The organism is Flavobacterium sp. AG291 (assembly GCF_003350375.1).
Lineage (GTDB): Bacteria > Bacteroidota > Bacteroidia > Flavobacteriales > Flavobacteriaceae > Flavobacterium > Flavobacterium suzhouense.
Genome location: NZ_QQAR01000005.1, coordinates 171894 through 214810, shown reverse-complemented (window position 1 = coordinate 214810; position 42917 = coordinate 171894). Strand labels below are relative to the sequence as shown.

The 42917-nt window shown below is 40.7% G+C and carries 39 protein-coding genes (1 of these 39 only partly in view); 29 read left to right on the top strand and 10 right to left on the bottom strand.

From position 1 onward, the window contains the following. The first annotated feature begins 114 nt into the window (after window positions 1-114). The 4 genes from DEU42_RS07855 to DEU42_RS07840 all read left to right on the top strand — a co-directional run bounded on the left by DEU42_RS07855 (window position 115) and on the right by DEU42_RS07840 (window position 4271). A complete protein-coding gene (locus DEU42_RS07855) occupies window positions 115-1980 on the top strand; it encodes an OmpA family protein (RefSeq protein ID WP_114757742.1) in 1866 nt (621 codons plus the stop codon). A 143-nt stretch (window positions 1981-2123) separates the two neighbouring features. Further along, window positions 2124-2717, top strand: coding sequence for a TetR/AcrR family transcriptional regulator (locus DEU42_RS07850; protein WP_114757741.1), 594 nt, complete (start codon window positions 2124-2126; stop codon window positions 2715-2717). A gap of 12 nt (window positions 2718-2729) precedes the next feature. Further along, a complete protein-coding gene (locus DEU42_RS07845; RefSeq protein WP_114757740.1) occupies window positions 2730-2954 on the top strand; it encodes a hypothetical protein in 225 nt (74 codons plus the stop codon). Window positions 2955-2993: 39 nt separating this feature from the next. Next, window positions 2994-4271: an MFS transporter gene (locus DEU42_RS07840; protein ID WP_114757739.1), complete on the top strand. Its 1278-nt coding sequence runs from the start codon at window positions 2994-2996 to the stop codon at window positions 4269-4271. Window positions 4272-4368: 97 nt separating this feature from the next. On the opposite strand, the gene DEU42_RS07835 is transcribed toward DEU42_RS07840, so the two are convergent. Next, window positions 4369-4935, bottom strand: a complete 567-nt coding sequence (locus DEU42_RS07835; RefSeq protein ID WP_114757738.1) for a choice-of-anchor J domain-containing protein — start codon at window positions 4933-4935, stop codon at window positions 4369-4371. Window positions 4936-4938: 3 nt separating this feature from the next. Then, window positions 4939-7707, bottom strand: coding sequence for a TonB-dependent receptor (locus DEU42_RS07830; RefSeq protein WP_114757737.1), 2769 nt, complete (start codon window positions 7705-7707; stop codon window positions 4939-4941). Window positions 7708-7880: 173 nt separating this feature from the next. Between DEU42_RS07830 and DEU42_RS07825 the strand changes: the two genes are divergently transcribed. Beyond that, on the top strand, window positions 7881-8972 hold the full coding sequence (locus DEU42_RS07825) for an endonuclease/exonuclease/phosphatase family protein (protein WP_114757736.1): 1092 nt from the start codon (window positions 7881-7883) through the stop codon (window positions 8970-8972). Continuing rightward, window positions 8953-9327: a hypothetical protein gene (locus DEU42_RS07820; protein ID WP_114757735.1), complete on the top strand. Its 375-nt coding sequence runs from the start codon at window positions 8953-8955 to the stop codon at window positions 9325-9327. Before DEU42_RS07825 ends, DEU42_RS07820 begins: the two co-directional genes overlap by 20 nt. An 81-nt stretch (window positions 9328-9408) precedes the next feature. On the opposite strand, the gene tnpA is transcribed toward DEU42_RS07820, so the two are convergent. Further along, the gene (gene tnpA, locus DEU42_RS07815; RefSeq protein WP_114757734.1) at window positions 9409-9870 is read right to left on the bottom strand and encodes an IS200/IS605 family transposase; all 462 of its coding nucleotides are present in this window, start codon (window positions 9868-9870) and stop codon (window positions 9409-9411) included. 217 nt (window positions 9871-10087) lie between these two features. Between tnpA and DEU42_RS07810 the strand changes: the two genes are divergently transcribed. From DEU42_RS07810 to DEU42_RS07795, 4 genes are all read left to right on the top strand, one after another. Continuing rightward, window positions 10088-10627 (top strand): 3-hydroxyanthranilate 3,4-dioxygenase, encoded by a 540-nt coding sequence (locus DEU42_RS07810; RefSeq protein ID WP_114757733.1) that lies wholly within the window; start codon window positions 10088-10090, stop codon window positions 10625-10627. Between the two features lie 152 nt (window positions 10628-10779). Next, the gene (locus tag DEU42_RS07805; protein WP_114757732.1) at window positions 10780-11709 is read left to right on the top strand and encodes a magnesium transporter CorA family protein; all 930 of its coding nucleotides are present in this window, start codon (window positions 10780-10782) and stop codon (window positions 11707-11709) included. 213 nt (window positions 11710-11922) lie between these two features. After that, window positions 11923-13470, top strand: a complete 1548-nt coding sequence (locus DEU42_RS07800; protein ID WP_114757731.1) for an aldehyde dehydrogenase family protein — start codon at window positions 11923-11925, stop codon at window positions 13468-13470. A gap of 124 nt (window positions 13471-13594) precedes the next feature. Beyond that, window positions 13595-13963, top strand: a complete 369-nt coding sequence (locus DEU42_RS07795) for a DUF3869 domain-containing protein (protein WP_114757730.1) — start codon at window positions 13595-13597, stop codon at window positions 13961-13963. Here the strand turns inward: DEU42_RS07795 and DEU42_RS07790 are convergent, their stop codons facing one another. Both DEU42_RS07790 and egtB read right to left on the bottom strand, forming a co-directional pair. Further along, complete coding sequence (locus DEU42_RS07790) at window positions 13964-14914, bottom strand: L-histidine N(alpha)-methyltransferase (RefSeq protein ID WP_114757729.1); 951 nt, start codon at window positions 14912-14914, stop codon at window positions 13964-13966. Window positions 14915-14918: 4 nt separating this feature from the next. Beyond that, complete coding sequence (egtB, locus tag DEU42_RS07785) at window positions 14919-16073, bottom strand: ergothioneine biosynthesis protein EgtB (RefSeq protein ID WP_114757728.1); 1155 nt, start codon at window positions 16071-16073, stop codon at window positions 14919-14921. 671 nt (window positions 16074-16744) lie between these two features. Here egtB and DEU42_RS07780 point away from each other — a divergent pair. The 3 genes from DEU42_RS07780 to DEU42_RS07770 all read left to right on the top strand — a co-directional run bounded on the left by DEU42_RS07780 (window position 16745) and on the right by DEU42_RS07770 (window position 20273). Beyond that, complete coding sequence (locus DEU42_RS07780; RefSeq protein WP_114757727.1) at window positions 16745-18187, top strand: PcfJ domain-containing protein; 1443 nt, start codon at window positions 16745-16747, stop codon at window positions 18185-18187. Window positions 18188-18230: 43 nt separating this feature from the next. Then, complete coding sequence (locus DEU42_RS07775) at window positions 18231-19628, top strand: RtcB family protein (RefSeq protein WP_114757726.1); 1398 nt, start codon at window positions 18231-18233, stop codon at window positions 19626-19628. A 96-nt stretch (window positions 19629-19724) separates the two neighbouring features. Then, window positions 19725-20273 carry a hypothetical protein gene (locus tag DEU42_RS07770; protein WP_147278080.1) on the top strand — a complete coding sequence of 183 codons (549 nt, stop codon included), beginning with the start codon at window positions 19725-19727 and terminating at the stop codon, window positions 20271-20273. A gap of 235 nt (window positions 20274-20508) precedes the next feature. Here DEU42_RS07770 and DEU42_RS07765 read toward each other — a convergent pair whose 3' ends face one another. Beyond that, window positions 20509-21237 carry a metallophosphoesterase family protein gene (locus DEU42_RS07765; protein WP_114757724.1) on the bottom strand — a complete coding sequence of 243 codons (729 nt, stop codon included), beginning with the start codon at window positions 21235-21237 and terminating at the stop codon, window positions 20509-20511. A gap of 172 nt (window positions 21238-21409) precedes the next feature. On the opposite strand from DEU42_RS07765, the gene DEU42_RS07760 reads away from it, so the two are divergent. Beyond that, on the top strand, window positions 21410-23605 hold the full coding sequence (locus DEU42_RS07760) for a T9SS-dependent choice-of-anchor J family protein (protein WP_114757723.1): 2196 nt from the start codon (window positions 21410-21412) through the stop codon (window positions 23603-23605). Between the two features lie 49 nt (window positions 23606-23654). Here DEU42_RS07760 and DEU42_RS07755 read toward each other — a convergent pair whose 3' ends face one another. From DEU42_RS07755 to DEU42_RS07740, 4 genes are all read right to left on the bottom strand, one after another. Next, window positions 23655-24803, bottom strand: coding sequence for an ATP-binding protein (locus DEU42_RS07755; protein WP_114757722.1), 1149 nt, complete (start codon window positions 24801-24803; stop codon window positions 23655-23657). A gap of 41 nt (window positions 24804-24844) precedes the next feature. Then, complete coding sequence (locus tag DEU42_RS07750; protein WP_114757721.1) at window positions 24845-25252, bottom strand: four helix bundle protein; 408 nt, start codon at window positions 25250-25252, stop codon at window positions 24845-24847. Between the two features lie 48 nt (window positions 25253-25300). Continuing rightward, window positions 25301-26053 (bottom strand): SDR family NAD(P)-dependent oxidoreductase, encoded by a 753-nt coding sequence (locus DEU42_RS07745; RefSeq protein WP_114757720.1) that lies wholly within the window; start codon window positions 26051-26053, stop codon window positions 25301-25303. 105 nt (window positions 26054-26158) lie between these two features. Then, complete coding sequence (locus tag DEU42_RS07740; RefSeq protein WP_114757719.1) at window positions 26159-27028, bottom strand: aldo/keto reductase family oxidoreductase; 870 nt, start codon at window positions 27026-27028, stop codon at window positions 26159-26161. A gap of 399 nt (window positions 27029-27427) precedes the next feature. Between DEU42_RS07740 and DEU42_RS07735 the strand changes: the two genes are divergently transcribed. The 15 genes from DEU42_RS07735 to DEU42_RS07665 all read left to right on the top strand — a co-directional run. Then, complete coding sequence (locus DEU42_RS07735) at window positions 27428-28432, top strand: AAA family ATPase (protein WP_114757718.1); 1005 nt, start codon at window positions 27428-27430, stop codon at window positions 28430-28432. A 104-nt stretch (window positions 28433-28536) separates the two neighbouring features. Then, window positions 28537-29403 carry a DUF58 domain-containing protein gene (locus DEU42_RS07730; protein WP_114757717.1) on the top strand — a complete coding sequence of 289 codons (867 nt, stop codon included), beginning with the start codon at window positions 28537-28539 and terminating at the stop codon, window positions 29401-29403. 30 nt (window positions 29404-29433) lie between these two features. After that, window positions 29434-31050, top strand: coding sequence for a BatD family protein (locus DEU42_RS07725; protein ID WP_199509068.1), 1617 nt, complete (start codon window positions 29434-29436; stop codon window positions 31048-31050). 2 nt (window positions 31051-31052) lie between these two features. Beyond that, complete coding sequence (locus tag DEU42_RS07720; RefSeq protein ID WP_114757715.1) at window positions 31053-32057, top strand: vWA domain-containing protein; 1005 nt, start codon at window positions 31053-31055, stop codon at window positions 32055-32057. Between the two features lies 1 nt (window position 32058). Beyond that, window positions 32059-33093: a VWA domain-containing protein gene (locus tag DEU42_RS07715; RefSeq protein ID WP_114757714.1), complete on the top strand. Its 1035-nt coding sequence runs from the start codon at window positions 32059-32061 to the stop codon at window positions 33091-33093. Beyond that, on the top strand, window positions 33093-33920 hold the full coding sequence (locus DEU42_RS07710; RefSeq protein WP_114757713.1) for a tetratricopeptide repeat protein: 828 nt from the start codon (window positions 33093-33095) through the stop codon (window positions 33918-33920). Before DEU42_RS07715 ends, DEU42_RS07710 begins: the two co-directional genes overlap by 1 nt. 164 nt (window positions 33921-34084) lie before the next feature. Beyond that, window positions 34085-35857: a BatD family protein gene (locus DEU42_RS07705; protein WP_114757712.1), complete on the top strand. Its 1773-nt coding sequence runs from the start codon at window positions 34085-34087 to the stop codon at window positions 35855-35857. A 154-nt stretch (window positions 35858-36011) separates the two neighbouring features. Continuing rightward, window positions 36012-36392: a GxxExxY protein gene (locus tag DEU42_RS07700; protein ID WP_114757711.1), complete on the top strand. Its 381-nt coding sequence runs from the start codon at window positions 36012-36014 to the stop codon at window positions 36390-36392. Between the two features lies 1 nt (window position 36393). Next, window positions 36394-37143 carry a tetratricopeptide repeat protein gene (locus tag DEU42_RS07695; protein ID WP_114757750.1) on the top strand — a complete coding sequence of 250 codons (750 nt, stop codon included), beginning with the start codon at window positions 36394-36396 and terminating at the stop codon, window positions 37141-37143. Between the two features lie 147 nt (window positions 37144-37290). Next, the gene (locus tag DEU42_RS07690; protein ID WP_114757710.1) at window positions 37291-38151 is read left to right on the top strand and encodes a YicC/YloC family endoribonuclease; all 861 of its coding nucleotides are present in this window, start codon (window positions 37291-37293) and stop codon (window positions 38149-38151) included. 49 nt (window positions 38152-38200) lie between these two features. After that, a complete protein-coding gene (gene gmk, locus DEU42_RS07685) occupies window positions 38201-38773 on the top strand; it encodes a guanylate kinase (RefSeq protein WP_114757709.1) in 573 nt (190 codons plus the stop codon). Between the two features lie 149 nt (window positions 38774-38922). Continuing rightward, entirely contained in the window at window positions 38923-39504 is a 582-nt protein-coding gene (gene nadD / locus DEU42_RS07680) for a nicotinate (nicotinamide) nucleotide adenylyltransferase (protein WP_114757749.1), read from the top strand. Window positions 39505-40017: 513 nt separating this feature from the next. Further along, window positions 40018-41178, top strand: a complete 1161-nt coding sequence (locus DEU42_RS07675) for an iron-containing alcohol dehydrogenase (protein ID WP_114757708.1) — start codon at window positions 40018-40020, stop codon at window positions 41176-41178. Window positions 41179-41449: 271 nt separating this feature from the next. Then, the gene (locus DEU42_RS07670; protein WP_114757707.1) at window positions 41450-42445 is read left to right on the top strand and encodes an NAD(P)H-dependent glycerol-3-phosphate dehydrogenase; all 996 of its coding nucleotides are present in this window, start codon (window positions 41450-41452) and stop codon (window positions 42443-42445) included. A 13-nt stretch (window positions 42446-42458) separates the two neighbouring features. Beyond that, on the top strand, window positions 42459-42917 hold the start of the coding sequence (locus DEU42_RS07665; RefSeq protein ID WP_114757706.1) for a TerC family protein. The gene runs 522 nt beyond the window's last position; the window shows 459 of its 981 coding nt (coding positions 1-459); it begins with the start codon at window positions 42459-42461; the stop codon falls past the right edge of the window.

Genomic DNA, 42917 nt, shown 5'->3' with positions numbered 1-42917 from the left:
CCTGAAAGTGACAACTCCTGCATCGCACGAGGTAATGTTACTGTTTGACCTGAACTTCCCTAAAAAAGTATCACGTTCACCACGTTATTTCTAATCTAAAGCGACTTAAAGAAAATGAAGAAACTATATATTACACTTGGACTGGCTCTTGCTACTATGGCAATGACAGCTCAGACAAAAGAAACAGAGAAGGCAGACAAGCTATATGCACGTCTTGACTATATCGATGCGGCAAAAGAATACCAAAAACTGGAGCCAAGCCCTTATATCTACAAACAGATAGCAGAGAGCTACTATAACATCTTCAACTCAAAAGAAGCATTAGGATGGTATGCCAAAGCTACACAGACACAACAGGAAGCAGAGATCTACTACCACTATGCACAGATGCTAAAGGCAGAAGGCAAGTATGAGGAGGCTAACGCTCAGATGAAGAAATTCGCATCAATGGCACCAAACGACCAGAGAGCGATCATCTTCAACCAGGATCCTAACTACCTTCCAAAACTGAAATCTCAGACCAAACTTTTCGATGAGAAAGTATTGGACATCAATGATGAGAAATACGGATCATTCGGAGGAGTACTGGCAAACGATAACAACTTTTATTTTGCAAGTAACAGAAATACAGGAAGAAAAAAATACGGAACAGATGAGCAGCCGTATCTTGATATCTATACTTCTACCTACAATGCAAACGGGACTTTCAGTGAGCCAACACCACTTTCAGACCTTAATACAAAATGGCATGATGGCCCTGTAGCGGTAAGCGCAGACGGAAACACCATGTACTTCAACAGTGAGAGCTTTAACGAGCGCAAGCAGTTTGAAAGAGATAAAGAGATGAACCTTAAGCTGGGTCAGGTATTCCTTTACAAATCAGTAAAAGAAGGCGACAAATGGGGAGAGCCAAAACTACTTCCTTTCAACAGCAAAGAGTGGTCTACACAAAACCCTTCGATCAGCAAAGATGGCAAATGGTTATACTTCTCATCAGACAGGACCGGTACCCTTGGAGGACAGGATATCTGGAAAGTGGAAGTTAAAGGAGGCGACAGCTACGGTGAGCCTGTAAACCTGGGTTCTAAAATAAACACAGAAGGAAAAGAGAGTTTCCCATACATTACAGATGATAACAAGCTATACTTCTCATCAGACAGGCCTGGAGGTCTTGGAGGACTTGATGTGTTTGTGGTTGACCTTAACAAAGGAACAGAAGCTAAAAACGTAGGAGCTCCGGTTAATACAGCAAAAGACGACTTTGCATTTAGCTTTAATACCACAAAAAACATCGGATTCTTCTCAAGTAACCGTTCAGGCGTTGACAAGCTTTACCTTGCTACTCCGGTATGTGGTGTAGAGGCAGCTATCGTAGCCAGAGATGCAAAAACAGGCAAAGTACTACCAGGGGCAAGAGTTGCTATCCTTGACGAGAGAAACAACGTAATCGAGACAAGAACAGCAGGAGCAGATGGTAAAGTGGATTACAGCATCGACTGTAATAAAGCTTACACTATTCAGGCAACAGCAGAAGGTTATGTAACCAACACTTTCCCGATTGCTAAGACAAACGGAGGCACTGTAAATGTAAATGCAGACCTACAGCCAATCGAAACGATTGTTACGCCAACGGAAGTTGTACTTAACAGCATCTATTTCGAGTTCAATAAGAGCAACATCACAAAAGAAGCAGCTCTTGAGCTAGATAAGTTAGTAGAGGCAATGAAAGCTAACCCTGAGATGGTTATCATGGCGAAATCGCACACGGATAACAGAGGTTCAGACAAGTACAACATGACATTGTCAAATGCGAGGGCAAAATCAACAGTTCAGTACATCATCTCTAAAGGTATCGCTAAGAACCGTATCTCAGGAGAGGGTTATGGAGAGAGCCAGCCTAAGGTTGACTGTAAAGAGAACTGTACAGAAGAGCAACACGCTCAGAACCGTCGTTCAGAATTCCTAATTGTTAAGAAGTAATCACACACAGGTCGTTTCTTAATAAACCAACTATAGTGAAAGCCTCCGCAGTATGCGGAGGCTTTTTTTTGTTTAAAATAATTTAATGTTTTATAAATGAATGAACATTCATTTATTTTATATATTTGTGTCAAATTTTAACCATGCGTACAAGAGATACAGACAAAGAAAAGCTTGTTATCGAAAAAGCAATAGAACTTATTGTTGCAGATGGCATACAGGCATTCAGTATGAATAAGCTGGCTAAAGCCTGTAATATATCAGTAGCGACGCTGTATATCTACTACAAGGATAAAGATGATCTTATTATTAAGATTGGCCGTGAGGTAGGAGATTCGTTTTTTAAAAGAGCAGTAATTGACTTCTCTTCCGAGATGTCATTTAAGGATGGCCTATGGAGGCAATGGCAAAACAGGGCTGCATATGCTATGGAATATCCCACAGAGGTTAAGCTTTTTGAAGCGATGAAACATACGCCTTACGGAGAATCAATAATGCGTTCTGAAGGGCATTTGTATTTTAAGGAACAGCTTGAAAACTTTACTAAAAATGCAATTCGCAATAATGAGCTAATAGAACTTCCGCTTGATGTATTCTGGAGTGTTGCTTATGGTCCGCTATATACTATGCTAAACTTTCATCGGGAAGGAAAAGCATTAGGAGGCAGACCGTTTACCCTTACGCAGGATAAAATTAAAACAGCCTTTGAGATGGTTTTAAAGGCACTTACCCCTTAAAATTATTTATTTATGGATACTATATCTGATCACCTCCTTATTTTTAAAACAGACATCGACAGTTTTTGTACCAATTGTCAGGTTCATAAAGCACTAAACGACCATCCTTCCATTTGGGAATGGAGCATTGATACTCAGGATGAAGACTGTGTATTGCGTGTTGTGTCGCCTTCGCTTACACCCAAAATGGTTATAAGCCTTGTAAATGCCTGTGGGCACAAATGTGCCGAGTTGTAGTTCAATCATCAATCAAAATCAATCATCATCAATCAAAAAATGAAACAGAAAAAATCAGACATCCCTTCTTTTACCTCTTACCAGAAGTTCATTATTGTTCTTCTGGCCATATTGCAGTTTACAATAATTCTCGATTTCATCATTATATCGCCATTGGGTGATGTTCTTATGAAAACGCTTGATATGACTACCACACAATTCGGTCTTGCCGTTTCGGCTTATGCCTTTAGTGCAGGTGGGTCGGGATTATTAGCTGCCGGTTTTGCGGATAAGTTCGATCGTAAAAAGCTATTGATATTCTTTTACAGCGGATTCATCATCGGAACCATTTTTTGTGCTTTGTCAACAGGATACTGGACGCTTCTTGCTGCAAGGATAGTAACAGGTCTTTTTGGCGGAGTCATCGGTTCAGTATCGCTGGCAATAGTAACCGACCTGTTTGTTATCGAACAGCGTGGCCGCGTAATGGGTTTTATACAAATGGCATTTGCAACGAGTCAGATATTAGGTATACCTCTGGGCCTTTATTGCGCCGATAAATGGGGATGGCATTCATCATTCCTGTTGATAGCCGTTCTTGGTATGTTGGTGCTTATAGGGATAATCATAAAGATGCATCCTGTATACAAACACCTCGGGTTACAGGAAGATAAAAATGCGTTTCAGCACCTTTGGCATACTGTAAGCAACAAAAAGTACCAGGTAGGATTTGCCGCTATCGCATTGCTTTCGGTAGGAGGGTTTATGCTTCAGCCTTTTGGTAGTGCGTTCCTGGTAAACAACATTGGCATTGCGCAGGAAGACCTTAAAATGGTTTACTTTTTTACCGGACTTTCGGTGTTGTTCATTATGCCATTGGTAGGGAAACTTAGCGACAAGGTAAGTAAGGTAAGATTGTTTGCTGCGGGTTCGTTTATTGCCATAGTAACAATAATGTTCTATACCAATCTTGGCCCTACACCATTGTGGGAGGTTGTAATTATTAACATGATCATGTTTATGGGTGTTATGAGCCGTATGATTCCCGCAACTACACTTAATACCGGCATACCCGAAATGAAAGATCGCGGAGCCTATATGGCTATTACCTCATCATTGCAACAAATTGCAGGAGGTATCGCGGCGGTATTTGCCGGTTTTATAGTACATCAGGAAACTAAAACCAGTCCGCTGGAACATTACGATATTTTAGGATACATTATTGCGGCTGTAACTATATGCTCGATATTTCTGGTATCAAGAGTTGATAAACTGGTAAACACTAAAACTAAATCTGAGAGCGTTCCTGCGGCTCAGGACGCTATTATGGAGTATTAATAAAGCAAAGCTTAGTTTGGCTTGCGAAAGCCTTTTAGAAGCCTCTATTTTACGTTTAGACTTTAAGCCTGTAAGTTTGTAAAAGCTTACAGGCTTTTTAATATATTTTTATATTATCAATCTGATAGCTGCTACCGGTAGTTGTATGCGTAGCCTTAAAAGCAAGATGCACTATGCCCGAGTAATTTTCAAGGCTAATTTCTCCTGACGAAATGAACTTATACCAATCGGTATAAAAACCTGCTGTTTTTGCCTGAAGCGGAATCCAGGTAGCAGTAGAAATGTCCGATTCGTCATAGTTTGTTGAAACAAAAACTTCAAGGTGGCTGCCCGTTTGTGGGAAATGGTGCTGCGCCGACTGAAAATGAAATGTCCTTTTTGTGCTGCCCAAATCTATAGCCGGAGTAATGAGCCATGCGGTAGAGGTGCCTTCGGCCTCACTTAGGAATTCAGTATAACCGTTTCGGTCAAAAACCTGTTCTGACCAAAGGATGGTGCCTGTTTCGGCTACATTGGTAAAACCATCAATATTTAGAACCATATTGTCCTCTGCGGTTTCAAAATCTTCCAGATAAACCAATGGCGTATAGGGAGGCAGCGAGGTTTCATCATCACAGCTAGCAATTATTAATGCTGTAAACAGTAATAGTGTAATCTTTTTCATGACTTAAAAATTCAGGTAAACATTAACGTAATAATTTCGGCCGTAGCCGTAGTAATATTTCGGCCCGAAAGAAGGCGAGCCATCCATATCGTTATCAAGTTCGCGATAGTTAGTATTACGTGCCTGTTCAAAACCTCCTGTTTTGTAGGTAACATCAAACAAGTTGTTGATGCTGGCAAAGAAACCCACGTTCTTTTTGTAACCCACTTTCCATGATTTACCTCCCACGATATTGAACAGATAAAAGGAATCAAACTTTTCCTGATGCAGCAATTGCTTAGCACGGATGGGGTCTATGTCTTCAAACACATTGCCGGGGCTGTCCGGATTTTCAAAGAAGTGTTCTGTTCTCAACAATGCCGAAACATCAAGATAATTTGAAGCGAGATAATTGGCATTGGCACCTATCCACCAGTAATGCGGGTCGCGGTATTCGAACCCAACCGATACTGCCTGCTGTGGCATACCCGCTAATTTATAATTTTTCAGGTAGGCTTTGCCAAAATCAACCGATGTTAGTGGTACATCGGCGACAGGGTTGCCATTATCGTTTCCGCTTATTACTGCAAGCGCATCATTATTAAGCGACACATTAGGGTTATTGCTGTAGATGTAGTTGCCCAGCGCAGCCGAAGCCATGAATTTTAATGTTGGCGTAAACTGGTATTCAATACCCATTTCCAGTCCTATCATGCGTTTGTTGATACCGGTAAGATTTTCGGCAACAAAGGCATCGGCATCATCGCCTTCAAAAACACCTTCGCCATAGAATGATGATGTTTCAGAAGCATTTTCAATAGTTGTGTAAAACCCTGTAAATCTTGCTTTCAGTTTTGGCATTCGCAGGATGTAAGACGCATCGATATTCGACAGGTTTTCGTTGCCAAGATTATCCATAACCGAATTGTTAAGCCGGGCATTGGCAAAGGTATTGCGCAGCGATGGTGCCCTGCTCTGGCGAAGCGCATTCATCACAAACAAATGCCTGCCGCTCAATTTGTAAGTCAGACCTCCTTTAAATCCGAAATTTTCAAAAGCTGTTTTTTCGCTTTTGCCAAAAGAGTTGTTAGGATACAATCCGGTGCGGTACAAACCTTCACGCTGGTATACCGAACGGCTGAACGATTGTGAAAGATAAAAATCTACCTTTTTATAACTGAACCTAAACTGGGTAAAGGCATCAAGGGTATTAGCAAACAGATTATAGTTGTAGCCAAAGGCATCGTCAACACCCACCTGCCTGTCAGGATGGTTCAGGTCGGGCTGGGAAAAATCGTCGTAGTAAAACTGGTTGATGTCCAGAAAGTAATTGCCTCCCAACAAATCGGTCAGGTTTTGGTAATTGTGCGATTTAAGGTGTTTGTAGCTTGCTCCGGCATTCAGGGTAATGGCTGATGATAATCGGGTAAAAAGAATAGAATTGATAGTTAGTGTTTTATCATCGGTCCGGTCTTCATATTCAATGTATTTGCTTCTGCCATCCGGCGAAAGCGCATTGGTAGCATACATGGCTTGCCAGTTAAGCTGCCTTTGAGTAACAAAAGGCGCATTAGCCGCTTCGGAAGGATCATCAAAATAGCCCGGCATTTTGGTATAATAGGTAGGGTCAGGATTAGGGGCAAACTGGTAATCGATACGGCTGTTGCCGATTTTTCCAAATTGATAGGCTACATTAGTATTCAGTGTCGATTTTGGATCTATTTTCCAGTAATGGTTGAGCATCAGTATGGGCTCTTCCACATCCTTTTGACGTGAGTTGCGCTGGTCACCATCATAGTTGCCCCAGTAACTGTTGTATTTTACTCCGGCAATATCCGTGACTTCTTTTGTGTTTGGCGAATTACGTCCGCGCTCACTTTGAGCATAGATGCCTGTAAAGTTCAGGCTATGTTTGTCGTTAAACCGCTTCTCTACAGCCATAAAGAACGAATTACCTCCAAAATTGGTTCCGTCAAAATACCCCTCGTTGGCTCCTCTTCGCGAAGCCGAGACCACATAGCTAAATCCGTTTTTGTTTACACCCGAAGCATAGGTTGCCATTGCCCTGTAGCCATAATAAGTATTGGTTCCTGCAAATGATACACGAGCTCCTTTTTTAAACCCCGAAGCTCGGGTATTTATAGCCTGGGTTCCTAACAGGCTTCCAAAAGTATAGTCGGATGGGGCAGTGCCTGTAGTATATTCCTGATTTCGGGTAGCATCATTAAGCCCGCTCCAGTTGGCCCATTGCGGTCTGCCGTCATACACACGGTTCATGCTTATGCCATTAATGAGTATGGTGCCATATTCAGTATCCAGTCCGCGCATTTTAAATCGGGCGCCACCCCAGTTAAACGCTGCCGACTGTTGGAATACATCGCGCGAGGCCTGAAGCAATCCGGCAGAAGTATCAGATCCGCTGCTGCCATCGGCAAGGTCGTTGTCGGATAAGGCTATGAGTCCTAATTGCTGTTCTGATTTTATGTCTTCTTCAAGTACCACAATCCCCAGGTCGAGTGTTCGCCCATCAATAATCTTAAGGTTAAAGTTCTTGGCAATATAGCCCGTTGTGTTTACAGTAAGTAAATGTTCACCATTGGGAACCTGGTCGAATACAAAGAATCCGTCGGTATTGGTAAGTACTTCGCGGCCGTTGCTTTGCAGGGTAGCAGTTGCGCCCGGCAGAGGCTCCTGGGTTTTGGAATCGATAACTTTTCCGAGCACGGATGCAGTTTGTTGAGCCTGCAGGGTTAGGGCCTGAAACAGCAATACAATGAGTAGCAGTCTACGCATTAATGATTTATGTTGGTTGGTTATTGGTAGTCAAATGTAAAATAAATAGGAATAGTATTATATTATAACTGAGAGATTTTTCAAAACCCCGGAGGAGCGGATTATTATGTGCTATAAATATATCGCTCCTCCGGAGCTAATAATCGTTACTTTAGCAAAACCAATCAACAAACATGAAGTTAATCATCCGACTATTCTTTATAATAGCATTTATATCTTCCCTTGTCTCTGCCCAAAAAAGGAATTTTAAAGTCCATACCATCGCTTTTTACAATGTTGAAAACCTCTTCGACACCATAAACGATTCAGGTAAAGGTGATGATGAATACCTGCCGAATGGCGCACAGGCCTGGACATCGGAAAAATACAAAACCAAACTCGCAAATATTGCTAAGGTGCTTTCTGAAGTTGGTACACCTGAGAATCCCGAAGCTCCTGCCATCATTGGGCTTGCTGAACTCGAAAACCGACGTGTGCTGGAAGCACTAATTAAACAGCCAACACTTATTGACAAGGGGTATGGAATAGTGCATTTCGATTCGCGTGATAGCAGGGGGAGTGATGTTGGGTTTTTGTATTTAAAATCGGCTTTTCGACCTGTTAGTTACAGGAATATACCGCTCGTTATAAAAGATACGCTAAAAATACAGGAGGTTCAGCTCAAAAAGAAAAAGAAGCCTTCGCCAAAACTGTTTACCCGCGACCAGCTTTTGGTAAGCGGATTATTAGATGGCGAAGAAATACATTTTATCGTCAACCACTGGCCATCGCGTTATGGTGGTGAGAAGAAAAGCAGTCCGTATCGGGAAGCTGCTGCGATACTTAACCGGAAGATCATCGACTCGTTAGTGAAAATCAACCCTAAGGCTAAGGTGATTACCATGGGCGATTTTAACGACGGACCTTATAACAACAGCATTACAAAAGTACTTGGAGCCAAACGTTATAATGAAGAACTTAAACAGGGTGAACTTTTCAATCCGATGGATGCGATATTCCGTGATGGAAAAGGAACTGTAGCTTATAACGATGCCTGGGATCTTTTCGACCAGATAATTATGACTTCATCCTTGATTTCTAAAGATTATTCTTCATTCCGCTATTGGAAAGCCGGTATTTTCAATGCAGAATACCTGCGCCAGCCAACGGGTAAATACCGCGGTTATCCGTTGCGTAATGCCAATGGTGAAGCAGGCTATAGTGACCATTTTCCTGTTTATCTTTACCTCATAAAAGAAATGAAATATGAATTGGGGTTATACTAAAGATAAAATATTAGTTTTTGGAGAGAATGATTATGTCTTTTTTGATATGTTTCTTTCAATAATAGAAGAGTTTGAGAAGGTTGAGGATGTAGAAAGCAGAATGATTTATACATTGATAATGCTCAAAGAACTAATGAATGAAAAACTCGTAGATGTATATTTAGTTTCTGAAAAAAAGATTGAAGAATATGTATATTTTTCTGTAGAAGATATTGAAAGGTTAGGTTCAACGATTAGTTTTAAATGGGCAGAGATTAATTATTCTTTACCGGAAAGGGATGTGTTTTTTTGTATTACTACTACACAACGAGGAATTGAATGTGTGAATAATAGAATCTTTTTGGATAAGAAGTAAATGGGTTGTTATCATTTTCCCGTTAGGGAAATAATTTCGGTAGAAATTAAGTTAGAGATGTCAGGCATTTCCCGTAGGGAATTAATTTATTTCATTGAAAATGTACCGTTCATCATACTCGATTTCAAATTTTTGAAGGAAATCAATATACTCTTCCCTAAAAGAAATCTTTTTATGATGATTCTCCTGATTTTCTATATAATCTATTACTGCTTTAACCTGAGACTTACCATATGAAAACGCGCCATACCCTTCTTGCCATTCAAATTTTCCGTTTACAAAACCTTTTTGATTTATCCACAAGGAAGAATTTCGTTTGATGTCCTGAAGCAAATCTGAAACAGATTGATTTGGGCGCATACCGATAAAAATATGAATATGATCCGGCATTCCGTTTATTGCTAAAAGTTTATGCCCTTGCTTTTCTATGATCCCGGAGATATAGAGATATAGTTCCTCTTTCCAATTATTGCGAATCAATGAGTCTCTGTGTTTCACTGCAAAAACAAATTGCAAATGTATTTGGGAATAGGTGTTGGCCATGTTTTTATTATATAAACAAACATAATGATTAGATTAATTCCCTACGGGAAATTTTTTGCGTTCCGATTCAAATGCTACCGAAATTATTTCCCTAACGGGAAAAATAAATTGGATCCCTCTACAAAGGAGAAGGGTCGGGGGTGAGGACCCTGATTTTTATCATATTTTTTTGTTTATATCTCCGTACCTTAGTGCTTCAATTCAAAAAATACCTCTCATGGCACTCATGAAACCCTTTAACCTGAACAAATGGATAGACGATAACCGCCACCTGTTAAAACCACCGGTGGGGAACAAGAATATATATCCGCTGTCTGACGATTATATCGTGATGGTTGTTGCCGGGCCTAATGCCCGAAAAGATTATCATTACAACGAAACTGAAGAGCTTTTTTACCAACTGGAAGGCAGCATTAAGGTTATTGTTCAGGACGAGGGCGAACGTAAGGAAATGGAACTTCATGCCGGCGATATGTATTTGCATCCCGGCAAGGTGCCGCATTCACCGGTAAGAGGTGAAGGTTCTATAGGACTTGTCGTAGAAAGGGTTCGTGCCGGGCGTGGCTTTACCGATGGCCTGTTGTGGTTTTGCGAGAATTGCAATAACAAACTTCATGAAGTGTACTTTGAACTTCATAATATAGAGAAAGACTTTTTACCTCATTTCCAGCATTTCTATAATTCGGAAGAGCTGCGTACCTGTAATAAATGCGGGCATGTTTTAGAGGCCGATGCCCGTTATGTTGAGAAAAAATAAAGCGGGATTTTAAATTTAATACAATCATAAGCAGTACCTTTGCACCAAATTTTAAACGACGAATGGACGATTATCATCATCGGGAATTAATTAATTTACGATAGGGAACTGCCCAGGTGCATTCCCTGTTGGCTTAAACACGGAATGCATTTATGATTACGTACTACAAAAACAACGCTACGGGGTTAACTGTAGCTCACGGCCATACCGAATCTATCTGGGTAAGTGCTGTAAACCCAACTCTTTCTGAAAAAACTTACCTGCTTAATGAGCTAAAGCTCCCCGAAGCCTTTTACAACGATATTGAAGATATCGATGAGCGCCCGCGTATTGAGTTTGAAGATGGCTGGTGTCTTATCATTGTAAGGATACCTTTTAAGAGCGACGACCTTAAGCTGCCTTATACCACCGCACCATTGGGTGTTATTTTTAACGAAACAACCTGCGTTTCGCTTTGCTTTGTAGAGAATGAACTAATAGATGATTTTATTACATATTCCCAAAGAAAGAATATTACCGTGGGCGATAATTTCTCTTTGGTATTCAGGCTACTGCTTTCGTCAAGTATCTGGTTCCAAAAATACCTGAAGCAAATAAATCTGGGTATTAAATATGCCGAGAGTAATTTGGAAAAATCTGTACGTAACGAAGACCTGCAGGCACTTTTCAGGATGGAGAAATGCCTTGAGTATTTTATAACTTCGTTAAAGGGTAACGAACTCTTATTTTACCGTATCAAGAACCTGAAATCGCATAAAGACACTTTTGATCCTGATATGGTGGAAGACGTAGAGATTGAGATCAAACAGGCACAGGATACTACTAATATTTACAGCAACATCCTTACCGGAATGATGGATGCCTACGCCTCGGTTATTTCCAACAACCTGAATGTGGTCATGAAACGGCTGACGTCTATTTCTATTATATTGATGATACCTACGCTGGTAGCGAGTTTGTATGGTATGAATGTGCCTAACTCTTTACAGGAAAGTCCGTATGGCTTTGCTATTATCCTTTCAGCTTCATTGTTACTTTCGGTTATTGGGGTAGTCCTTTTTAGAAAGAAGAATTTGTTTTAAACCTAAAATTTAACCACAAAGTGCACAAACAATTTTCACAAAGTTCACAAAGCTTTGTGTTCTTCGTGGGTTATAGCCTTGTGCACTTTGTGGTTAAAAAATATTTTTTTGGCCTATTCTATATTTAAAATTAATTTAAACCGATATAAATTACGGATTAGGCAAAAATCTTATACATTTGTAAAATATAACAATTTATAACGAAAAAGTTAAATGGCAACACTTACCGACCAATTCGGCATTCAGGAAGCCTTATCTAAATTAGGCATTAAAGATATAAATGATGGTACATCTACCGGAAGCGACAGCTTTGCAAACGGTAATATTATAGAATCATATTCACCGGTAGACGGTACGCTTATCGCTAAGGTAAAAGCTTCTACAAAAGAAGATTACCAGGCTGCTATGGCAAAAGCGGAAGAAGCTTTTAAAACATGGAGACTTGTTCCTGCGCCTAAAAGGGGTGAGATTGTTCGCCAGATGGGTGATGAACTACGTAAAAACAAAGAGGCTCTTGGGCAGCTTGTTTCTTATGAAATGGGTAAAAGCCTTCAGGAAGGTCTTGGTGAAGTTCAGGAAATGATCGATATCTGTGATTTTGCAGTGGGTCTTTCACGTCAGCTTTACGGACTTACAATGCACAGCGAAAGACCAATGCACCGTATGTATGAGCAGTGGCATCCATTTGGGGTGGTAGGTATAATTTCTGCCTTTAACTTCCCGGTAGCTGTATGGAGCTGGAACTCAATGCTTGCATGGGTTTGCGGCGACGTTTGTATCTGGAAACCAAGTTCTAAAACTCCTCTTTGCGGTATTGCCTGCCAAAACATCATCAGGACAGTACTTGAAAGAAACAATATTCCTGAAGGAGTTAGCTGCCTTGTGGTAGGTAACGAATCTGGTGACTTAATAAACAACGATAAGCGTATTCCGCTTGTATCGTTTACAGGTTCTACAAGAATAGGCCGCCACGTATCTAAAACTGTTGCAGAGCGTTTTGGTAACACTATCCTTGAGCTTGGTGGTAACAATGCCATCATCGTTTCTGAGCATGCCGATATCAACATGGTATTGGTAGGTGCAGTATTTGGAGCGGTAGGAACTGCCGGTCAGCGTTGTACTTCTACAAGAAGATTAATTATCCACGAAAGTGTTTATGATAAAACGGTTGCAGTACTTAAAAACGCTTACGGTCAGCTTAAAATTGGTAACCCTCTTGACAGCAACAACCACGTAGGTCCGCTTATCGATAAAGGTGCAGTAAACGACTACCTTAACGCTATTGAAAAAGCAAAAGCTGAAGGCGGAAAAGTTATTGTTGAAGGTGGTGTTATGGAAGGTGAAGGCTACGAAAGCGGATGCTATGTTAAGCCATGCATCATCGAGGCTGAGAATCATTTCCACATTGTACAGGAAGAGACTTTTGCTCCGATACTTTACATCATGAAATACAGTACTATCGAGCAGGCTATCGAACTTCAGAATGGTGTTCCTCAGGGACTTTCTTCATCAATCTTTACGAACAACATGAGAGAAATGGAGTTATTCCTTTCGCATGCAGGTTCTGACTGTGGTATCGCTAACGTAAACATCGGTACTTCGGGTGCTGAGATTGGTGGTGCTTTTGGTGGCGAGAAAGAAACAGGCGGAGGCCGCGAAAGTGGATCTGACGCATGGAAAGCTTACATGAGAAGACAAACTAACACTATCAACTACGGTACACAGTTGCCATTGGCGCAGGGTATCAAATTTGACCTGTAATTCATCTTTTACTAAAAGGTTTTTATAAATCGGGAAAGGCTGTCTGTAAAGGCAGCCTTTTTTATTTGCTTTACGCAACCTTTTGAAAATAAGCGTATCTTGTTTAAAACCAAAACTATCAACCATGAAAAAAATTGTATTCTTTTTATTCGCGCTTCTTGCGTTTGCATGTAATAGTGATGATGATAATAATGATACCGTTGTGTGTACTGAGGAAGTAAGGGTGCCTTTAGCAGTAACCGTTACCGATGCGGATAGTGGTGCATTACTTACAGAGGGTGTAACTGTTTTAGCTGTTTCCGGTGCGACTTCGGTTAATATACCTTTACTGGGCGACAAATTTATAGGGGCTCCTGGGGCCAATACCTATGTAGTAAAAGTGTCTGCTGCCGGCTATGCAGATTATACTTCGGCAATACAAACACAAGAATTTAATGAATGTGGCGTCATTACAAACAATATGTCTGTATTGTTGCAGCCTTTAGTAGACTAGTTATTTAACCCACAAACTATCCGTAAAATAATGCCTGCAGTCCATAAAGTTGTTTACTACTTTAAAGCCAGCTTCTTTTGCAAGGGCTTCAATCTCTGTAAAGCTGTATTTCTTGGATAATTCAGTCCATATAAGCTCATCTTTCTCAAAATAAAAGGTAGTGTTGAGTACCGTGCTGTGAAAGTGCTGCTTTTTAAGACTAACCACGTAGCTGTTTACCTCACCGTTTTGCGGATTGTAGTCGCAATAAAAGTCAAACTGATCCAGATGAATATTGGCGTCCAGCTCACGGTTAATGCGGCGTAGCAGGTTCATATTAAAAGCTTTCGTTATTCCGTGGGGATCATCATAGGCAGTGCGAATGGTGCGCGGATTCTTTTGCAGATCCATACCCATCAGCAGCATATCGCCTTTGTTCATGTCGGCATTGAATTTTTTAAGGAGTTCAAGGGCAGCCTCTCTTTTATAATTGCCTATGTTTCCGCCAAGGAACAGAAACAGATTGGACACTCCCGTTGCCGACAGTTCGTTGAGTACATCGAAGTAATCGCCTGTTCGCGGCTGAATGTCCAGATTATGCAATGCGTGTTTCATGTTTTGTTCCAGAGCATCATTGGCTTCCTGTGAAATATCAATAGGAATATAAGTAAAGTTGGTTCCTTTTTCAAGAAAAACCTTTAGCAGCTGTTTGGTTTTAGAACCATCGCCACTGCCAAATTCTACTATGTTGAATTTTTTGGCAAATGGTACTTTGGCAAATATTTCGCCTGATTGCTGTGAGAGAATCTCAAACTCGCAGGCAGTAGGATAATATTCGGGCATTTGCATTATTTGCATAAAAATGCGGCTGCCTTCATCATCATAAAAATACTTTGATGAGAGTTGTTTTTCTTTAGCGGTAAGTCCTTCAAGTACATCTTCGGCAAAATGGCTGTATAGTGCTACTTTCATAAGTTTAAGGTTTTACAAGACGGATGCCATTAAATTGCCAGCGTTCGTCGGGGTGAAAAAAGTTTCGGTATGTGTTTCGGCTATGCCCTTCGGGAGTAGCGCAGGATGCCCCGCGTAGCACCATTTGATTGATCATGAATTTTCCGTTGTACTCGCCCACGGCACCATCGGGTTTTGCAAAACCGGGATAGGGCAGGTAGGCGCTGTGCGTCCATTCCCATCTACGGCCCCAGTTAAGTTGGTTAGAGGCTACCTCCCATTCGGCTTCGGTAGGCAGTCGCATTTTTTTCCATTCGGCAAAAGCTAAAGCTTCATAAAAACTGATGTGGGTTAGCATGGCATCGGGGTCAATATCCTGCATGCCTGATAAGGTAAAATATTGCCAGCCTTCTTCGGCTTTATGCCAATAGAGGGGAGCGGAAATTTGGTTTTCGTTTACCCAGCTCCAGCCTTCGTCCAGCCATAGATTAAAATCATTATAGCCTCCGGCTTCAATAAATTTAAAGAATTCGCCATTGGTTACCAGTGATTTTGATATTTCAAATTGGTTCAGGTATACTTTATGACGATTATGCTCATTGTCGAAACTAAAGCCCTCTCCGTCAGAACCTATTTCATATATGCCTTCTTCAATAGTTATAAAGCCATCCTCGATGTTATGCTGGTTTTCCCAGTGTATGACTTCGTTGTAAACAGGCGAAATGGGATTGCAGGAAAGGATATACTTAATATCAGTATATAGCAGTTCCTGATGCTGCTGCTCGTGATTCAGTCCAAGTTCTATCAGTTGGTTTACATCTTCATGTCCGGCTTTTAGTTGCAGGAGCAATTCCATATGCATATCAACATAATGGCGGTACTCTATAATACCGGCAGTTGAAGGGCGTGTTATTGCCCCTCTGTTTGCACGTAAAACCCTTTTTCCAACATTGTTGTAATAGCTGTTGAAGAGAAAACTAAAATCGGCATTAAATGCATTATATTCAGGCAAATGGGGTTTCAGCAGGAACTCCTCAAAAAACCATGTTGTATGCGCAAGATGCCATTTGGGCGGACTCACAAAAGGAACGGGCTGCGGTACATTGTCTTCGGGGTGTAAGAGTGAGCAGATATCCTCTGTATGCTTTCTTACAAGGTGGTATTGATCTAAAAACGTCATTTGTAGTTTGTTGTTAACTACTAAATTACAAAGAAAGTAAAGCGTACAAATGTTTAGTTTAAGGTTTAACTTAATACTAACATTTAGATTTTTTCGGTGCCTTTTGCTATTATTTTAACCCTGAAAAAATAATTTTTTCTCGATTTATTCAAGTATTTACTGGGCGTTAAGACGAAAAATATTACTTATTCTAATTCTAAATTGTTATAAAAATTTTGTTTTTTAGGAAAAACCTCTACATTTGCAACAAAATAACAAAAATCGAAATAAAAATGCGTTTTACACAATCTACATATATGCTAAACAATACAGGAGAAGTTCTTGTACAGGTAGCCGGGTTGTGCAGCGCACAGAGAGATAAATAGAAAGGTGTAACAGCCATCTAAATATAAACCCGGTTCCGAAAGGCACCGGGTTTTTTTATGCCTATGATGATATACAATTTACATATTATTCCATTTAGCAACCAAAAAAACTGGATGCTTAAAAATTATTGTAAGGAACCGAATATTCCCTTGTGAAAGGAGGAGTTATGCCTGTGCGCAGGCAGATAGCCCGGTTCTGTAATGGTTCCGGGCTTTTTTATGCATAAAAATTAAAACTAAACAATAGTAAATGATCAAAAGAAGAACAGGTAAGACTTAGCGATAAGTGTTGCTAAACATTTAGAAATGATGGAAACAACGGCAATAGCAATAACAAAAACAACCGGCTTTGAAGCTTTGGTTGAAAGGGCATACAGGGAGCAAAACACGTTTGCAGGATTTGAGGGTACATTAGAAAGTGCTGTAAGAGTACATTTCTCAAGGATGAGCACCCAAAATCATGTTTGGAAACGTGATGCCTTCAGGCAGTTGCTTTTGATGATGTATGCCAAGAAGTGTTATGCTGTGTTGAGAAATCCGTCATACATAGAAGTATTGGCAAACATAAGCGCCTTTGGCAATAAAACTGTTAGGGATATTGACGACTGGACAAAAGACAGCCTTGTGGCTGAAGGACAGTTGAAGTCTTTGATAAGGCACTGCTTTGCAAAATATGAAGTGCCGGCCTTTATGGAAAACGTATTTTCCGGAGACAGGAAAGTGTATATGTTATGGTACATACAGTTGGGTAGGGGAGACAGTGTGCAAAAATTGGGTGCCTTTCCGGTAAAATTTACCGCAAAAATGTCACACGAATTTAGGCAAACACCGGATGACTATACAGTAGGACAGGCCATACGAAGGGCTCAGGCAATAGGTTTTGGTGCCGCTGCCGAAAGGGCAGAAGCCATAGCATGGTCTTCGTTGTCTGCGGGATTTGAGCATGAAGATTTTTACGGTACCGTAGTTCGCTTTATTGTAAATGTTGAACAGGAAGTGGCTTTTGACGTGTTGCAGAATGTATTGGAATACATAGCGGCAATGAGAGCTGAAAACATTAGCTTTAGCATGAAGGGCAGGACCTGGGAGGCTTTGGTAAGGCAATCGGCCGAATGGCATATAGCAATGGCTAAGAAAAGGGAAGCCGAAGGCAGGTGCCAATGGACTCCTGCTCCTGTAAACAACTATGTTGTTGCCGATGAAGACTGTACCATAAAAATTGTACAGTTGACCACTTCTGAAGCATTGTATGAAGAAGGCGAGGCGATGAGTCACTGTGTTGCCGATTATGAAGAGGCTTGTGAAGAAGGCCGTACTGCGATCTTTTCGGTAAGAAAATTTACCCAGGGTCAGGAGGGCTTTGACACGCTTGCTACTGTTGAGGTGTTTTTGGAAAACATGGAAATTGTACAGGCTCAGGCAAAGTATAATGAGATGATATGCGAAACATCACACGCAATAATTGGTGAATGGGCATTTCGTGAAAAGCTTGCTATAGGTTATGAATACTGGACTCAACAGGATCTTGCCGACATCAGGCAGGCGAACGAAGCTGCGGAGGCAGCCCGTAGGGCACAACAGCAAGCAAATAACCATGCCCGAATTGAACAAAGGCAGGCTGCAGAGCCGTATTACAGGCCTTACAACGCTTATGCCGATAACAGCGGCGGTGGTGATGGCACCGAGATCGTGAAGATATTTTTGATCATTTTCAAAATATTGATAATCGTAGCAAAGTGCAGTAACTAAGGTAGCTTATGCTGCCTTAGTTTAAAATTTAAAATTAATAATTATGGCAAAATTAAGATTACGAGGCAAAGACCTCATCGATATAGGTTACCCGCAAAACAAATCCATCAGCATAGCGATGGAAGTAATGCTGAAGCATTACAAAAGGGAATCTAAAGAACGGGTATTAGTACTATTGAAAGAGATACTGGCAAATCCCGAAAAATATAATGGCGACGGCGTTTTTGGCAAAATTGCCGAGGCTTTGCTTGGGGCTAAAAAAACAGAAGCCCGAAAGCTGAATGCTACCCGGGCTCCGTTTACCATTTTTGGTGAAAATAATATTGAAGCCGAAGCTAAAGGGCAATTGTTTACCGCCCTCAAACTACCCATCAGTAAGGCCGGAGCACTAATGCCCGATGGGCATGCAGGTTACGGACTTCCGATAGGGGGAGTGCTGGCAACCGAAAATGCCGTGATACCTTATGGTGTGGGTGTAGATATAGGATGCAGGATGTGCCTGAGCCTGTATGACATTAACCCGTCATATCTGGAAGGGCATAAGGACAAGTATGTTGGCATACTGGAAACCCATACCAAATTCGGGTCATATGAGGTGCACAAAAGCCCTAACGACAGCAAGGTGTTTGAAAATCCTGCTTTCAGGGATATTCCTCTACTAAAGAAGCTAAAGGATAAAGCTTATAAACAATTAGGAAGCTCCGGCGGTGGTAACCACTTTGTGGAGTTTGGTATTGTAGAGGTTCACGGTCAGGACAATGAGTTTAAAGTGCCTCCGGGTAAATATGTTGGTGTATTGTCGCATAGTGGTTCACGTGGACTCGGGGCTAATATTGCCAAAGAGTATACCCGCCTTGCCACAAAACAGACGCCGCTGCCTAAAGAGGCACAGCACCTGGCATGGCTTGACCTTGATACCCACGACGGACAGGAGTACTGGATAGCTATGAATCTTGCCGGAGATTATGCTTCGGCATGCCATCATGATATTCATAAACGCATCGCAAAAGCACTTGGCGCAAGACCACTGGCTACGGTAGAGAACCACCACAATTTTGCGTGGAAAGAGATCATTAACGGACAGGAACTGATAGTGCACCGCAAAGGGGCAACTCCTGTACAAAAAAATGTGTTGGGAATCATTCCGGGTTCTATGACGGCTCCGGGTTTTATCGTGAAAGGCAAGGGTAATGAGCTATCGCTCAATTCAGCATCGCACGGCGCTGGAAGGTTATTGTCACGTTCTAAAGCAAAACAAAACATTACCCAAAGTGAGCTGAAGAAAGTGCTTAAAGACCACGGTGTAACGCTGCTTGGTGCCGGCCTTGATGAAGCGCCTATGGCTTACAAGGACATTAGCAAGGTTATGGCACAGCAAACCGAACTTGTTGAGGTTGTGGGTACTTTTATACCAAAGATCGTAAGGATGGATAAAGCGTAATGTGACTAATAATTGTTACTCGCTCCCCTCTCCTTTGGAGAGGGGCAGGGGATGAGGAAAAATAACCGCCCCAAAAGGGCATAAAACAAAATAACGATGGGAATTAACACCTACGAAGTGATGTACATCCAGGCAAGGGACAATTACCCTTATAATGTAGATGAGTGCATCGAAAAATTACAATATGTAATTGCGGCCGACGATGAACATGCCGGCGCACATTGCCTTATGGGGCAGATATATGAGGAGCAGCTTGAAGATTATGAGCAGGCAGAGTACTACTACAGAATGACATTATATCTTAATAAGAATTATGTCTCGGTATATCGTTTGTATACTCATATGCTTATTAAACTCAACAGATATGAAGAGGGCTTAAAACTTATAGATCTTGCGCTCAGGGTTCCGGGCATGGATGTTGCGAATATGCTTTATTTGAAAGGATTGCTTTATGAGAAGTATGAAATGTATGCCACAGCAACAGAGTATTATACTCAGGCTAAAAAGGCTTCATTGAACACTTATTATCTTGAGGCAATGGACGGACACATTAAAAGGGTTAAGGATAAAAAAGCCCTTGATAAGAAGTCTAAAAAGAAAGACAAGCAAAAGGAAGAGAAGAGAAAAGAAAAAGCGTCTTCTTAATGACTTTATTTGTTGATATTTAATGTGTTGACCTATAAGAAAGCAGGCTTTACCTCAAAAATTATATGCCTGTAAAAAGCTGATATATATTTGTCTCAGATTAATAGTTTTTAATTAATAATGTTAGTTGAGAATGTTGCTTGATTTAATGATAAAGGAAATGGGCGCGAAGCCACAAGAATAAAAAACCGGAATAGTTATGTTCCGGTTTTTTTGTTTGATATAAGTGCAAGTATTAATTCCTTCCGTTTTCTTCAGGGTATAAGGTATAAACAGGATCGCTTTGCCAGTATTCTTTGGTGTCGGCATCCATAATGGTAAGCGGGCCTTTAAAGGCAGCACCGGTATCTACATTCCAAATATTAGCCATATTTACAGGAACCGTCTGCCCGATTCGCGTTACGGGGGTATGCCCAATAAATATTTCTTTATACAGTGTAAAGCGTTTAGGATAGTTAGGATGAGTGCGTTCCATGGTTTTGTCAAGCGCGAGTGCAGTTTCCCATAACGTACGCTCCCAGTAGAACATACGCGTAAAGTACTCGTGTTTTACACCGTTTAGGTTGGTAAATCCTGCATGTACAAACAGTCGGTTTTCATCATCCAGAAAATAGTCGTGTAAACTTTCCAGGAAGAGCGTATGGAGTTGTCTTTTTTCGGGAGACAGGGCATAGTAAGATTCAGTAGTTATTTTTCCACCGTGATTAAACCACTCGTCGTTATAGGTTTTTGTTTGCAGCCATTGTAGTAGTAGGTCGTCATGATTGCCCCGCATAAAAATACAATGATGCGTTTCTTTAAGTTGTATAAGCAGATCGATAACCTCGGGCGACTGACCCCATCCATCTACAAAATCGCCTAAAAAGATAAGCCTGTCAGTTGTTGTTACTTTTGCGCGTTCAAGAATTTGAAGTACAGCCTTATAACTGCCATGTATATCGCCTATTATTAATGTTCTGCTCATACTACAAGTTTACGAAATTTTTAAAAAGCAGCAGCTATAGCTTGCTTTTGTCAGGTGTAATTGTCTTTTAATCGATAATTCGGTATAAATTCCTGTAAGTGTTTACTTATTTTGTGAAAGAGAAGATTAATTTCTTAACTTTAAAGCACTTAAACTTAAACATTTACAAACTATGAAAAAAACTTTACTTGCCGTAATGGCAATGGTATCGCTATGCGGTTATGCACAGCAGCCTATTGAGGGTTTTGAATCTCCCTGGGTTTCACAGGGGCCAAATTTACCTTTGGCACCTCCTGGATGGATCGTTATTAATCAATTTGGACCAGCTGTTACATGGGTGCAGTCGCCGGCCGACAGCGAAGATTTACCTGCTCATACAGGTAGTTATGCTGCTTATCTTAACAAGGAAAATGTAGCTGTCTCAGATGTAATTCCTAAAGACTGGCTTATTTCTCCTGCTTTTGAAGTAACAGAAAATGCCCAGATTCGATTTTATTCGAGACTTATGGTTAACGGAGATCAGGGAGGGATTTACAAAGTATATGTCGGTACTGATCCTGCTGACCTGACTACTTTTACGGCCATTTATACTGCAACCGAGTTTCAGATAAATCCAATTCAGACCGATTATACTGAAAAATTTGTAACCATTCCTTCAAATTACGCTGGTCAGCAGGTACATATTGCTTTTGTGATGGAAGGTGATAATGCCGATAGATGGTTACTTGATGATGTAGGTATTTTTACCGCATGTAACGCTCCTACAGCAATAGTAGTAGAGAATATAGATCTTACTTCAGCTGAGATAAGCTGGACTGAAACCGGTACTGCAACACAATGGGAGATAGAAGTGGTGCCTGTAAATGTTGTGCCTACAGGATGGGGAGTAGTTGCAACAGCTAATCCATTTGTTGTTACAGGTCTTTCATCGGGGGCGTACAAAGTATATGTAAGAGCAGTTTGTGAGGATGGAGGCATGAGTGCATGGTCTGGCCCACAAATGTTTTACACCGATGAAGCATTTGACAATACTGTAACCGGTACGGTTCGTATGGACGCCAATGGAGATACTGTATGTAATGAAGAGGATACCCTACTTGGGAGCATTGCAGTTTCGGTAAGTATCGATGGAGTTTATGCCTATACAGCTTACACGGACGCCAATGGTGAATATGTTCTTTACGGGTTTGAAGATGGTGTTCATACATTAACTCTTACTCCTTCTATTCCCGGGTTTCCTGAATTTCCATCTGTTGAAGAGACTGTTGAGTTTACAGATGAAATTAACGAATGGAGTATTTCGCATTGTTTGCCTGAGCAAGCTCCGTTTAATAACTTAGGAGTAAATTTTTATACCTATAGTAATCCACGTCCAGGTTTCAATATTGTTTACTTTTTAACCGTTAAAAACTGGGCTAATTCTAATGTAGATGATGTAGCAGTTAGTCTTGAATTTGATTCATCAAAACTTGAATTTATCTCAGAAGGATCATCATTTAATGGAGTGGTTTCAGGTAATACAATAGCATTTACGGTAGGCGATGTAGCAGCTTTCCAACAAATTTTGGGCAACGTAAAATTTTATGTAAAACAGCCACCGGTTAATATTGGTGGTGAGGTCATTAATTTTAATGCTGAATTGTCTGTTGTAGAAAGTGATATTGATATGACTAATAATACAATAGTTTATGAGGATGTGATAGTTAACTCTTATGATCCTAATGATATTACGGTTCACGAGGGAGCCAAAATTTATGAGGAACAGGTTAATGATTACCTAACTTATACTATCCGTTTCCAGAACACGGGTACTGCAGAAGCTATTAACATTAAACTTGAGAATGAACTTGATGAGTTGCTGGATTGGGAAACGTTTCAGCCAATAGCTTCTAGTCACGGCTATACTGTAAAACGTACTGATAACCTGCTTGAGTTTGAATACAAAGATATTTTCCTTCCGGATAGTACATCTAACGAACCTGGCAGCCATGGGCATATTACTTACAGAATTAAGCCTAAAGCAGGTTTTGGAATAGGTGATATTGTTTCGAATACAGCTGAGATCTATTTCGATTTTAATGAGGCGATTGTTACCAATACTGCTACGACAGAGGTTGTTGAGATATTAGGGCTAAACGATAATGCTTTAAGAATTGCAAAGTTATATCCTAACCCGGTAAAAGATCAGCTTCATGTTGAGGTGGCGCAGGGAGAGCTGATGTCTGTAAATGTTTACGACATTAATGGTAGATTATGCTTTTCCGGAAATGATACAATAATCGACACCTACACACTGAAGAGCGGAATCTATTTTGTAAAAGTAACTACCGATGCGGGTAGTGGCAGTTACAAACTGATTAAGCATTAAAATTTGTTTTTTAGAGGGAAGCCCGGGCTGATTTAAAGGTCCGGGTTTTTTATACATCATATTTCATTTTGCGTAAGATACGCATGGCTTCCTTAAATGAAATATAAGCCTGCTCATCGGGCCAGGCTTTAAGTAAGGGCTTGGCGTCGGCGAGGCGTTGTTTTGCTTCTGTAAAGCCATTTAAATGGCAAATCATTAGGGTAGATGGCAAATTGATTAAATCTTTCTGTTCGCGTTCAGACAGGGATAATCCTTTTTCGAGCTTTTTAAGTAGAGCAAGATTAGAATTGTAAATATGAAACATCATCTTGCGGTTATACTGTGGAGGGTCAAAAAGCAGCGCCGAATCCATTTTATAGTACCCATTATCTTCAAATCGTATGATTACTTCTTCTAACGGATAATAGCTGGTTCTGTCGTTAAGGCCTAGGGCAACATATTCGGTTATCGAAAAGCTGTCTTCATTATAGCTGATGCTCACTTCATCAAGGGCAGAATAGAACAGCTTGATCTGTTCGTTAATAAGCTCAATGTCTACACGGGAGTAGTAGGTGTTTCCTCTTACTACTTTTTTATGTCCGGCCCAGCATACTACAAACAGCTCTTTAAAGACTTTGTATTTGGCAGTCATGTCTTTATGGCGATTGGTTACAAAGTCCATAACCCCTTCAAGGGTATGAGCAATGCTGTTCCGTGAGCCATTTTCAATTCCGGAAACGGTATCGGTATTGCCGTAAGCATGAGGGATATCCGTGCCGGGTTCAAGTGGTATGGAGTTGCTGCCTCTTCTTAAGAATATTGCTCCTGCAGGAATAGTATATACTGCTTTTTTAAAATAAGAAGTGCCATTTTTGGGTTTTATCGTTACCAGTCCTACTACCTTGTCTTTCGGAAGGTTAGGAAACGGCACATTCTCATACTGTATGGTAGGCGGATTTTCGAGAAAGGCATTTACCAAATTCTGAATGCGGCTGTCGTCATAAAAGTCGGTGCCCAAAATTTCATTGTCGTGATCTTCAACCCCCACCACGATATACGAATTGTTCTCAGGGTTAGAGTTCGACAATGCGCAAATATGTTTTACAAACTTCGCCTTACCTTCTTTGGTATGTAAATTAAGTTGACGCTTCTTATCATAAAAGCTGCTCTCATCGTTATGAGCGAGTAGGTTTTTAATTAAGAGGCGTTTATTAATCATGTTGAGTTATCGGGTTATCGGGTTATTGAGTTGCGGGTTGCCTATTGGGATGGATATGTTTTATGGAATTTACTGCCTTTGTATTCCTTTGAGTTTAGATATACAATGAATGAACCAATTTTCTTATTTTCAGTATCAGTTTTTGAGGTTATACTATCAAACTGTTTCTGAGTAATGTGCCTTCTGTCTAAAGCTCTGTATAATTGCGATTTCAATTCACCACAGGAACCTTTTGAAATGCTTAGAAATTGAATGAATTCACGTGTGCCATTCCTTTCAAATCCTTCGGCGATATTATCCATGACAGAACCTGAGCATCGGCTCATTTGATTTTTTAATTCATAATCTCTGCCTAGTGAAGTAGTTTCAAAAAGGTTCCAGACATCAAGACAAATCTCTCTGGCTAATTGCCATACCTGCAAATCTTCAAATCGTTCTATTTTAGCCATAATTTTAAAGTATGAGTAAGCAACCCGTAACCCAATAACCCGATAACACTATAACTTCTTATTTACTATCGTTGCTGATGCCTGCGCCGTTGGCAAAATCAAAAGATCGGCAATATTTACATGGTATGGCCTTGAAACTACAAAGTGGATAACATCGGCAATATCTTCGGCTTTAAGGGGTTCAAAACCTTTGTATACGTTTTCGGCTCTTTGCTTATCGCCTTTAAAGCGTACTTCACTAAATTCAGTATCTACCATGCCGGGATTGATGGCTCCTACCCGGATGCCATATTGGTTAAGGTCCATGCGCATTCCCTGATTTATAGCGTCTACGGCATGTTTAGTCGCACAGTATACGTTTCCATTGGTATAGGTTTCTTTTCCTGCAATCGACCCGATGTTGATAATGTGTCCGCTTCGGCGTTCCACCATTCCGGGGATAATTTCTTTAGACACATACAGCAGTCCTTTTACATTAATATCTATCATGGCATCCCAGTCGTGCACGTCGCCGTTTTCGATAGGGTCCAGCCCGTGGGCGTTACCGGCATTGTTGATAAGCACATCAATATTGGCAAATTCTTTAGGCAATGATTTTAGAGACTGTGCTACTTCTTTTTTATGGCGAACATCAAAGTTTAGTGTATGCACTTTGGTAAGATGCGAAAATTCGTCCTGCAATTCGGCAAGGCGGTCTTCACGGCGTCCACAAATGATGAGCCTGTAATGGTTCTTCGCTAATAGTCGGGCTGTGGCACGGCCTATACCGCTGGTTGCGCCTGTTATTAATGCTGTTTTCATACTTATTTAAATATTGAAAAGATTTAATAATTTAAAGATTTGGATGTAAGTCTTTAATTTTGAACACTGAACACTGAACACTGAACACTGAACACTGAACACTGCTTACGGTACCTTATTGCCTATGCTCTCTGTCCATACGGCAAACCAGTCTTCAAGATCCAGTTTGATTTGTGTCGCCTTCATTTGGTTTTTAAGCCTTTCAGCACTGGTAGAACCCGATACCGGCACTACTCCTGCAGGATGTTGCATTATCCATGCAAGCAGGATAACATCGGCACTTACTTCGTATTTGGCAACAAGTTCAGCCATTAATAATTTCAGGCGGTGGGTTTGGTCATTATGCTCTTTAAATACGCTTCCTATAGGACTCCACGCCATTGGCCTGATGTTGTTTACTATCATGTAATCCAGGCTGCCATCAAGCATAGGCTCGATATGCGTTGCCGAGAATTCGATCTGGTTTCCAAAAACTTCAGTTCTCGAACGGATAAGATCGGTTTGGCTGTTGGTAAAGTTAGAAAGGCCAAAAGCTTTTATTTTTCCTTCTTTTTTCAGTTTCTCAACAGCTTCGGCAATTTCATCGGGCTGCATGAGCGGACTTGGCCTGTGTAGCAGTAACAGATCCAGGTATTCCGTCTGCAGGAATTTTAGAGAATTCTCGGCACTCCACACTATGTATTCTTTAGAATAATCATAGTGTTTTACTTTAGTGGGTCTGTTCCCAATGGTGTGCTGAATGCCGCATTTAGAGATAAGCTGGATCTTTTCGCGGGCTATGCCGCTTTGGGCAAATCCTTTTCCAAAATCGGCTTCGGTGGTATATCCGCCATAGATATCAGCATGGTCAAAAGTTGAGATACCGTGATCAAGGCAGGAATGAATCATGGTGGCCATTTGTTTTGTAGTAAAATTGGCCTGCCAAACGCCCCAGTTCATGGCGCCGGCAATTATGGGAGAAAGTGTAATGTCCATAGTAGGATTAAGGTTTTGTGCTATAAAAATAATGAAATCATTATTCAGTTAGCTATGCCTTTGCCCTAAAATACTAACAAAGGCCTGTTGACTAATCAACAGGCCTTATTAGGTAGCTTAATTAACTATTTGCAGCAGGGTGTATAGCACGGGCATGAAGAACCCCGTGGTGTATCCCCGTAATTAATCAAGGCTGCAAATATAAAGGATTTGGCCTGAGACATAGGGGTTTTGTTTTGTAAGATTATTTTTTTGGAGTTTATTGAAATCGTGGAATGTTTTTTGCTGCTTTTATACGTTTTGCTTTAACAACTCGTTAACAAAGATGCATTATATTAAAAATGTATTTGTTTCGTTACTTTAACATTGCTAAATTCACACTCCAAAAAATTTACGAATATGGAAGAAAACACATCAACGCTCGATATTAGGGCGATTAATGAAAAAATAGAAAGGGAAAGTGCTTTTGTAGATATGCTTTTCATGGAAATGAATAAAGTTATCGTAGGACAAAAGTATATGATTGAACGACTGCTTATAGGTCTTTTAGGACAGGGGCATATACTGCTTGAAGGTATGCCGGGTCTTGCAAAAACCCTTGCAATTAATACACTGAGTCAGGCCGTGCACGGAAAATTCAGCCGTATACAGTTCACACCCGATTTACTTCCTGCCGATGTTGTAGGTACTATGATCTACAACATTAAACAAAACGAATTTACAATTAAGAAAGGTCCTGTTTTTGCCAACTTCGTGCTTGCCGATGAGATTAACAGGGCTCCTGCCAAAGTGCAGTCAGCATTGCTTGAGGCAATGCAGGAAAAACAAGTAACCATAGGCGAAGATACTTTTAAGCTGGAAAAACCATTCCTGGTAATGGCTACCATGAACCCGGTAGAGCAGGAAGGTACTTATCCGCTTCCTGAAGCTCAGGTAGACCGTTTTATGCTTAAAGCGGTTATTGACTATCCTAAAATGGAAGATGAGCGCCATGTAATCCGTCAGAATCTGAAAGGGGCTTATGATAAAGTGAACCAGGTGGTTACTTTAGACCAGATACTTCGTGCACAGGAAGCTGTACGTGAAGTGTATATGGACGAAAAAATTGAAAAATATATTCTTGATATCATATTTGCTACCCGTTATCCTGAAAATTATAAGCTGGAAAAATTAAAACCGCTTATCAGTTTTGGGGCATCACCAAGGGGTAGTATCAATCTTGCAACTGCTGCAAAATGTTATGCCTTCATCAAACGCAGAGGTTTTGTAATACCTGAAGATGTAAGGGCAGTAGTTCACGATGTGCTTCGCCACAGAATAGGGGTTACCTATGAGGCAGAAGCTGAAAACATTACTTCTGTAGATATCATCAACAAGATCGTTAACGAGATCGAAGTGCCATAAAACGAGTTTAAAGTTTAAATGTTTAAAGTTCAAAGTTTCAGTACTGTTATACCGGTTTTGTAAACTTTCTAACATTCAACATTACAACATTTAACTAATAAATTATGGATACAAAAGATATACTAAAAAAGGTTCGCAAGATCGAGATAAAAACCCGAAGGCTGAGCAATCATATCTTCTCGGGTGAATATCATTCGTCTTTCAAAGGAAGGGGTATGACCTTTAGCGAGGTGCGGCAGTACCAGTTTGGCGACGATGTACGTGCTATAGACTGGAATGTTACCGCGCGTTACAACGAACCTTACATTAAGGTTTTTGAAGAGGAACGTGAACTTACCATGATGCTTATGGTAGACGTTTCGGGGTCGGAGAGCTTTGGTACAAAAAACGAGTTCAAGAAAGATATTGTTACCGAAATTGCCGCTACCATGGCTTTTAGCGCTACCCAAAACAATGATAAGATTGGGCTTATTCTTTTCTCAGACCAGATTGAGCTTTTCATTCCGCCAAAGAAAGGAAAATCACACGTGTTGAGGATTATCCGCGAGCTTATTGAGTTTGAGCCGAAAAGCAAAAAAACGGATATAAGCCAGGCGCTGAAGTTTTTGAGTGGCGTGCTTAAAAAGAAGGCTATCGTTTTTGTGATTTCTGATTTTATGGCATCGCCCGATTATGAGCATACGCTAAAGATAGCTTCAAAAAAGCACGATATTACAGGGGTGAGGGTATACGACATCCGCGAGGAAGAGATGCCTAACATCGGCCTTGTAAACATGCTCGATGCCGAGACCGGACAAAGCATGCTGGTAAATACCGGTGCAAAATCGGTAAGGCTGCAGTATGGCGCATATTATCAGGAAAGGCTGAAATATTTTAAAGATACCTTTAGCCGATGTGGTGCCGGTGCTGTGAGCACCAGGGTAGACGAGTCGTATGTAACCAAACTGTTGGGCTACTTTAAGTCCAGATAGAAAACCAGTGGTGAAAACAAAAAAGAAATGATTAGGACAAAACTGTATACAATACTATTCCTTCTGGCTGCCGTTACTGTTTTCGGACAGCAAAAGCAGGTTCAGGCAAGTATTGATTCTACCAAAATAAAGATCGGTTCCCAGTTTAACCTTACGCTAAAAACCAAAGTTGATACGGCTTCCCGTGTAAGTTTTCCGGAAGGCAGAAGCTTTGGGCAGCTTGAGGTGCTGGAGTCATATCCTGTGGATACCATTAAGGATGGAGCTATGTATGAGCTGGTAAAAAAATACGGGCTTACACAGTTCGATTCGGGCAGGTACATAATACCGTCTTTGCCGGTAGTCATCAATAACAAGATGATTAAAACCGACTCCCTGCGCATTGAGGTAAACAATATTAAAGTGGATACCCTGAAGCAAAAGATGTATGACATTAAGCCTGTGCTTAAAGGGCAGTCCAATACGTCTTTCTGGTTATGGATACTGTTTGCCGTTGTAGCAACGGGAGTAGCAGCTTATGGGTTGTGGCATTACCTTAAGAACAGGAAACCGGCAGAGCCTAAAGCTAAAAAAGAAGAACTTATATCTCCGATAGAAAGAGCTTCGCGTGAGCTTAAAGAGCTTGAAAAGAGAGAACTGCTTGAAAAAGGAGCTGTAAAAGACTATTATAGCCAGCTTACGGATATTGCCCGTACTTATATAGAAGAGGCTATTCACGTTCCGGCAATGGAAAGCACTACCAGTGAGCTGATTGACGCGATGAGAGATGCTGTTCGTAAAAAGAAAATGAACTTGTCTCAGGAAACTTTTGAAGAGCTTGAAAAGATTCTTCGTACGGCCGATATGGTGAAGTTTGCCAAATCACGTCCGCTTGATTTTGAGATTGCAGAAGACCGCAAGAGGGTAGAAAAAACCATTGTGGTTATAGACCGAAGCATTCCTGAAGAGAAGGAAGAAGACGATATTCATACACAGCTTTGGCTCGATGCGCAGGCAAAGAAAAAAGCGAAAAGGAAAAAGACTATCATAATACTGAGTTCGGTAGCGGCAATTTTAGTTGCTTTTGGAGTTTCGGTATATGTTTTCGGGATGGAATACCTTAGGGATAACTTTATTGGACACGCGACAAAAGAACTACTGGATGGCGAATGGGTAAAGAGTGAATATGGTGATCCGGGAGTAATTATTGAAACACCAAAGGTACTTAAACGATCTCCTTTATTGGCTAAAATGACACAGCAAAACAATCCGCATGTAAGAGATGCATCGGTGTTTGCTTATGGTTCTATGACCGATAATTTCTATGTTACGGTATCTACGACTACTTATAAGGATTCTGTTCAGATCGATCTTCCTGCAACCGTAGAGCTTGCAATGAAGTCTATGGAAGCACAGGGAGCTACTAACATATTGGTAAAAAACGAAGATTTTAATACCGATAAAGGGATATCAGGTATAAGGGCTTATGGAAATATGTCTATGCCGGATCCTGTTACAAAAACTCCTGTAAGAGTATATTACGAGCTGCTTTTCTTTAAGCAAAAAGAAGGACTGCAACAGGTAATGATAATGCATAAGGAAGGTGACGAATATGGAACGCAGATACTCGAACGAATAAAGAACTCCGTTGAATTAAAGGTAAATTAATTATGAAAGACGTAACTTTTTTACATCCGGGTTTCTTTTGGCTGTTTGCATTGTTGCCATTAGCCATTGGCTGGTATATATGGACACGCAAAAAACAGACAGCTACATTAAAAATAAGTTCGCTTAACGCCTTTAAAGCTAAACCATCGCTGCTTGGCAGGCTTAAGCCGTTATTGTTTGTGTTGAGATTATTGGCGTTAAGCTGCATGATTGTTGCCTTAGCAAGACCCAGAACGGTAGATGTGAACAACAAAACGAAAACAACACGTGGTATCGATATTGTTATTGCAATGGACGTATCGGGCAGTATGCTGGCACGCGACCTGAAGCCTAACCGTATGGAGGCTCTTAAGAGCGTTGCCCAAAAATTCGTTGACGGACGTCCTAACGATCGTATAGGACTTGTGGTATATGCCGGCGAAGCTTATACTAAAACTCCGGTTACCAGTGATAAGGCATTAGTTATAGATGCCATTAAATCGGTAAAATATGATGAGACCGTACTAAAAGACGGTACGGGTATTGGTGTTGGTCTTGCAACGGCTGTAAACCGACTGAAAGACAGCAAGGCAAAAAGTCGCGTTATCATTTTGCTTACTGATGGGGTAAACAATTCGGGGGTTATAGACCCGCGAATGGCTGCCGATATCGCTAAAGAGTATGGTATCAAGGTTTACACCATTGGTATTGGAACAAACGGTATGGCCGAGTTTCCGTATGCTAAAAAACCGGATGGCGGTTTTGTATACAAAATGATGCAGGTAGAGATAGACCAGGAACTGATGAAGGAAATTGCCAAAAAGACGAATGGTAAGTACTTCAGGGCTACATCTAACACCAAGTTGAAATCTATTTACGACGAGATCAACAAACTCGAGACTACAGAGATCGAGGAGATGAAATATTACAATTACGACGAGAAATTCCATATGTGGGCATGGATAGCATTTGGATTGCTGCTTGCCGAAATAGTGGCGAGGAAAACCCTTTACAGAAGCTTTATTTAGTATGTACGAATTAGACGAACCAAAATACTTATACCTGCTGGGCATTATCCCGGTATTGCTGTTGCTGTTCCTGCTAAATTTGTATTGGCAGAAAAAAAAGCAGCGTGAGTTTGGCGATCCTGAACTGGTAAAAAAATTAACTCCCAACAGGTCGGTTTTTAAGGCTGCCCTTAAACTGGTTGTGTTTCTTTTAGCTCTTTCGGGCATCATAATTGCATTGGTAAACCCGAAAATTGGTACTAAAGTAGAAACCGTAAAAAGGGAAGGGGTTGACATTGTTTTTGCGGTAGACGTATCGAAGAGTATGCTTGCCGAAGACATGGCGCCTAACCGACTTGAAAAAGCAAAACAGATCGTTTCTCAGGTTATCAATCAGTTGGGGACAGACAGGATAGGTATTGTTGCCTATGCCGGAAGTGCTTATCCGGTACTGCCTATTACCGGCGATTACAGTGTAGCAAAAATGTTCCTTCAGAACATGAATACCGATATGGTTTCCTCTCAGGGAACTGCCATCAGTGATGCGCTGGAACTGGCAACATCTTATTTTGACGATCCGCAAACCAGTAAACTGGTTATATTGATATCAGACGGTGAAGATCATGGCGAAGGCAGTCTTGAGGCTGCTCAGGCACTTAAAGAAAAAGGTATTAAACTAGTAACTGTAGGTGTAGGTACTGAAAAAGGAGGGCCTATTCCGCTTAAGGTTAACGGGCGTACTGAAAGCTTTAAGCGTGACAGTGATGGTAATGTGGTGGTTACAAAATTGTATCCGCAGGACCTGAAAAGCATTGCTGCGGCGACCAAAGGCGGATATGTTTATGGTAAAAGTACCCGTGAAGTGTCAGACTATGTGAAAAATGCTCTGGATAACATGGAGAAAACCGAATTTGAAGCCAAACAGATGGCGGTATACGATTCGCAATACCAATGGTTTTTAGGTGCAGCATTTTTATTGCTGTTTATTGATGTATTCCTGCTTGAAAGGAAAACAGCATGGATTAGCAAACTTAACCTGTTTAATGAAAAAGAATAATGAGGAGACTATTTACATACGGCCTGCTTTTATTTACAGTGCTTTCGTTTGCGCAGGCTAAGCCAAAAAGAGATAAAGACCTTGAGAAAGGGAACAAAGAATTTAAGAGTAATCACTATATTGAGGCAGAGGCTGATTACAGGATATCAAAATCCAAATCGCCCACTAAGGCATCAGCTGCCTACAATCTTGGGAATGCCATATACAGGCAGGGACAAAGTGCAGAAGCTGCTTATGCTTATCTGGATGCTATAAAGAGTGCTTCTACCAAGCAGCAAAAGCATATGGCTTACCATAACCTGGGTAATATCTTTATGAAAGAAAAGAATTATCAGGAAGCTGTTGAGGCCTATAAGAATGCGCTTCGTAATAACCCTGCGGATGAAAAAACCAGGTACAATTTTGCATTGGCAAAGGAAATGCTGAAAAATAATCCGCCGCCACTGCAAAAACCGCCTCAGGACGATAAAGACAAAAAAGACCAAAACAAGGACGATAAGCAGCAGCAACCTAACGGTGGCGGTGGCAATGACCAGAAGGATAAAGGCGACAAAGGCAAAGATAAGGGCGATAACGGAGACCAGAAGGACAATAAGGGCCACGAAAAAGGGGATCAGAAAAAGGATGGTGACAAAGGGGAACCTAAAGATGATGGCGACCAGAAAGATAAAGGCCAGCCTAAGCCGGAAGCCGGACCAAGCCCATCTAAACAACGTATGGAAAACCTGCTTGATGCCATGAATAATGAAGAGAAAAAAATTCAGGATAAGGTTAATGGCAGAAAGGTTAAGGTAAGGCCAAACAACAACCAGCAAAAAGACTGGTAACATTTTTAGCTTTACTGCTACTAATAATCGGTCTGTCATTGTGAGCGGAACGTAGTGTAGCGTGGCAATCTAAAAAGATTGCTTCGGCGTACCTCCTCGCAATGACGGCGTAGATAAAAAACTATAACTTAAAAACGCAATATTTTCAGGTTAAGCAAAGAACGATGAAAAGATACATCTTACTATTATTGCTTTTTGTACAGGGCATATATGCCCAACAGGTAGAATTTAAGGCCGTACCGAGCAAAACATCTCTGGGTATAAACGAACGCCTTATTGTTGAGTTTACCATGAATCAGGATGGGGACAATTTTACGCCTCCGCAATTTCCGGGGTTTAAGGCTTCGGGACCTCAGCAGATGGTAAGCAATTCATGGATAAACGGGAAACGTACTTTTAGCAGAAGCTATAAGTACCTGCTTATCCCTACTGCAAAAGGAAATTTTACCATAGGTTCGGCTACGATAATTATAGGGGGGTATGAATACAAAACAGCCCCTATAAAAGTTAAGGTTGGTGATGCCATTGCAGGTGCCGACCCGAATCCGTATGCTAACAACCAGCAGCACCAGCAGGAAATGCAGCAGAATGTAGATCAGGGTGTACATTTGGTAGCTGAGGTTAGTAAAACCAATCCGTATGTAAACGAACCTGTTACCGTTGTATATAAAATCTATGTTAGCCCTTACACAGCCGTGGGAGGATGGAAAGAAGTTTCGTCTCCACAGTACAATGATTTTTGGAGTCAGAATATAGATATTAAGAATCCAGCAGTCCAGACAGAAAATTACCAGGGACAGGAATACCGTATGCTTGTATTGCGTAAAACGGTATTGTATCCTCAAAAAGATGGTAAGCTGGAAATTGAACCATTAACCCTTGATGTATCTATGGAAGTGCCTAACGGCAGAAGAGATATTTTTGGGCGTCAGTTTATGGTGGCTACAAATAAGGTAGTGTCGGCAGGAAAGAAATTTATTAATGTAAAACCGCTTCCGGAGAAAGGAAAACCGGCAGACTTTACCGGTGCCGTAGGTAGTTTTAGCTTTACGGTTAAGCCATCGGCTACTGTTAGCAAAAACGGAGAGCCAATACAGTTAGATATTGCAGTATCAGGCAAAGGTAACCTTAAGCTGTTTACGTTGCCTAAACCACAAGTACCGGCAGCACTGGAAATGTACGACCCGGAGCATAAAGAAAACATTTCAACACCTTTGAGCGGTATGCAGGGTAGTATATCAGATAGCTATACGATAGTGCCGCAAAACAAAGGTAAATACCCTATAAAGGAATTGTCGTTCTCTTGGTTTGATCTTGCAACACATACCTACAAAACCATTACGCATGATGAGATTATGATAAATGTGCTTAATGTACAGGAAAATCAGGAGAGTGCCGATAAGGGAGACAGCAACAAGAAAGATGTTAAATCGGCAGAGCCATTCCGATTTATAGCATTAGAAACATCTCTTAAACCTGTTGAGCGTGATGATTTCTTTGGTTCAGGGCTGTTCTGGGGATTACTCTTTGCGCCATTCCTTTTGATTCCGTTTATCATCTTCGGAAGGAAGAAAAAAGAAGCGTATGACAGCGATGTTGTGGGCAGCAAAATAAGGCAGAACAATAAGCTTGCGAAAAAGTTCCTTGGGGAAGCTAAAAAGCAACTTGGTAACAAGGCAGGATTCTATTTGGCACTGGAAAAAGCACTGCATAATTTCCTTAAGGCAAAACTGCATATTGAAACCGCCGACATGAGCCGTGATAATATTAAAGAATTATTGCTGTCGCGTAATGCCAAAGAAGAAACCGTAGCTGATTTCAGTAAGATAATGGACAGCTGTGAGTTTGCAAGGTATGCACCATCGTCAGATTCGGCTATGCAGAATGACTACGACAGCGCGGTGGCGGTAATCACGGCATTAGAAAAGCAGATTTAGTAGTGAGATGTTAGATATTAGAATTGAGAGCTTTTAACCACAAAGCCCACAAAGAAGGCACAATGTTCACAAAGCTTTGTGTTCTTTAAACGAAGTGCTATCATCGTGTTCTTTGTGAAAAGACTTTGTGAACCTTGTGGTTAAATTTATACAAATGACAGAAAACGAAATAGCTAAAATTGTTTACGAATGTTCTCTTAAAGTCCACAAGGCGTTAGGGCCTGGACTATTAGAAAGTGCCTATTGTGAATGTTTATGTTATGAATTATACAAAAAGGGCCTGTTTGTTGAAAAGCAAAAAGCATTGCCTTTAATTTATGAAGAAGTAAAATTAGAAATTGGCTACAGAATGGACATTGTAGTTGAAAACAAATTTGTTATAGAAGTTAAGTCTGTAGAAGAATTAAACGATATTCATTTAGCACAACTTTTAACGTATTTAAAATTATCAGGAAATAAGTTAGGGATGTTAATTAATTTCAATGTTCCTTTGATAAAGGACGGAATCAGAAGAGTTATAAATGGGACTTTATAAGATGAAAAAGCTAATTTACATTTTAATAACAATATTGCTTACTCAGGCCACTGTGGCGCAGGGTGCTTTTGAGAAGGCTAATGCATTGTATCGTAAAGGTAATTATGCCGATGCGGCACAGGAGTATGAAAGTATCCTGAAAGGAAAGAAAGAATCGGCGGAGGTGTATTTTAACCTTGGTAATGCGTATTACAAAATGGGTAAGATAGCACCATCAGTCTATAATTTTGAAAAAGCGCTTCAGCTTGATCCTAACAATAAAGATGCTCAGATAAATCTGGGATATGCTAAAAAAATGACCATAGACAACATTAAGGAAGTACCTAAAGTAGGTTTCTCTAAAATGTTGTACAACCTTACAGGAACTTATCACTACAATACCTGGGCATGGATAGCAGTAGGCTTTGCCTTTGCGTTTCTGGCTATGTTTATAGGATATTATTTTGCGGGCAGCACACTGATAAAGCGCGTATTCTTCTTTGCCATGTTTGTAATGCTGCTTGTAATTGTCATCAGTGTGTTGTCGGCTGTTTTTGTAAAGTCTGTCGAGAATAATCAGCATCCTGCCATAGTTTTTGCCGAAGTGATCGCCGTTAAGAGCGAACCGTCACAAAACTCAGAAGATGCTTTTGTACTGCACGAAGGAACAAAAGTGAACGTGCTGGAAACCGTAGACAACTGGAAAAAGATTGAACTTGCCGATGATAGCGTAGGCTGGATTGAAAGCAGCGCTATTAAGGAGGTGAAATAGCTTATAGTTATAAAGTTAAACGTAATAAAGTTGAAAGTTGATGCCTTATTAAATGATTTGGCATAAAACTTTCAACTTTACTACTTTATTACTTTCAACCAACCCCCTCATTTATTTTTATTAACTTTGTCGCACTAAATTTTTTACATGATACAATCGATGACGGGGTTTGGTAAAGCTTCTTTACAGTTACCCACAAAAAAGATTACCGTAGAAATTAAATCGCTGAACAGTAAAGGCCTTGATGTAAGCGTAAGGATGCCATCGGCTTTTCGTGAGATGGAACTTGGGCTTCGTAACAAGATAGGTGTTAAGCTGGAACGCGGAAAAATAGATTTTTCGTTGTTTGTAGAAGTTACTGGCGAAGAAACCTCATCTAAGATCAATGCACCCATCGTAAAGGCATACATCGCCCAGATGCAGGAAGTTATTCCGGATGCCGATCCTACCGAACTGATGAAAATGGCTGTGCGTATGCCGGATGTCCTTAAAACAGAACGTGAAGAGATTGACCCGAATGAATGGCAAAACATTGAGGGTGTTATCGATCAGGCGCTGGAAAACATACAAAGCTTCAGGATAAGTGAGGGTGTAGCCCTTGAGAAAGAATTCCTTTCGCGCATAGCAAACATTTTGGCATTTATGCATGAGGCTGTTTCTCTTGACGGCGAGCGTATCGCTAATGTAAAAGCAAGGCTTCGTACTGCTATAGATGAGCTTACTGTAAACGTGGATGAGAACCGTTTTGAACAGGAGCTTATATACTATCTTGAAAAGATGGATATTACCGAGGAAAAAGTGCGCCTTGAAAACCACCTGAACTATTTTATAGAAACCCTGGCGGGAACTGAAGCTAACGGACGTAAACTTGGGTTTATTACTCAGGAAATGGGACGTGAGATAAACACTATGGGTTCTAAATCAAACCACGCCAAGATGCAAAAGCTGGTAGTGCAGATGAAAGATGAGCTTGAAAAGATAAAAGAACAGGTATTAAACGTTCTATAGAGATTAGATGAAAGACGTCAGATAATAGACGTTTATGTAAAAAGATATAATGAAAAAAGGAAAATTACTAGTGTTCTCGGCTCCGTCGGGATCAGGAAAAACAACAATAGTAAAACATTTACTGGAACAGCCGGATCTTAATCTGGCTTTTTCAGTTTCGGCAGCTACACGAAGTGCCCGCGAAGGAGAGGTTAATGGTAAAGACTATCACTTTATCACCCTGGAAGAATTCAAGCAGCATATTAAACACGACGATTTTGTAGAGTGGGAAGAAGTATACCGTGACAACTTTTATGGTACGCTGAAGACCGAGATTGAGCGTATTTGGGCAGAGGGTAAAAACGTGATATTTGATATTGACGTTGCAGGAGGCCTTCGCATCAAGAGGAAATTTCCTGAAGAGACACTGGCTGTGTTTGTAAAACCACCAAGTATTGATGAACTTAAGATACGTCTTAAGAAACGCAGCACCGAGAGTGAGGATAAGATCAATATGCGTATTGCAAAGGCATCGGTAGAGCTGGCAACAGCACCTCAGTTTGACACCATCATCAAAAACTACGACCTTGATACTGCAAAAGTGGAAGCCTATGAGCTTGTTAAGCAGTTTTTAGCAGATTAATTATAACAACCGCGATTTTTAGTCGCGGTTTGTCATTCTGAACGGAATGTAATGGAGTGAAGGCACGAGGCTGAAGGCCGACTGGCGTAGCAATCTTAGTTTATAACAGAGATCCTTCCTTCGTCAGGATGACAAAGATTCCAAATAATATGAAAGTAGGGTTATACTTCGGGACATTTAATCCCATTCATACAGGGCATCTTATTATTGCCAATCACATGGCCGAATATAGCGGTCTTGACCAGATATGGATGGTTGTAACGCCTCATAATCCGCTAAAGAAGAAAAGTACCCTGCTGGAAGATCATCATCGCTTACAGATGGTGTTTCTGGCTACTGAAGATTATCCCAAGCTAAAACCCAGTGATGTTGAGTTTCGCCTGCCACAGCCAAATTATACTGTGAATACGCTGGCACATTTGCAGGAGAAATTTCCAACGCATGAGTTTTCCCTGATAATGGGCGAAGATAACCTGAACTCGCTGCATAAATGGAAAAACTATGATGTGTTGCTTCAAAATCACCATATCTACGTTTATCCACGCATTAGTACTGACACTTTAAATCCTGAATTTGAAAATCATCCGCATATTCACATGATAGATGCGCCCGTAGTTGAAATCTCAAGTACATTCATAAGAAATGGGGTTAAAGAAGGTAAGAATGTACAGCCACTATTACCGCATAAGGTATGGCAGTATATAGAACATAACCTGTTTTATAAGAAATAATATAAAATAAAAAATCCTGAGTAACCAGCTCAGGATTTTTTAATTAAAACAGTCCAATTTCGGGGGCGGATAATCTGTTTTAGATGCCAGTGCTGTGGGGGCAGCAGCAAGCGATAAACCAATAACCAATCTTAAATCACATGACAAACGTACGGCGGGTTTTTATAGTAAAAAATTTTATGAGGTAAAGGTTGGTAATGTGTCGGTTAAGGTCGGAAAACCTTAAGTTTTGACAAATAAAAAATCCTGAGTAACCAGCTCAGGATTTTTTATTTAAAACAGTCCATTTTGGGGGCAAATCATCTGTTTTGGGTGCCAGTGCTGTGGGGGCAGCAGCAAGCGATAAACCAATCAACCAATCTTAAATCTGAAACAAACGTACGGCGCATTTTTATGCCAAAAAAGTTTATGAGGTAAAGGGTAAAAATGTGTCGGTTAACAGGTAATGCTTAACAATACTTTACCATACCCGATTGACCTATTTTGTACCTTTGGGTAAAATTTATAAAAACCATGCTGAATTTTGAATATTATAACCCTGTGAACTATGTGTTTGGCAGGGGCCAGATTGCTAAGTTAACTTCTCTTATACCTAAAAATGCCAAAGTGCTTTTGGCTTATGGTGGAGGAAGTATTTTTAATAACGGCGTACACAAACAGGTTATCGATGCCCTTGCAGGGTATGAGATTACCGAGTTTGGGGGTATTGAGCCTAACCCACGCTATGAAACCGTAATGAAAGCGGTGGAGATTGTCCGCGAAAAGAATATCGATTTTATTCTTGCTGTGGGTGGAGGATCGGTTATAGATGGGGTGAAATTTATCTCGGCTGCTGTAAAATTTGAAGGAGATCCGGTTGATATCCTGGTAAAACGAATCAGGATACTTGATAACACCATTCCTTTTGGTACGGTGCTTACTCTCCCTGCAACAGGCAGCGAAATGAACTCGGGTTCGGTTATCACTATCGATAAGACACAGGAAAAACTAAGTTTCGGTGGTCCTGCTGTATTCCCGGTATTTTCCATTTGTGACCCTGAAACAGTGGCTTCATTGCCGAAACGCCAGGTGCAGAATGGTATTATCGATGCCTATACGCACGTTATGGAACAGTATCTTACCTATCCGCATGATGCCCTGCTTCAGGACAGGATAGCCGAAAGCATTTTGCAGACGCTTATAGAGATTGGCCCGGGCGTTGCTGAAAATCCTTCTGACTATAAATTGGCGGCCAATTTTATGTGGTGCGCTACTATGGCGCTGAACGGACTTATACAAAAAGGAGTGCCTACAGATTGGGCTACACACATGATAGGGCATGAGCTTACAGCTTTGTACGAGATTGACCATGCGCGCACGCTGGCAATTATTGGCCCTAACCTGTATCGAGTAATGTTTGAGACTAAAAAGGAAAAGCTGGCACAATACGGCAGAAGGGTTTTAAACATAACTGAAACCGATACTGAAAAGGCGGCACTGGAAGCTATTGAGAAAACAGTTGAGTTTTTCCATAAGATGGGTATGGAGACTAAAATATCCAACTATACTAATGATTATGAAAGCACTGCCGATTTTATCGTGAAACGTTTTGAAGAACGTGGCTGGAAAGGTCTTGGCGAACGCCAGAATATAACGCCGGAGAAAGTAAGGGCCATTGTTGAGATGAGCTATTAGCATAAATTATAAAAGGCATTCCGGAAATACCTGAATGCCTTTTAAACACCAAAAACAAAAAATTTTTATTAACCTTATGTTGTACATCCCCAAGTGTAAACAGAAGTCTAATGAATAACGGACACGAAAGGGTTTACATTGTTTGGGGTTGTCATAATTTAATGTTAATGTTTTCTTAAATAAAATATCCCTGTACTGCCGTATTCGCTAAAAATGCAGGCTAGATTTGTTTATTTTTAAGTATTTTTGACCTTTCAAACATAAAGGAAACATGAGTGATACTCCAAAGTTCGCTGTTATAGGTGGTGGAAGCTGGGCGACGGCTATTGCTAAAATGCTGTGCTCTAATGTGCCGGAAATAGCATGGTACATGCGTAACAACGATGCTATTGAGCATTTAAAACTGCAAAAACACAATCCTAACTATTTGAGTTCTGTTGAGTTTGATACCAATAAGTTACTTCTTACCAGCGATATTAATGAGGCTGTGGCTTATGCTGACTATGTAATCTTTGCCATACCATCGGCTTTTTTAAGCAAAGAGCTTGAAAAGCTTACGGTAAGCCTTGAAGACAAGGTTATATTTTCGGCTATTAAAGGTATTGTTCCGGAAACAAGCCTTATTGTTGGCGAACATTTCCATGATAAATACAATATCTCATACGACAATATCGGTGTTATCACGGGTCCGTGTCACGCTGAAGAGGTGGCACTTGAGCGCCTTTCTTATCTTACCATTGCCTGCGGAAACGAGAAAAAGGCAAAAATAATGGGCAAGAACCTTAACAGCCACTATATAAAAACAAAAACGTCTGACGATATTGTTGGCACGGAATATGCTGCTATGCTGAAAAATATTTATGCTATTGCGGCGGGTATTGCACATGGTCTTGGCTATGGTGATAACTTTCAGGCGTTGCTGATGAGTAATGCCATCCGCGAGATGAAAAAATTCATCCGTAAAGTGCATAAGATGAAGCGTAATATCAATAACTCAGCATATCTGGGCGACTTGTTGGTTACCGGTTATTCTGTATTCTCAAGGAACCGTATGTTTGGTAACATGATTGGTAAGGGCTATACGGTAAAATCGGCCATGATGGAAATGAGCATGGTTGCCGAGGGGTATTATGCTGCAAAAAGCGCCTATAACCTGAATAAGGAATTTAAGGCAAAAACACCAATTATTGACGCTGTTTACAGTATTTTATATGAAGGCAGGGATGCCAAAACCGTTTTTAATAAACTAACCGAAAAACTTGATTAAATAAATAACCTCTATGGACCATCTGATTAACCATCCCGGTATACTGGCCGGATTCTCTATTCTGGTAGTTATAATGCTTTTACTAGATTTGGGTGTTTTTAATAAGAACAGCCACGAGGTATCGAACAAAGAAGCACTTACCTGGTCTGTAGTCTGGATATCACTGGCAATGGCATTTAGTGGTGTTATTTATTATTACCTCGGTTTCGAACAGTTTACACAATTTCAGAGTGCCTATTGGATTGAAAAAGCGCTTTCGGTAGATAATCTCTTTGTTTTCATTCTTGTATTTGGCTTTTTTAATGTCCCTAAGCACCTGCACCATAAAGTACTGTTTTGGGGTATTATTGGGGCATTGGTATTCCGTGCGATATTCATCTTTACGGGTGTAGAGCTTATTAATATGACCTATTTACCACCAATTGAGATTTTTGGTGCAGAGCGTGAGATAAATGTTGTTCTTTCGGCATTT

Bases quoted from the DNA above. Each gene is read 5' to 3' on its own strand.
- DEU42_RS07855 (WP_114757742.1), top strand. From the start codon at position 115: ATGAAGAAACTATATATTACACTTGGACTGGCTCTTGCTACTATGGCA.
- DEU42_RS07850 (WP_114757741.1), top strand. From the start codon at position 2,124: ATGCGTACAAGAGATACAGACAAAGAAAAGCTTGTTATCGAAAAAGCA.
- DEU42_RS07845 (WP_114757740.1), top strand. From the start codon at position 2,730: ATGGATACTATATCTGATCACCTCCTTATTTTTAAAACAGACATCGAC.
- DEU42_RS07840 (WP_114757739.1), top strand. From the start codon at position 2,994: ATGAAACAGAAAAAATCAGACATCCCTTCTTTTACCTCTTACCAGAAG.
- DEU42_RS07835 (WP_114757738.1), bottom strand. From the start codon at position 4,935: ATGAAAAAGATTACACTATTACTGTTTACAGCATTAATAATTGCTAGC.
- DEU42_RS07830 (WP_114757737.1), bottom strand. From the start codon at position 7,707: ATGCGTAGACTGCTACTCATTGTATTGCTGTTTCAGGCCCTAACCCTG.
- DEU42_RS07825 (WP_114757736.1), top strand. From the start codon at position 7,881: ATGAAGTTAATCATCCGACTATTCTTTATAATAGCATTTATATCTTCC.
- DEU42_RS07820 (WP_114757735.1), top strand. From the start codon at position 8,953: ATGAATTGGGGTTATACTAAAGATAAAATATTAGTTTTTGGAGAGAAT.
- tnpA (WP_114757734.1), bottom strand. From the start codon at position 9,870: ATGGCCAACACCTATTCCCAAATACATTTGCAATTTGTTTTTGCAGTG.
- DEU42_RS07810 (WP_114757733.1), top strand. From the start codon at position 10,088: ATGGCACTCATGAAACCCTTTAACCTGAACAAATGGATAGACGATAAC.
- DEU42_RS07805 (WP_114757732.1), top strand. From the start codon at position 10,780: ATGATTACGTACTACAAAAACAACGCTACGGGGTTAACTGTAGCTCAC.
- DEU42_RS07800 (WP_114757731.1), top strand. From the start codon at position 11,923: ATGGCAACACTTACCGACCAATTCGGCATTCAGGAAGCCTTATCTAAA.
- DEU42_RS07795 (WP_114757730.1), top strand. From the start codon at position 13,595: ATGAAAAAAATTGTATTCTTTTTATTCGCGCTTCTTGCGTTTGCATGT.
- DEU42_RS07790 (WP_114757729.1), bottom strand. From the start codon at position 14,914: ATGAAAGTAGCACTATACAGCCATTTTGCCGAAGATGTACTTGAAGGA.
- egtB (WP_114757728.1), bottom strand. From the start codon at position 16,073: ATGACGTTTTTAGATCAATACCACCTTGTAAGAAAGCATACAGAGGAT.
- DEU42_RS07780 (WP_114757727.1), top strand. From the start codon at position 16,745: ATGATGGAAACAACGGCAATAGCAATAACAAAAACAACCGGCTTTGAA.
- DEU42_RS07775 (WP_114757726.1), top strand. From the start codon at position 18,231: ATGGCAAAATTAAGATTACGAGGCAAAGACCTCATCGATATAGGTTAC.
- DEU42_RS07770 (WP_147278080.1), top strand. From the start codon at position 19,725: ATGGGAATTAACACCTACGAAGTGATGTACATCCAGGCAAGGGACAAT.
- DEU42_RS07765 (WP_114757724.1), bottom strand. From the start codon at position 21,237: ATGAGCAGAACATTAATAATAGGCGATATACATGGCAGTTATAAGGCT.
- DEU42_RS07760 (WP_114757723.1), top strand. From the start codon at position 21,410: ATGAAAAAAACTTTACTTGCCGTAATGGCAATGGTATCGCTATGCGGT.
- DEU42_RS07755 (WP_114757722.1), bottom strand. From the start codon at position 24,803: ATGATTAATAAACGCCTCTTAATTAAAAACCTACTCGCTCATAACGAT.
- DEU42_RS07750 (WP_114757721.1), bottom strand. From the start codon at position 25,252: ATGGCTAAAATAGAACGATTTGAAGATTTGCAGGTATGGCAATTAGCC.
- DEU42_RS07745 (WP_114757720.1), bottom strand. From the start codon at position 26,053: ATGAAAACAGCATTAATAACAGGCGCAACCAGCGGTATAGGCCGTGCC.
- DEU42_RS07740 (WP_114757719.1), bottom strand. From the start codon at position 27,028: ATGGACATTACACTTTCTCCCATAATTGCCGGCGCCATGAACTGGGGC.
- DEU42_RS07735 (WP_114757718.1), top strand. From the start codon at position 27,428: ATGGAAGAAAACACATCAACGCTCGATATTAGGGCGATTAATGAAAAA.
- DEU42_RS07730 (WP_114757717.1), top strand. From the start codon at position 28,537: ATGGATACAAAAGATATACTAAAAAAGGTTCGCAAGATCGAGATAAAA.
- DEU42_RS07720 (WP_114757715.1), top strand. From the start codon at position 31,053: ATGAAAGACGTAACTTTTTTACATCCGGGTTTCTTTTGGCTGTTTGCA.
- DEU42_RS07715 (WP_114757714.1), top strand. From the start codon at position 32,059: ATGTACGAATTAGACGAACCAAAATACTTATACCTGCTGGGCATTATC.
- DEU42_RS07710 (WP_114757713.1), top strand. From the start codon at position 33,093: ATGAGGAGACTATTTACATACGGCCTGCTTTTATTTACAGTGCTTTCG.
- DEU42_RS07705 (WP_114757712.1), top strand. From the start codon at position 34,085: ATGAAAAGATACATCTTACTATTATTGCTTTTTGTACAGGGCATATAT.
- DEU42_RS07700 (WP_114757711.1), top strand. From the start codon at position 36,012: ATGACAGAAAACGAAATAGCTAAAATTGTTTACGAATGTTCTCTTAAA.
- DEU42_RS07695 (WP_114757750.1), top strand. From the start codon at position 36,394: ATGAAAAAGCTAATTTACATTTTAATAACAATATTGCTTACTCAGGCC.
- DEU42_RS07690 (WP_114757710.1), top strand. From the start codon at position 37,291: ATGATACAATCGATGACGGGGTTTGGTAAAGCTTCTTTACAGTTACCC.
- gmk (WP_114757709.1), top strand. From the start codon at position 38,201: ATGAAAAAAGGAAAATTACTAGTGTTCTCGGCTCCGTCGGGATCAGGA.
- nadD (WP_114757749.1), top strand. From the start codon at position 38,923: ATGAAAGTAGGGTTATACTTCGGGACATTTAATCCCATTCATACAGGG.
- DEU42_RS07675 (WP_114757708.1), top strand. From the start codon at position 40,018: ATGCTGAATTTTGAATATTATAACCCTGTGAACTATGTGTTTGGCAGG.
- DEU42_RS07670 (WP_114757707.1), top strand. From the start codon at position 41,450: ATGAGTGATACTCCAAAGTTCGCTGTTATAGGTGGTGGAAGCTGGGCG.